51 protein-coding genes and 1 other annotated feature (1 of these 52 running past the window's edge) are annotated in these 57,671 nt (G+C 46.2%); of the genes, 39 read left to right on the top strand and 12 right to left on the bottom strand.

The features are described 5' to 3' along the window. On the bottom strand, nucleotides 1–1,296 hold the 5' portion of the coding sequence (locus tag CWM52_RS21220; protein ID WP_100685900.1) for a TerC family protein. It extends 291 nt beyond the left edge of the window; only the first 1,296 of its 1,587 coding nucleotides appear in the window; its start codon is at nucleotides 1,294–1,296; its stop codon lies beyond the left edge, outside the window. Between the two features lie 903 nt (nucleotides 1,297–2,199). On the opposite strand from CWM52_RS21220, the gene galF reads away from it, so the two are divergent. The 24 genes from galF to ugd all read left to right on the top strand — a co-directional run bounded on the left by galF (nucleotide 2,200) and on the right by ugd (nucleotide 31,764). Further along, complete coding sequence (gene galF / locus CWM52_RS21210; protein ID WP_100685897.1) at nucleotides 2,200–3,090, top strand: UTP--glucose-1-phosphate uridylyltransferase GalF; 891 nt, start codon at nucleotides 2,200–2,202, stop codon at nucleotides 3,088–3,090. Nucleotides 3,091–3,563: 473 nt separating this feature from the next. Next, nucleotides 3,564–4,193 (top strand): phosphatase PAP2 family protein, encoded by a 630-nt coding sequence (locus CWM52_RS21205; protein WP_100685896.1) that lies wholly within the window; start codon nucleotides 3,564–3,566, stop codon nucleotides 4,191–4,193. Between the two features lie 1,253 nt (nucleotides 4,194–5,446). Beyond that, nucleotides 5,447–5,674, top strand: a complete 228-nt coding sequence (yjbE, locus tag CWM52_RS21200; protein WP_100685895.1) for an exopolysaccharide production protein YjbE — start codon at nucleotides 5,447–5,449, stop codon at nucleotides 5,672–5,674. 71 nt (nucleotides 5,675–5,745) lie between these two features. Further along, a complete protein-coding gene (locus tag CWM52_RS21195; RefSeq protein ID WP_100685894.1) occupies nucleotides 5,746–6,393 on the top strand; it encodes a YjbF family lipoprotein in 648 nt (215 codons plus the stop codon). Beyond that, nucleotides 6,393–7,136, top strand: a complete 744-nt coding sequence (locus CWM52_RS21190) for a capsule biosynthesis GfcC family protein (RefSeq protein WP_100685893.1) — start codon at nucleotides 6,393–6,395, stop codon at nucleotides 7,134–7,136. Before CWM52_RS21195 ends, CWM52_RS21190 begins: the two co-directional genes overlap by 1 nt. After that, complete coding sequence (locus CWM52_RS21185; protein ID WP_100685892.1) at nucleotides 7,136–9,226, top strand: YjbH domain-containing protein; 2,091 nt, start codon at nucleotides 7,136–7,138, stop codon at nucleotides 9,224–9,226. The genes CWM52_RS21190 and CWM52_RS21185 overlap by 1 nt, the downstream gene beginning before the upstream one ends. A 217-nt stretch (nucleotides 9,227–9,443) precedes the next feature. Continuing rightward, nucleotides 9,444–10,583, top strand: a complete 1,140-nt coding sequence (locus CWM52_RS21180) for a polysaccharide export protein (protein WP_100685891.1) — start codon at nucleotides 9,444–9,446, stop codon at nucleotides 10,581–10,583. Next, complete coding sequence (locus CWM52_RS21175; RefSeq protein ID WP_100685890.1) at nucleotides 10,583–11,017, top strand: protein tyrosine phosphatase; 435 nt, start codon at nucleotides 10,583–10,585, stop codon at nucleotides 11,015–11,017. Before CWM52_RS21180 ends, CWM52_RS21175 begins: the two co-directional genes overlap by 1 nt. Nucleotides 11,018–11,034: 17 nt before the next feature. Beyond that, a complete protein-coding gene (locus tag CWM52_RS21170; RefSeq protein WP_100685889.1) occupies nucleotides 11,035–13,200 on the top strand; it encodes a polysaccharide biosynthesis tyrosine autokinase in 2,166 nt (721 codons plus the stop codon). 123 nt (nucleotides 13,201–13,323) lie between these two features. Beyond that, nucleotides 13,324–14,751, top strand: coding sequence for an undecaprenyl-phosphate galactose phosphotransferase WbaP (gene wbaP, locus CWM52_RS21165; RefSeq protein ID WP_100685888.1), 1,428 nt, complete (start codon nucleotides 13,324–13,326; stop codon nucleotides 14,749–14,751). 13 nt (nucleotides 14,752–14,764) lie between these two features. Beyond that, the gene (locus tag CWM52_RS21160; RefSeq protein WP_100685887.1) at nucleotides 14,765–15,676 is read left to right on the top strand and encodes a glycosyltransferase family 2 protein; all 912 of its coding nucleotides are present in this window, start codon (nucleotides 14,765–14,767) and stop codon (nucleotides 15,674–15,676) included. Between the two features lie 335 nt (nucleotides 15,677–16,011). Further along, nucleotides 16,012–16,953, top strand: coding sequence for a glycosyltransferase family 2 protein (locus tag CWM52_RS21155; RefSeq protein WP_100685886.1), 942 nt, complete (start codon nucleotides 16,012–16,014; stop codon nucleotides 16,951–16,953). Between the two features lie 24 nt (nucleotides 16,954–16,977). Further along, the gene (locus tag CWM52_RS26190; RefSeq protein WP_133121760.1) at nucleotides 16,978–18,261 is read left to right on the top strand and encodes a hypothetical protein; all 1,284 of its coding nucleotides are present in this window, start codon (nucleotides 16,978–16,980) and stop codon (nucleotides 18,259–18,261) included. A 360-nt stretch (nucleotides 18,262–18,621) separates the two neighbouring features. Next, complete coding sequence (locus tag CWM52_RS21145) at nucleotides 18,622–19,701, top strand: EpsG family protein (protein WP_227521326.1); 1,080 nt, start codon at nucleotides 18,622–18,624, stop codon at nucleotides 19,699–19,701. 75 nt (nucleotides 19,702–19,776) lie between these two features. Further along, complete coding sequence (locus CWM52_RS21140) at nucleotides 19,777–21,216, top strand: MOP flippase family protein (RefSeq protein WP_100685883.1); 1,440 nt, start codon at nucleotides 19,777–19,779, stop codon at nucleotides 21,214–21,216. A 357-nt stretch (nucleotides 21,217–21,573) separates the two neighbouring features. Then, nucleotides 21,574–22,413 carry a glycosyltransferase gene (locus CWM52_RS21135; protein ID WP_100685882.1) on the top strand — a complete coding sequence of 280 codons (840 nt, stop codon included), beginning with the start codon at nucleotides 21,574–21,576 and terminating at the stop codon, nucleotides 22,411–22,413. Between the two features lie 715 nt (nucleotides 22,414–23,128). Continuing rightward, the gene (locus tag CWM52_RS21130) at nucleotides 23,129–24,139 is read left to right on the top strand and encodes a glycosyltransferase family 61 protein (RefSeq protein ID WP_100685881.1); all 1,011 of its coding nucleotides are present in this window, start codon (nucleotides 23,129–23,131) and stop codon (nucleotides 24,137–24,139) included. 45 nt (nucleotides 24,140–24,184) lie between these two features. Further along, the gene (locus tag CWM52_RS26185) at nucleotides 24,185–25,054 is read left to right on the top strand and encodes a glycosyltransferase family 2 protein (protein WP_133121759.1); all 870 of its coding nucleotides are present in this window, start codon (nucleotides 24,185–24,187) and stop codon (nucleotides 25,052–25,054) included. A 255-nt stretch (nucleotides 25,055–25,309) separates the two neighbouring features. Continuing rightward, a complete protein-coding gene (gene gndA, locus CWM52_RS21125) occupies nucleotides 25,310–26,716 on the top strand; it encodes an NADP-dependent phosphogluconate dehydrogenase (protein ID WP_100685880.1) in 1,407 nt (468 codons plus the stop codon). A 245-nt stretch (nucleotides 26,717–26,961) separates the two neighbouring features. Next, nucleotides 26,962–28,026, top strand: coding sequence for a dTDP-glucose 4,6-dehydratase (gene rfbB / locus CWM52_RS21120; RefSeq protein WP_100685879.1), 1,065 nt, complete (start codon nucleotides 26,962–26,964; stop codon nucleotides 28,024–28,026). Between the two features lie 38 nt (nucleotides 28,027–28,064). Continuing rightward, complete coding sequence (gene rfbA, locus CWM52_RS21115; protein ID WP_100685878.1) at nucleotides 28,065–28,934, top strand: glucose-1-phosphate thymidylyltransferase RfbA; 870 nt, start codon at nucleotides 28,065–28,067, stop codon at nucleotides 28,932–28,934. Then, the gene (rfbD, locus tag CWM52_RS21110) at nucleotides 28,934–29,857 is read left to right on the top strand and encodes a dTDP-4-dehydrorhamnose reductase (RefSeq protein ID WP_224742566.1); all 924 of its coding nucleotides are present in this window, start codon (nucleotides 28,934–28,936) and stop codon (nucleotides 29,855–29,857) included. The genes rfbA and rfbD overlap by 1 nt, the downstream gene beginning before the upstream one ends. Nucleotides 29,858–29,868: 11 nt before the next feature. Further along, complete coding sequence (gene rfbC, locus CWM52_RS21105) at nucleotides 29,869–30,423, top strand: dTDP-4-dehydrorhamnose 3,5-epimerase (protein WP_100685876.1); 555 nt, start codon at nucleotides 29,869–29,871, stop codon at nucleotides 30,421–30,423. Between the two features lie 174 nt (nucleotides 30,424–30,597). Continuing rightward, a complete protein-coding gene (gene ugd / locus CWM52_RS21100) occupies nucleotides 30,598–31,764 on the top strand; it encodes a UDP-glucose 6-dehydrogenase (RefSeq protein WP_004864551.1) in 1,167 nt (388 codons plus the stop codon). Between the two features lie 398 nt (nucleotides 31,765–32,162). On the opposite strand, the gene CWM52_RS21095 is transcribed toward ugd, so the two are convergent. Continuing rightward, nucleotides 32,163–33,167 carry an NAD-dependent epimerase gene (locus tag CWM52_RS21095; RefSeq protein WP_100685875.1) on the bottom strand — a complete coding sequence of 335 codons (1,005 nt, stop codon included), beginning with the start codon at nucleotides 33,165–33,167 and terminating at the stop codon, nucleotides 32,163–32,165. A gap of 1,365 nt (nucleotides 33,168–34,532) precedes the next feature. Here CWM52_RS21095 and CWM52_RS21090 point away from each other — a divergent pair. The 10 genes from CWM52_RS21090 to CWM52_RS26895 all read left to right on the top strand — a co-directional run bounded on the left by CWM52_RS21090 (nucleotide 34,533) and on the right by CWM52_RS26895 (nucleotide 43,932). Further along, nucleotides 34,533–35,300 (top strand): ABC transporter permease, encoded by a 768-nt coding sequence (locus CWM52_RS21090; protein WP_100685899.1) that lies wholly within the window; start codon nucleotides 34,533–34,535, stop codon nucleotides 35,298–35,300. Continuing rightward, nucleotides 35,300–36,040 carry an ABC transporter ATP-binding protein gene (locus tag CWM52_RS21085; protein ID WP_100685874.1) on the top strand — a complete coding sequence of 247 codons (741 nt, stop codon included), beginning with the start codon at nucleotides 35,300–35,302 and terminating at the stop codon, nucleotides 36,038–36,040. Before CWM52_RS21090 ends, CWM52_RS21085 begins: the two co-directional genes overlap by 1 nt. A gap of 14 nt (nucleotides 36,041–36,054) precedes the next feature. Next, nucleotides 36,055–37,953 carry a DUF4422 domain-containing protein gene (locus CWM52_RS21080; RefSeq protein ID WP_100685873.1) on the top strand — a complete coding sequence of 633 codons (1,899 nt, stop codon included), beginning with the start codon at nucleotides 36,055–36,057 and terminating at the stop codon, nucleotides 37,951–37,953. Nucleotides 37,954–37,971: 18 nt separating this feature from the next. Next, nucleotides 37,972–39,126, top strand: a complete 1,155-nt coding sequence (gene glf, locus CWM52_RS21075) for a UDP-galactopyranose mutase (RefSeq protein ID WP_100685872.1) — start codon at nucleotides 37,972–37,974, stop codon at nucleotides 39,124–39,126. Beyond that, nucleotides 39,123–40,013, top strand: coding sequence for a glycosyltransferase (locus CWM52_RS21070; protein ID WP_100685871.1), 891 nt, complete (start codon nucleotides 39,123–39,125; stop codon nucleotides 40,011–40,013). Before glf ends, CWM52_RS21070 begins: the two co-directional genes overlap by 4 nt. Next, entirely contained in the window at nucleotides 40,014–41,159 is a 1,146-nt protein-coding gene (locus CWM52_RS21065) for a glycosyltransferase family 4 protein (RefSeq protein ID WP_160702724.1), read from the top strand. Between the two features lie 118 nt (nucleotides 41,160–41,277). Next, a complete protein-coding gene (locus tag CWM52_RS21060) occupies nucleotides 41,278–42,588 on the top strand; it encodes a glycosyltransferase family 2 protein (RefSeq protein WP_100685869.1) in 1,311 nt (436 codons plus the stop codon). A 335-nt stretch (nucleotides 42,589–42,923) separates the two neighbouring features. Beyond that, on the top strand, nucleotides 42,924–43,295 hold the full coding sequence (locus CWM52_RS26905) for an acyltransferase family protein (protein WP_227521325.1): 372 nt from the start codon (nucleotides 42,924–42,926) through the stop codon (nucleotides 43,293–43,295). A 96-nt stretch (nucleotides 43,296–43,391) separates the two neighbouring features. Next, nucleotides 43,392–43,691, top strand: coding sequence for a hypothetical protein (locus CWM52_RS26900; protein ID WP_227521324.1), 300 nt, complete (start codon nucleotides 43,392–43,394; stop codon nucleotides 43,689–43,691). Continuing rightward, entirely contained in the window at nucleotides 43,663–43,932 is a 270-nt protein-coding gene (locus CWM52_RS26895) for a hypothetical protein (RefSeq protein WP_227521323.1), read from the top strand. Before CWM52_RS26900 ends, CWM52_RS26895 begins: the two co-directional genes overlap by 29 nt. A 102-nt stretch (nucleotides 43,933–44,034) precedes the next feature. Here CWM52_RS26895 and hisIE read toward each other — a convergent pair whose 3' ends face one another. The 9 genes from hisIE to hisL all read right to left on the bottom strand — a co-directional run bounded on the left by hisIE (nucleotide 44,035) and on the right by hisL (nucleotide 51,291). After that, entirely contained in the window at nucleotides 44,035–44,634 is a 600-nt protein-coding gene (gene hisIE, locus CWM52_RS21050) for a bifunctional phosphoribosyl-AMP cyclohydrolase/phosphoribosyl-ATP diphosphatase HisIE (RefSeq protein WP_004864532.1), read from the bottom strand. After that, nucleotides 44,628–45,404, bottom strand: coding sequence for an imidazole glycerol phosphate synthase subunit HisF (gene hisF / locus CWM52_RS21045; protein WP_100685868.1), 777 nt, complete (start codon nucleotides 45,402–45,404; stop codon nucleotides 44,628–44,630). Before hisF ends, hisIE begins: the two co-directional genes overlap by 7 nt. Continuing rightward, nucleotides 45,386–46,123, bottom strand: a complete 738-nt coding sequence (hisA, locus tag CWM52_RS21040) for a 1-(5-phosphoribosyl)-5-[(5-phosphoribosylamino)methylideneamino]imidazole-4-carboxamide isomerase (protein WP_100685867.1) — start codon at nucleotides 46,121–46,123, stop codon at nucleotides 45,386–45,388. Before hisA ends, hisF begins: the two co-directional genes overlap by 19 nt. After that, the gene (hisH, locus tag CWM52_RS21035; protein WP_015583936.1) at nucleotides 46,123–46,713 is read right to left on the bottom strand and encodes an imidazole glycerol phosphate synthase subunit HisH; all 591 of its coding nucleotides are present in this window, start codon (nucleotides 46,711–46,713) and stop codon (nucleotides 46,123–46,125) included. Before hisH ends, hisA begins: the two co-directional genes overlap by 1 nt. Continuing rightward, a complete protein-coding gene (gene hisB, locus CWM52_RS21030) occupies nucleotides 46,713–47,780 on the bottom strand; it encodes a bifunctional histidinol-phosphatase/imidazoleglycerol-phosphate dehydratase HisB (RefSeq protein ID WP_100685866.1) in 1,068 nt (355 codons plus the stop codon). Before hisB ends, hisH begins: the two co-directional genes overlap by 1 nt. After that, nucleotides 47,777–48,838, bottom strand: a complete 1,062-nt coding sequence (hisC, locus tag CWM52_RS21025) for a histidinol-phosphate transaminase (RefSeq protein WP_100685865.1) — start codon at nucleotides 48,836–48,838, stop codon at nucleotides 47,777–47,779. Before hisC ends, hisB begins: the two co-directional genes overlap by 4 nt. Further along, nucleotides 48,835–50,139, bottom strand: coding sequence for a histidinol dehydrogenase (gene hisD / locus CWM52_RS21020; protein WP_100685864.1), 1,305 nt, complete (start codon nucleotides 50,137–50,139; stop codon nucleotides 48,835–48,837). Before hisD ends, hisC begins: the two co-directional genes overlap by 4 nt. A 56-nt stretch (nucleotides 50,140–50,195) precedes the next feature. Continuing rightward, nucleotides 50,196–51,095, bottom strand: a complete 900-nt coding sequence (gene hisG / locus CWM52_RS21015; RefSeq protein ID WP_100685863.1) for an ATP phosphoribosyltransferase — start codon at nucleotides 51,093–51,095, stop codon at nucleotides 50,196–50,198. Nucleotides 51,096–51,142: 47 nt separating this feature from the next. Then, nucleotides 51,143–51,265 (bottom strand) — a sequence feature (His leader region). After that, nucleotides 51,241–51,291 (bottom strand): his operon leader peptide, encoded by a 51-nt coding sequence (hisL, locus tag CWM52_RS21010; protein WP_004899375.1) that lies wholly within the window; start codon nucleotides 51,289–51,291, stop codon nucleotides 51,241–51,243. (Overlaps the previous feature by 25 nt.) 175 nt (nucleotides 51,292–51,466) lie before the next feature. Between hisL and CWM52_RS21005 the strand changes: the two genes are divergently transcribed. From CWM52_RS21005 to CWM52_RS20990, 4 genes are all read left to right on the top strand, one after another. After that, complete coding sequence (locus CWM52_RS21005) at nucleotides 51,467–52,291, top strand: SDR family oxidoreductase (protein WP_100685862.1); 825 nt, start codon at nucleotides 51,467–51,469, stop codon at nucleotides 52,289–52,291. A gap of 37 nt (nucleotides 52,292–52,328) precedes the next feature. Then, the gene (locus tag CWM52_RS21000) at nucleotides 52,329–53,219 is read left to right on the top strand and encodes a LysR family transcriptional regulator (RefSeq protein WP_100685861.1); all 891 of its coding nucleotides are present in this window, start codon (nucleotides 52,329–52,331) and stop codon (nucleotides 53,217–53,219) included. 235 nt (nucleotides 53,220–53,454) lie between these two features. Next, complete coding sequence (yoeI, locus tag CWM52_RS27185; protein WP_098949253.1) at nucleotides 53,455–53,517, top strand: membrane protein YoeI; 63 nt, start codon at nucleotides 53,455–53,457, stop codon at nucleotides 53,515–53,517. Continuing rightward, nucleotides 53,507–54,865 (top strand): APC family permease, encoded by a 1,359-nt coding sequence (locus CWM52_RS20990; protein ID WP_165785421.1) that lies wholly within the window; start codon nucleotides 53,507–53,509, stop codon nucleotides 54,863–54,865. The genes yoeI and CWM52_RS20990 overlap by 11 nt, the downstream gene beginning before the upstream one ends. Before the next feature lie 105 nt (nucleotides 54,866–54,970). Here the strand turns inward: CWM52_RS20990 and CWM52_RS20985 are convergent, their stop codons facing one another. Beyond that, a complete protein-coding gene (locus CWM52_RS20985) occupies nucleotides 54,971–55,270 on the bottom strand; it encodes an ArsR/SmtB family transcription factor (RefSeq protein ID WP_100685859.1) in 300 nt (99 codons plus the stop codon). 240 nt (nucleotides 55,271–55,510) lie between these two features. Here CWM52_RS20985 and fusA point away from each other — a divergent pair, with 240 nt between their 5' ends. After that, nucleotides 55,511–57,613: an elongation factor G gene (gene fusA / locus CWM52_RS20980; protein ID WP_100685858.1), complete on the top strand. Its 2,103-nt coding sequence runs from the start codon at nucleotides 55,511–55,513 to the stop codon at nucleotides 57,611–57,613. Nucleotides 57,614–57,671 lie beyond the last annotated feature (58 nt).

The following is a 57,671-nucleotide window of genomic DNA, read 5'->3' as shown; positions in this document are numbered from 1 at the left end:
AATCTCTTCAGCCTCGTTGGGTAAATTGCCGGCGATGGTTTCCATGACATCGCTCAACGTCACCACCCCCTCAACGGAACCAAACTCATCCACCACGAAGGCAAAATGGGTCCTGGCATGGCGGAACTGCTCCAGCGCTGACAACAGAGGCAGCGTCTCAGGGAACACCAGCGGCTGCCGGAGCAGGACGCGCAGGTCGAGCGGTTCGTGGCGCAGCGATTGCTGTAGCAGGTCGATAACGTGAACCACGCCAAGCAGATCTTCATCATCATTTCCGCCGGTGACGACCAGCCGGGTATGCTGATTTTTCTCCAGCAGCGCGCGGATTTCATCTTCCGGCGCGCTGAGGTCAATATGCTCGATATCATGGCGCGAGGTCATAATGCTGCTGACGGTGCGCTGGTTGAGATTCAGCACCCGGCCAATCATCCGGCGTTCCTGGGGGTTGAACAGCGGATTGTCGACCTGGCTGTCAATGAGTGCGGCGGTATCGCTACTGAGTTCGGCGGTTTCTTTATGCCCGCTGAGTAAATTCATCACCGCTTCGGTTGTCCGCTGGCGGAGCGTGAGGTTCGCGGAGAGGAAGCGACGGCGGTTGAACAGCGCCAGCTGGTTCAGCGACTCAATGATGACCGAGAAGCCAATGGCCGCATACAGATAACCTTTCGGGATGGGGAAGCCAAACCCTTCGGCAATCAGGCTGAAACCAATCATCAGCAGGAAGCTCAGACAGAGAATAACGATAGTCGGGTGGCTGTTGACAAACCGCGTCAGCGCTTTGCTGGCGAGCAGCATCAAACTCATGGCAATAACCACGGCCGCCATCATCACCACCAGATGGTCCACCATGCCTACGGCGGTGATCACCGAGTCGAGGGAGAAGATAGCATCCAGCACCACAATCTGGGCGACCACGCCCCAGAACCTCGCCCCCTTGCGCTGAACCGGATTATCGCTGTCTTTACCCTCCAGCCGTTCATTCAGCTCAACGGTGGCTTTAAACAACAGGAATAACCCGCCAAACAACATAATCAAATCACGTGCGCTAAAGCTGAGGTCGTGGTAGGTGAACAGCGGCCTGGTCAGAGTGACCAGCCAGGATATCGAGGCGAGCAGCAGCAGACGCATCAGCATCGCCAGCATCAGGCCAATCACCCGCGCGCGATCGCGCTGGGCCGGAGGGAGCTTTTCCGCCAGGATTGCGATAAAAACGAGGTTATCAATACCGAGAACCAGCTCTATAACCACCAGCGTTATGAGACCGGCCCAAATTGAGGGGTCGGCAATCCATTCCATCATTAGTTAAAACCTATACTACCCGAGAGTGCCATCCGTCGATCATGGATAAGCGACGGTTAAATTGCAATATATTCTCACCTTATGCCGTCGCGAGAAGCGGGAGAATGTCCCGGCTCGCGATATTAAACTGCATGAATTATAGACGTGCGCGATTATTTTTTATGCGAATAAGCTTATTAGGAAAAAGTATGGCGGCGAACAACTGAATATAAATATTGCAAATATTGTACTGGATCAATAATGCCAGGTTATTGCCCTCTCTGGACGAATAGCAGTATGAAAATCAGACGCCATCAGGAGCAGGGGGAAAACACCCTATTCAATCAACAAATCGTCGCTATCCAGATTTTCATCCTACTGAATGTCGTGGCTTGCAAAATATTTTGTTTAATCAGAGGATACCAGTAGTTTGAAATGAGGTGTAAAGCACAGAGCCGATGGAAGGCATGGATAGCGGGCAAGGACCGAGGGAAGGCATGATGGGCGCAGCGGAAAGCTTCCTGCGCTATTTTCTAGCGAAAATAGCGGCAATCATTATTTTTATGAATTATGGCCGGGTGTTCATGAGAATAACCCCTCTTTTTTCTGCGTTTTACGCAGTATTCAATAGCGCCCTCCGTCGCGTCCGTCGCCGGGAAAGTAGAGAGAAGTCCTGCAACTTGTACGAAAACAGAAGAAAGTCCTGATGCAGCGTAGAAGATGACGCCAGTTTCATGAGAAATTTCTTAAACCACTCTGTCGGACCTAATACTTTGAGTGTATTCTCTGATGAAACATGTAGTTTCGGAATTTTGCAGGAAGTCGGACTGAGAGCAAAAGGGTAATATCACAGATTGATACCAAGGGAACCTGTAATCGGGCGGGTATCGAAGATTTATCACTATATGGGTGGATATGAGAATGGCAAGTTTGAAAGCAGTTATTCCGGTAGCCGGATTGGGGATGCATATGTTGCCGGCCACCAAGGCGATTCCGAAAGAGATGCTGCCAATCGTTGATAAGCCGATGGTTCAGTATATCGTCGACGAGATTGTGGCTGCAGGCATCAAGGAGATTGTACTGGTTACCCACTCTTCTAAGAATGCCGTGGAAAACCATTTCGATACCTCCTATGAACTGGAAGCGTTGCTTGAGCAGCGCGTCAAACGTCAGCTGCTGGCTGAGGTACAGGCAATCTGTCCGCCGGGCGTGACCATTATGAACGTACGCCAGGCGCAGCCGCTGGGACTGGGGCACTCTATTCTCTGTGCCCGCCCGATCGTAGGGGATAACCCGTTCGTTGTTGTGCTGCCGGACATCGTGCTGGACGCTGCCAGCGCCGACCCGCTGCGCTATAACCTGGCAGCCATGGTAGCCCGCTTTAACGAAACCGGACGTAGCCAGGTGCTGGCCAAGAGAATGGAAGGCGACCTGTCCGAGTATTCCGTGATTCAGACCAAAGAGCCGCTGAACGTGGAAGGGCAGATTGGGCGGATCGTTGAGTTTATCGAGAAGCCTGATGAGCCGCAGACCCTGGATTCCGATCTGATGGCCGTAGGACGCTATGTTCTTTCCGCCGATGTATGGGCCGAGCTGGAGCGCACTCAACCTGGCGCATGGGGCCGTATTCAGCTGACCGATGCGATCGCTGAGCTGGCGAAGAAGCAGCCTGTGGACGCCATGTTAATGACGGGCGAAAGTTACGACTGCGGCAAAAAAATGGGCTACATGCAGGCCTTCGTAAACTACGGGCTGCGTAACCATAAAGAAGGCACGAAATTCCGCGAAAGTATTAAGAAGTTACTTGCGTAAATAGGCGGCGCCAGATTTCAGAAGTGTGAAAATGCAGGATTTACAGAAGTATGAGGCATAAATTCATTATGTCGCATGCTTCTGTAAACAAAGCTGTTGATTAAAACAGCATATTTTAGATAAATATTAATCAATATAAATCAGATGGTTATGCCTGTTTGCTGAAACGCGCTAAATGTATACACAAAAAGCGACTTCGGAGACATCTGGTTGTTGTGCTGGCCCTCCTGTGATGGAATGGTCGGAGTAGCAGAATTTTATGTTTGCTAATAATCACTTAATAAGAATTTTCTTAAAAAAATATGCATGCTGCGGGTTGTCATAAAAAAATAAAACTTGACTGAGATCATGCTTACGCATTAAACAACAGTCATGCATGCATAAAAATGTGAAGTTATTGGATGTGTATGCCCATACCAACGTCATGGAAAAGGCGCTGTGGACTGGAGAAATCGTCAAAGGATGAAAAATAAATGAACTGGCAGTGGGTTTCTTTTTTTGGCGATAGTACCGTGCTGTTACCCAGCGCGGCAGCAGTGTTCATGGTTTTATTTCTGCGCAGGCCTTCGAGACAGATAGCCTGGCAGTGGGGATCGATGTTTGGTATTACCGGCGCCATCGTCAGTGCATCAAAACTGGCTTTTATGGGCTGGGGGATCGGCATCCGCGAGCTTGATTTCACGGGTTTTAGCGGGCACACCGCTTTATCTACGGCCTTCTGGCCCATTTTCTTATGGCTGCTCTGCGCTCGCGGTAGCGTTGCTTTACGTCGGACCGCAATGGTGATGGGGTATTTGCTGGCAGGCCTTGTGGGGTATTCCCGTCTGGCGATTCATGCCCACTCCCTGTCTGAAGTGACTGCCGGGCTGCTGCTTGGCGCCTGCGGTAGCGCACTGTTTCTGCTGCTGCAGCGGAACTCATCGCGGGCGGTTGATGCGCAGCTCTCATGGGGCGGGGTATTCAGTCTGATTATCATTCCGGTGGTGCTGCTCAATACCGGGGCTAAAGCGCCCACCCAGTCTCTGCTGGGAGACATTGCCGTCAAGATTGGCCCACTGGAAAAGCCCTTTACCAGGGCGGATTTGCATAAGCGTTATTACTGAGTGCGCTGCTGAATGCTGTGAGTGAAAATAATAAAACGAACCTTGTCTCCACATTCATATGCGTGAAATAAAGAGTTGTTACTACATCTGAATAATATTTTTTCTGGCGCAGGAAGTCACGATACTGAGAACTATCCTAAATAGACAGAGTGCGTCGGATTCATGAATATGAGTTATGTTTGTCAAGTATAAAAAATGAATGAAGGGTATTAATTTTTGTAGTTGACGAAAGTAATGCGAATAAGTCTGGTTAATTTGGTGCATCCGGCAAAATACTTATAAAACAGTTGGTTATGTTTTTTCCGATGCGAAAGCCAGGCTCCGCAGGCTGGCCTGGCGAGATATTATTAAACAATCTTAATGAAGAGCTGTCCGCTTGTCGGATGAGTCAGCTTTAGCCGTTTTTATAAGCGAATAGTTGTCATTTTTACTCCCATTTGCCGGCAGAATCTCGTAAACTTAATGCCGCTAAAATACTGTCAGTGAATAATAATCAGGCGGGCGCTGTGCCAGCTGAAATGTATAAATGAAGTACAGTGCATTGGTAGCTGTTAAGCCAAGGGCGGTAGCGTCTTCAAAGGGTAAGGTGCTGTAAACAGACGATCTGTGATTTTCCCTCTATTTGCCCCTTTATTGATTGATAAACGCTCGCCGCTATGTCGCGTGAAAAAGCCGCGATACCCGCAGCGCAACGAGCAGACATTTTTAACATTGCCAGCCGGGCCGCATGGCTGGGCAGGCGACAAGAATCATGAAGAAAGAGATTGAGAGCGGCGGACAACAGCTACCAGCACAGGCATAAATGCGAAGCAGAACACCAGACGCGGCATATTGTCTGCCCATTTCATTTTCAGAATTTCCTTGTTCCAGACCGCTATATTCCATACCTTGAGTATATCGACAGATAGCTTGACACTACAAAATGGTCTTTTGAAATAAAATATTATATTTCAATGCATTAGGTTGGGTTTTCGATGGCTGCAATTGACTGAGTGTTATCCGAGCGAGTATCTGGAATATATTGATAAGGGATTGGTGGCACTGCGCAATGCTGCCATAAATATTTTGCCTTACCTATGTAATATTTTGATTTAAAAGAAAAATAAATCACTGCATATTTCCACTCAGGTAAAAAAGCTGCGTAATCAGTCAGTTTTGTTGTGCCATTTATGTTTTATTTATAAAGTCTATTGGGCTATTGTAATAGCTCATGTCATGTAAGTCGTTTTTTCATCCAATGATAAGGAGTCATTATGAAGAAAACTATCGGTGTATTGGCTGCATTGATGCTCGCGGGCGCGTCTATGAGCGTCTCAGCGGCCCCGGCTAGTCCTTCTACGATGAGTGCGGGCACCACCACTGCGATCGGTGTCGGTGTGGGTGTGGCGGTTGCTGCAGGGATCGCGGTTGCCATGGGTACCAATGGTAGCAACTCCAACAACAACACCAGCACCACGACCACAACAGCAACAACCCGTTAAGTCAAAAATATAATTTATAACCACACGCAAGTGTGGTTATTTTTCACTATTCTCTGTGCAGGGTATTTCTCGTGCGCTATCTAACGTTGCTGCTTTGTCTACTGTGTCTACAGGCTTGTACCCCATCCCAACGAAACGTTGGCGAGACGTTTAAACAAGCGCTACTCGGTCAGGATGACATCACCATACCTGATGCAAAAATCGCCAGTCTGCCCGCGCCATATGGCAGCATTTATCTCCGCTTGCCTCAGGTGCCTCGTCTGTATGTGGCGGGGTATCATCAGGATGGCCTGGACTACTGGGTGACCAGCGATCAGGTGGTTTTTGTCACTCAAAACGGGCGTCTGGTGAAGTCGCTAGGCTATCGCGACAACCTGTTATCAACCTCCAATCTGCAGCAGGATCCATTACGGCGGGGGAAAGATCTGCAGGATGGTGCGAGCTGGACTCGAGTCGTCCGCTGGACGGAACAGGGCAACCCGCTTTCTTCGGTCCTGACCTCCCGGTTCAGCAAGCAGGAAAATGAAACCCTCATCCTGGCCGGGAAAAGGGTTGACTGCCAGGTGTGGCAGGAAGAGGTTTCACTGCAGGCGACAGGTGCCAGCTGGCAGAATACCTTCTGGATCGATGCTTCTTCGGGACAGGTACGTCAGAGTCGGCAGAGGCTTGGCGCCGTGCTACCTGTTGAAATCACCCTTCTGAAAGCGACGATGCCATAATGAAAATAAAAACACGCCTAATTGGGCTTTGCGGCACCCTGATCTTTTGCTCGGCGAGCGTGATGGCTGAGGGAAAGGTGGTGATTTACGCACCGGGGGGAGGGCATAGCCAGAGCATAAATCAGGTAAAAGATTTACGCCAACTGGTGAACGATCCGGCGTTTGGCCAATACCAACCGGCAATGGTGATTGCGACTCCCGCAGCAACGTTGCAGGCCAACCTCGATTTTCAGCAGACGCTGACTCGTCTACGTGGTTGGGCAAGCCGCGAAGAGGGGGAGCGCGCCGCGGCGATTAACCAGGTGATTGCTCAGCTCAAGGATATTAAAGTCACTGGCAGACAATTTACCTCTCTTGATCCGGCATTCGTAAACAATAATGATCAATCCAATCGTACCCTGAGCGGTGAGTACAGTTTGTATCAGGCAACTGAGTCGAGTTCCGTCACTTTGTTGGGTCCCATCAGCGGTGCCGGAAAGCTGGTATGGCAACCTGGGCGCCAGGTTAGCGATTACCTGGAGGGCCATGATTATTTGTCCGGCGCGGAGCTGAGCCAGGTGACGATTATTGATCCCGACGGCGGTGTGCGTATCGCGCCAGTGGATTACTGGAACCGGCGCCATGTCGAGCCGCAACCGGGGAGCATTATCCTGGTGGGGTTTTCTTCAAGAGCCCTGCCTGCGAGCGATGAAGACCTGAATCAGAAAATCATCTCCGTTCTGACGCATCGGATGCCTAATTAATGAAAAGAGACTTCCTGCTTAGCTTACTGACCGTTTCCGTTGCGTTTGCCTGCCACGCTGAGGAAACTGAAACTTATCCGCTACCTTTGGGGCCTTCGCAATCGGATTTTGGTGGCGCGGGCCTGATGCAGACGCCTACCGCGCGTATTCCGAAGGAAGGGGAAATTAGCGCCAACTATCGTAATAATGACCAGTACCGTTTTTACTCCTTCTCCATTGCGATGTTCCCGTGGCTGGAAACGACGCTGCGCTATACCGATGTGCGGGATCGACTGTACAGCAACGATCCGAGCTTTAGCGGTAGTCAAAGCTATAAAGATAAATCGTTTGATATTAAGTTGCGTTTATGGGAAGAGGGCCATTACCTGCCACAGGTGGCCTACGGTATGCGGGATATTGGCGGAACTGGTTTATTTGATAGCGAATATTTTGTTGCTAATAAATCGGTGGGGCCTTTGGACTTCTCGCTCGGGGTCGGCTGGGGATATATTGGCAACAGCGGTAATATTACCAACCCATTCTGTTCATACAGTGATAAATACTGTAAACGTTCGACCAGTCATTCTACCGGTGATTTTAATTTTAGCGACACATTTAAAGGGCCTGCTGGGGTCTTTGGCGGCGTTTCGTGGCAGACGCCCTGGCAACCGCTGCGACTGAAAGTCGAGTACGATGGTAATAATTATCGCGATGATTTTGCCGGACAGCTAGCACAGAGCAGTAAATGGAACTGGGGGATGGTCTATCGGGTCACTGACTGGATGGATATGAACGCCAGCTATGAACGCGGTAATACCTTTATGTTTGGCTTCACCCTGCGGATGAACGCCAATGACCTGCGTCCATCACTACAGGATCCTAAACCCGCTTACCAACCTCAAGAGCAAGCCCCGCATGTGGTGCAATACAGCGTCGCGGCTAATCAACTGAATGCGCTGGAAGATACTGCCGGATTGAGTGGGCCGCGGCTGGAGATCGCTGGCGATAAACTGAAAGCCAGCGGAGAGCAGGATAAGTACCTGAACACGCAGTATGGGGTGGATCGCGCCAATTTGATTATGGTTAACGATCTGCCGGCTAACGTGAAAACCCTCGAGGTCACGCAGTCCCGCTTCGGTATGCCACTGGTCACGACGCGGACGGATGTTGGCAGCCTGCGTCAGCAGCAGGAAGGTTATCCCCTCGGTCACGAGCAACCGCTACGCCAGCAGCGAGTGGAGGCTGATACCACGCAAGGTCAGGGATTCTACAAGGACAAGAGGCGCCTGGATTATAGCCTCGGCCCGGTTTTACGCCAGTCGGTGGGCGGGCCGGAAAGCTTCTACATGTACCAGATTGGCGTGGTGGGGGACGCCAGCTATTGGCTGACCAATAACTGGATGGTTGAAGGTAGCGTCTTCGCTAACGTCTCTAACAACTACAATAAATTCAATTATGACGGCGCGCCTACTGACTCTACCTTACCGCGCGTCCGTACCCATATTCGTGATTATGTAGAGAATGATGTCTATCTCCAGTCGCTGCAAACGAACTACGTACGCGCGTTGGGCAATAATTTCTATGGCCAGTTGTACGGTGGTTACCTGGAAATGATGTACGGCGGCGTGGGGGCTGAAGTGCTTTACCGTCCACTGGACGCTGACTGGGCCATTGGCATTGACGGCAACTACGTCAAACAGCGCGACTGGGACAATATGATGCGCTTCACGAATTATAAAGTCGCCACCGGTCATTTAACCGGGTACTGGCGGCCATGGTTTGCGGACGATATCTTGTTAAAACTGAGTTTGGGCCAGTATCTTGCGAAGGATAAAGGCGCGACCCTGGATATATCTAAGCGCTTTGATAGCGGGGTAGTGATTGGCGCATATGCCACACAGACCAACGTTTCAAAACAAGAGTATGGCGAAGGTTCGTTTACCAAAGGGTTCTACATATCTATCCCACTGGACCTGATGAGCACCCAGCCGACCCGCAGTCGACCAACGATCAGCTGGACGCCGTTAACGCGTGACGGTGGTCAGATGTTGGGACGGCAGTACCAACTGTACGACATGACGTCGGACAGGGAGAGGCCGATTGCTCCTTAATACTGATATACCCGTTTGTAAAACGGCTTTTTAGGCGTTAAAAGTAGGTGTATGCGAACATTGTCAGTAGACAGAGTGGACGGAATGCTGAGAAGTTCATTCAGATGTGAGTGTTTTGGGGCATTATGACGCACCTTGTGCGGGTTAATGAATCTTTGTCTTTGCCCGGGCACCCCGGGCAAAGCTTTAAATTAGAATAATTGATGGTAGATGTATCATGGAAAGACGTTTCTTGAAAATAAGTGGGCTGGCGCTAGCACTGGGCCTGTTAAGCGGTTGTACGGTTGTTCCTGGACAGGGGCTAGGGACCTGGAATAAAGATGTCATTAAGCCGACAGACAGTGATTATGATATTAATCAGCTGGTCAATGTTTATCCAATGACGCCGAGCCTGATTGAGCAACTGCGGCCGAATACGGTGATGGCGCGACCTAACCCACAGCTGGATAGTCTGCTGAAGAGTTACGAGTATCGCATTGGGGTGGGTGACGTATTGATGGTGACGGTATGGGACCATCCGGAGTTGACAACGCCAGCGGGGCAGTACCGTAGCGCCAGCGATACCGGCAACTGGGTGAACGCTGATGGTACGATTTTCTATCCGTATATTGGCAAGGTTCAGGTAGCAGGAAAAACATTAGCTGAAGTCAGACAAATCATTGCCAGTCGCCTGACGACCTATATCGAAAGCCCACAGGTTGACATTAGCATCGCCGCATTCCGTTCACAAAAGGCCTATGTGACTGGCGAAGTCATTAAATCGGGCCAGCAGCCGATCACCAATATCCCGTTGACCGTGATGGATGCTATCAATGCTGCTGGTGGACTCGCTCCTGATGCTGACTGGCGCAACGTTGTCCTGACGCATAATGGCAAAGATACCAAAATCTCCCTGTATGCCCTGATGCAAAAAGGCGATCTGACCGAGAACCACCTGCTTTATCCTGGCGATATTCTGTTTGTTCCACGTAATGACGATCTGAAAATCTTCGTTATGGGGGAGGTTGGCAAGCAGAGTACCATGAAGATGGATCGCAGTGGCATGACCCTGGCCGAGGCACTGGGAAATGCCGAAGGTATATCACAGGCAATGAGCGATGCGACTGGTATCTTTGTTATTCGCCAGATGAAAGAGGGTAAACAAGGTAAGATCGCCAACGTTTATCAGCTGAACGCACAGGATGCTTCAGCGATGGTGCTGGGGACTGAGTTCCAGTTGCAGCCTTATGATATTGTCTATGTCACCACAGCCCCATTGGTACGGTGGAATCGCGTGATATCACAGCTTGTACCGACTATTACTGGGGTACATGATATGACAGAAACAGTCCGTTATATTAAAACATGGTCGAATTAATGTTTGATTCAATTTTAGTTGTATGCACAGGCAATATTTGCCGCTCTCCCATCGGTGAGCGCTTTTTACGTCAGGCTCTACCTAATAAAAAAATTGATTCAGCGGGAATTAGCGCCTTGGTTGGTCATGATGCCGATGATAGTGCCGTTAGGGTTGCGGAAAAGCATGGTATTTCGCTTGCAGGTCATCAAGGACGGCAATTTACTCCAACGCTGGGTCGCCAGTACGATTTGATCTTGGTGATGGAAAAAGCACATCTTGAGCAGATTGGAAGGATTGCTCCTGAGGCTAGAGGGAAAACGATGTTGTTTGGTCAATGGCTAAATCAAAAGGAAATCCCTGACCCCTATCGAAAGAGTGATGAGGCGTTTGCTTCAGTGTACCAGTTACTTGAGCAGGCTGGTCAACGTTGGGTTGAGAAGTTAGGCGCATAATTATCAGGAATAATTGAATGTCATCAGTTAAAGATAAATCTGTCGAGAAAGAATCGGATGAAATTGATTTGGGGCGTCTGGTCGGCGAACTTATTGATCATCGAAAACTAATCATCGCAGTTACTTCATTATTTACGGTAATTGCCCTGCTATATGCACTTTTTACTACGCCGATCTATCAGGCGGATGCGTTATTACAGGTCGAGCAGAAGCAGGGGAATGCGATCCTAAATAGCCTCAGCCAGATGTTGCCAGATAGCCAGCCACAGTCTGCTCCAGAAATCGCACTGTTACAGTCGCGTATGGTTCTGGGAAAAACAGTCGAAGACCTGAATTTACAGATACGAGTACAGCAGAATTATTTTCCTTTCGTGGGTAAAGGTTGGGCAAGGCTAAGTGATACTAAACCTGGAACCCTAACCATTAGCAGACTTTATTTGCCTTCGGATGGATCTCAGGATACTCCTAAATTAAAACTGACGGTAAAGGATAAAACACATTACAGCGTAACATTTGACGAGAAGCAGATAGCGGGGGAAGTTGGTATCCAATTGGATAGCAATGGTATTTCGCTAAAGGTTGATACTATTGATGCAGTACCGGGAACAGTGTTTATCGTTTCTTATGTAAGCAAGCTCCAGGCTATCAAAGATTTGCAAGATGCTTTCTTCGTCGCGGATCAGGGAAAAGATACAGGAATGTTAACTTTGTCACTAACTGGTGCAGACCCTGTATTACTGGAAAAGATATTAAATAGCATCAGCAACAATTACTTGGCGCAAAATGTTGCTCGGCAGGCGGCGCAGGATGCGAAAAGTCTGGATTTCTTGGATGAGCAGTTGCCAAAAGTTCGTAGTGATCTGGATATTGCTGAAGATAAGCTTAACCAGTACCGGCGGCAAAAGGATTCTGTGGATTTGTCTTTAGAAGCAAAATCAATCCTTGACCAGATTGTTAATGTAGATAATCAGCTAAATGAACTTACCTTCCGTGAGTCAGAGATTTCGCAGCTATATACTAAGGAGCACCCTACCTACAAAGCATTGATGGAAAAACGCAAAACTCTGCAAGATGAAAAGGTAAAGCTTAATCAACGTGTTAGTTCTATGCCTAAGACTCAGCAGGAAATTCTGCGCTTAAGCCGAGATGTAGAATCTGGGCGTGCGGTTTATATGCAGTTGCTAAATCGTCAACAGGAATTGAATATTGCCAAGTCAAGTGCTATAGGTAATGTGCGTATCATTGATAATGCCGTTAGCCAACCTAAACCAGTAAAACCTAAAAAAGTAATTGTAGTATTAATTGGACTTATTTTAGGTGGAATGGTATCAGTTTGCTTGGTGTTGGTAAGGGTCTTCCTACGAAGAGGAATTGAAAGCCCAGAACAATTGGAAGAGATTGGTATTAACGTCTATGCCAGTATTCCAGTGGCTGAAACTTTTGCGAAAAAAGTCATTCAATCACCAGCTTTGCGAAAGAAAAACACACCGGAATATCAAAGTTTCTTGGCGCTTGAAAATCCCGCAGATTTAGCTATTGAGTCAATTCGTGGTTTACGTACTAGCCTACATTTCGCCATGATGGAAGCTCGGAATAATGTGTTGATGATTTCTGGTGCAAGTCCAAATGCGGGAAAAACATTCGTAAGTACCAATCTGGCGGCAGTCATTGCACAGACGGGGAAAAAGATTTTATTTATTGATACTGACATGCGCAAAGGATACACTCATAAACTATTTAATAGTAGTAATGAAAATGGGTTGTCAGATATTCTCTCCGGCAAGATAGAAATTATTAAGGCAATTAAAACGGTTCAGGATGCAGGGTTTGATTATATATCGCGTGGTGTCGTTCCCCCTAATCCTGCAGAGTTGCTAATGCATCGACGATTTAATGAATTGCTGACATGGGCCAGTAAGCATTATGATATTGTGATATTAGATACCCCCCCAATTCTAGCAGTAACTGATGCCGCCATCATAGGCCACTATGTTGGCACGACACTTTTAGTAGCCCGTTTTGAACAGAATACGGTGAAAGAACTTGAGGTCAGCTTTAGACGTTTTGAACAAAGTGGTGTTCAGGTTAAAGGCTGCATATTGAATGGAATAGTGAAAAAGGCTAGCAGTTATTACGGCTATGGCTATAGCCATTATAATTATTCATATTCTGACAAGAAATAAATGAAAATAAAATCGGGTCCAAAAGACTCGATTTCAGTTTTTACTTTATCACAATCCATAATCTTTTCTAAATTCGATATTAATTATAATTTAAAATAAAATATTATATCTTGAGAGGAAAATATGACGCTTCTCGGTAGGAATTTTCTAGTTAGTGCTGCACTTGCATTATCTGATTTCATCAGTTTTAGTATGTCTGTCTATCTTGCAATAGGAGTATTATCTGCTACGTCAACTCATCATGCCCTAATTATACCAGTAACCGAAACAGAGGGGTGGATTGCATTACATTGGTTATTAGCATGTTGCTGCGTTGGATGGTACTCAATTCGTTTACGACACTATTTTTATCGCAAAACATTTTGGTTTGAACTAAAAGAAATTCTACGTACATTGGTAATATTTGCAATTATTGAAATTGCAGTGATGGCTTTTACTACGTGGAGTTTTTCTCGCTACCTGTGGGTACTGACATGGGTATTTATATTGGTTCTGGTGCCGGTAGCTCGTATGGCTACTAAACGGCTTCTAGATTCTGTGGGTTACTGGCAGCGTGATACATGGATTATCGGTAGCGGATATAATGCTTATGAGGCTTATAAAGCCATTAGCAGCGAGCGGAATTTAGGGTTGAATATTGTTGGTTTCATTTCAAGTGAGGGAAGGGAATCTGCTGAACGAAACATAAATAATATTCCGGTACTGACGAATGATATTAACTGGTTAATGACTAAGGATAAAAAGACTCAGTTTATTGTTGCTGTTGAATCGCATCAGAGCGAGATGAGAAATACTTGGCTACGCAATTTTATGATAAAGGGGTTTAGATATGTATCAGTAATTCCGACATTACGTGGTATACCTTTGGATAGCACAGATATGTCCTTTATCTTTAGCCATGAAGTGATGATCTTCCGTGTACAGCAGAATCTGGCAAAATGGTCTTCTCGCACATTGAAACGACTATTTGATGTCGTTGGATCAATAGCTATTATTGTAATTTTATCTCCATTGCTATTGTATATTAGCCGTAAAGTGAAAATTGATGGTGGGCCAGCCATCTATGGGCATGAGCGGATTGGTAAAGATGGTAAGCTATTTAAATGTCTCAAATTCCGTTCGATGGTCATTAACTCCAAAGACGTACTTGAAGAATTACTTGCAAATGACTCTGAAGCTAAAAAAGAGTGGGATGCGACTTTTAAATTAAAAAACGATCCACGAATTACAAAAATTGGTGGATTTCTTCGTCGAACCAGTCTTGATGAATTACCACAGTTATTTAATGTATTAAAAGGCGAAATGAGTTTGGTTGGGCCTCGACCAATTATTACTGCCGAATTAGAAAGATATAATGATGAGGTTGACTATTACCTTTTAAGCAAACCTGGAATGACAGGGCTATGGCAGGTTAGTGGCCGCAGTGATGTTGATTACGAAACGCGTGTTTATCTGGACGCATGGTATGTTAAGAACTGGTCGATGTGGAATGATATCGCAATTTTATTTAAAACTGTTGGAGTAGTTTTGAAAAAAGATGGTGCTTATTAAAAAAGAGAAATCTATGAAATATTATATCGCGATACCGACTTATAATGGAGGGGAAGTATGGAAAACGGCAATATGCAATATAAAAAAATATGCGCCTCCAGATATATTTGTACAAGTAATTGACTCAAGTAGTAAAGATAGTACAGTCTCTGATGGATTGGATGCAGGCTTTGATGTGCTAACCATTGCTAGTGGAGAGTTTAATCATGGCGGAACGCGTAATCTGGCTGTTAAAAAGCATATTGCAGATTATGATATTGTGATCTTTTTAACCCAAGATGCTATCCCGCAGGCTGATTTTGTTGAGAATATCATTGCTGCATTTCAAGATGAAAGTGTTGCATGTGCGTATGGGCGGCAACTTCCTCATGAGGATGCTAACCCTATAGCTCAACATGCAAGAAGTTTTAATTATCCAGAAAAGAGCTATGTCTGTGGTAAAGAACATATTCCTTTAATGGGGTTAAAAACAGTCTTTATGTCGAATTCTTTTTCTGCCTATCGATTATCAGTATTTAAAGAACTTGGAGGATTTCCTTCAAATACTATTCTATGTGAAGATATGTTTTATACTGCAAAGGCAGTATTGGCCGGTTATAAAGTTGCTTATGTAGCCGATGCGATGGTTCGGCATTCTCATAACTACTCTCCGGTAGAGGAATTTAAAAGATATTTTGATATAGGGGTGTTTCATATTGATGAACCCTGGATCAGAAATCGGTTTGGCGGAGCAGGAGGCGAAGGGAAGAAATTTATTTTTTCTGAATTAAAGTTTTTGTTTATAAAAGCACCTTCGTGGATTATAGTATCTTTTGTAAGTAATTTCATGAAAATATTAGGGTATAAATTAGGTCAGAAATATAAGTATATATCGAAGGGGTTTGTTAAATCTTTCAGCATGCACAGACGTTATTGGGATTTTTAACCATAGTTTCATAGAATATTAAAAGATATTCTAACGCATTTAATTAAGATAATTAAATGCTATCTTTTAAGCAGATAAAAATAAAGTAAATCATTCTAAGTAGCTAAGAGGCATGTTTAGGGAATTACGATTGCTAATTAAGTTTGAAATATCAGGTAGATAATTAAAGTATACTTTATAGTTACAAAGAATTTTGTATTATAGGCTCAGTTTTTTGTTAATAAGTTGGTGAAAACTTCAAAAACTATAAAGTTATGTTTTTCTTGCGAGAGTACTTTTTGAAATACAAAACCAATTGATATTTTCCCTTAGTTAAATTTAAAAGGAGTATTATAGTGCAGAAGATTCAGGTTCTATTAGCAACTTATAATGGGGCTAAATACATAACTGAACAAATCAATTCAGTTCTCTTAAACTTTAAGAAAATCCCTGAATATGACTGCAGTATTTTAATATCTGATGATAACTCAACAGATCAAACGGTAAATTTAATAAAAAGTGAGTTTGGTAATAATCCTGAGGTAAGGATCATTTCAACAGAACGTAAGGGAGGTGTAAGAAATAATTTTACATATTTGATAAAAAATTCTGATGCGGATTACATTTTTTTTTGTGATCAAGATGATTTGTGGTTGCCTGAAAAACTTAGAATTTTCTTGGATGAGTTTTTAAGACACGCGTCTATAAATAACAGACCTTTGTTAATTCATTCTGATCTATGTGTGTCTGATTCTACGCTAAGTCCAATTCATACATCAATGTTCAAATATCAAAAGTTAAATAATAATCCATCATTTTCAAACCTTATTGTTAGTAATTCGATTACTGGTTGTGTATTAGGAATAAATAAAGCATTAGTAAATATATTAAAAGAGTCCAGTATCAATCAATCAATAATGCATGACTGGTACATAGGGTTAATCGCATCATGCTTTGGTAAAGTAGTTTATATACCCAAATCTTTGATTCTATATAGACAACATGAAAATAATCAAGTTGGTGCTAAAAAATTCACTTTTGCAGATGTTTTTAATTTTTCAAAAATAGATGGTATAAAAAAATCTATCAAACTGACAAAAGAACAGGCTAATTTATTCCTTTCTGACTTTGGAATGAAGTTGGATAAAAGTAATTATAGGATTTTAGAGGACTATATATCTTCGTTTGAAAAATCTTTCGTACAGCGATGCACCATATTCTTTAAGCATAAATTGTATAAGCATGGTGCTATTAGAAACTCTATTTTCTTTGTTTTCTTTGTATTTTTAATAAGATAATATGATATTAATAGGAGATGTTTTATGTCTTTTTACATTTATTCAATTAAGAGGTTTTCTCTTGTATTTATAGTAAGCACAATACCGGTATATGCTTTATCTGCAGGTTTGGTAAATGATGTATCTTATAATGAGAAAGGGAAAATTACTGTAAATGATTCTAATTCTGTAAATAGTGATGTTTTTTCAAGCGTATATGCTGCAAAAGATACATATGGAATGCGAGCTAATGCAGTTGTAGCAGCATTCAGTGCTAACTCGGAAAGGCCATTTGACTATCCTGTCTTAGGGTTTAATGGACTTGCACAAATGGCTACATATAAAGATAGAGACTCAGTTGGCCTTTATGCAGATAATACCTCTTTGCCATTTAAATCATGGGAAATTATAAAAAATGTGAGTTATGATAAAACGTCATTTATAGTTAAGAATTATAATACAAGCAAGCTGAAAGCTGGAATGCTAGTTGAAACAGATAGTAGTCCCAGTTGGTCATCATATATACTCTCAGTATCAAATGATATAATTGAAACCTCAGGTTGGGTAAATAATTTAACAGGAGAATTAGGTACGCCAAATAATGGATCTGGTTTAGTTATTAACCCTATAACAAAAATTTGGGCAACTAATTTTAATGTTTTTTTTCCTGAAAATGGTAGGGCCAAAAAGGGTGTTGTTCAAGAGAATGGATTAATAAATAACAATGTTGATAATCCTTCGGCAATATCTGGCATTGATACCGTTGTACTTCCCCAATCAAAATTTGGTGGTATGGCTGCCTATTTAGCCCGTTCTGCAGATTCAGGTGGAAAACAACAGTGGAATTATGGTTTTTTATCTAAAGGTTCAAAAGTCGGTTTTTTAAGTTCAGATTCTGGAACTCACTCCCCGGATGTAAGTTTTCATGAGTCATCATCGGCAAATGATGGACTCATTTTTGATGGGAAAAATAAGTCTAGTTCTGTTCTTTGGAAACAGAATGATAAAATAACGGCTAAAATAGATCCTAATGGGCTTATATCACTGGTTGGATATAAAACAACTATGATAAGGAACAATACCAAATTATCTTTGGACTATGCAAGATATATTGTAAGTAATGACGCAACTATATATTTAACCTTACCGGAAAGGGCTAAAATTATTGATGGTTTTACTATGAAGATTTTGAAGGTTGGAAATGGTAGTGCGGATATCATAATTAACTCACCAGATTTGGCGAATATAAATGGTAAGAATGAACTAACCCTTTCCGGAAAATGGAGTAAAGAAATAGTTTATTATGGTGGCGAGTGGTTTATTTATTAAGTTTTCAAAAAAGACTAGTGTTTATCAATCAAATCTATTGTATATAATTTGAGTTTATAGCATTAGTCAATTCAGTTGTGAGTTGGCATTTTTGATATTTTCAGTACAAGTGTTTGGATTTCTCCATTAGGGAATAGCGCTCAAATTGAACATGATATATTTTTAATCGACTGGTAACGCTCAATTATTAAAGGTCATGTGTCAGATAAAGTCACGGTTAAAGCACATGAGTTTAGTATAAACTTAGAGAAGTTTATTATGCCCTATATATTTTCTAACTCTACATTATTTATATACTTTTTAATATCATTGTTTCTGCTTTTTTTATCTGTGGTCAGTATACTTACTAAAAGTAAAAAAATGGATGGCGTTGTATTCGGACTTATAGCGATAATGATGGTATTATTTTATGGGTTGCGATTTCCAGGGACCGTTGATGTAAAAATGTATTTACAAAGTTTTGATTCATTATCAACTTTTCAAAATTTTGACTGGGGGATTAGTTTCTATTTATTAATGAAGTCAATAAAAGAAATAAACTCATCGCATGAAGGATATGTTTTTTTTAGTTCATTATATTTTGTTTGTGCTTTTGTTGTTGTCGGATTGTGCTATTGTAAGGGGAAGTATTATAAATCGCTATTTTTAATTTCCATATTCTATAGTTGGAGTGTGTTAGATCTTTCTGTAAATACATACAGGCAAGGTATTGCTGTTCCTTTTATTCTTTTGGGACTGTTCTTTTTAACTCAGAAAAAATATATTATAACGCTAATAACAATCTCTATCGCTTTGACTTTGCACTGGGGAAGTGCTGTTATATTAGTGTTGTATATACTATCTACCTATCTTGCGAAAAGAAAATGGCTACTTAGGATAATATCATTCACAACTGTTTTTTTATTTACCATCTCATTTTTTGTCAACTTTAATATTGCAACTACACTATCATCAAGTTCTGCTCTCAGCATATTACAAACTGTTTTTGTTGGTGTGGATTTAAACTCTAAAGTAAATGCTTATCTAGGTGGAGGGGTGTTAGGTGCTAATTTTTATGATATGGGGAGTTTGCAACGACTCTATTTTTCAGGGGAAATATACATTGCTTTAATTGTATTCGTGTTCTTTTTTATTACAAGAGGAAAAAATGATTCACTAATTAGTGGTAGAGGTAATCAATTTTTACTTACTTATGCTTTCTTCATATCAGTAACTTTGTATGGCGTTTTATTAATATCGATGACATGGTTTATCCGTAATTTTTATTGGATTGTACCAATAACCCCTGTTCTGTATGTTTTGATCTTGGAATATTATGAGAAATTTTATCCTAAGAAATTTAAAAAAATACTTTTATTGTTTGTTATTTTTATAATTGCATATTCACTGGAAACATTTTGGAGGACTCCATTGATTGATGCATCATATCCTTCAATGTAATAAATAATTAACAGACTCTACCGCTAAGTTGATTTATTTATTCTTTTCTCTCCAAAAATTAAAAGGTGATTTTTAATGACGCTTGTATCGAATGCCAAGTGGAATACGTTATCTCAAATATTCAAAGTAATCGCCCAATTAGTCAACATAGTCTATCTCGCAAAAATAATTCCTCCTTCAGATTATGGTCTTATGGCTATGGCTGTTGTTTTCATAAATTTTGGTATGTTACTTAGAGATCTGGGAACATCTGCGGTATTAATACAAAAAAAGGAGCTAAGTGATAGTCTTGTTAATACTGTTTTCTGGCTAAACACATTCATGGGAATAGGTTTGGCAATAATAACGTCACTACTTTCACCTCTGATATCTGAAATTTATCATCAAAAAGAATTAGTAACCATTATCTTGATGCTGAGTATTATATTTCCTTTATCAAGTTGTGCTGCGTCTCACTTGGCGTTATTGGAGAGAAATTCAGAGTTTAAAAAAATATCTACGATTGAAATAACATCATCTTTATGCTCATTAATAATTGCTGTTATAATGGCAACATTAGGTTTTGGTGTATATAGTCTCATTGTACAGGCAATAGTATTAAATATGATGTCAGCTATACAATTCTGGCTTGCCTCACCATGGAGACCATCCTTTACATCTTACATTAAATTAAGTGATATAAAAAATATATTTGGATTTAGTGCAAACCTGTCTTTTTTCAACTTCGTTAATTACTTTTCCCGAAACGCTGATAGTTTTATAATAGGGAAGTTTATGTCGGCGACGATATTAGGAAGTTATAGTCTAGCTTACAGAATAATGCTTTTCCCTTTACAAAGTTTAACCTTTGTGGCAACGCGTTCCCTTTATCCTGTGTTGAGTAAAAATCAGGACGATAATGAAGTAATTGAAAAAACCTATCTTGCATGTACATTTGTCATATTACTTATTACTGCTCCACTTATGAGTGGACTTGCTTATTACAGTAAACCTTTTATATTTTTGGTATTTGGTGAGCAATGGTATCTGACCGCTGGTATATTGGTATGGCTGGCGCCAACAGCTATAATTCAGTCTGTGCTTAGTTTGTCTGGGGCTGTATTTATGGCGAAAGGTCGCACTGATATATTAATGCGATTAGGGATTTATAGTGCTTTACTACAAGCTGGTGCGTTTTTAATTGGTGTTAATTATTCTATTAATACATTTGCTATGTGCTATCTTGTTGCTAATATTATTAACTTTTTTTCTGTGATGTTTTTCCTACTAAAATTTATCAATAGTAGCTTTGTGCGTTTTTTTAAAAATATATATCCAATTTTATTGTCAACTATTAGTATGCTTTTTATTTTGAAAATTATTTCTATAAATTACCTTCAATCAGCAGAGGTAAAGAATGCTTTTACTCTAGTTGTGTTATCTACTATTGGGGCGTTTGTCTACTTTTTTGTTTTAATTGCAACGTCAAAATATGTACGAAATATTGTATACACACATACGTTTCGAAGAAAATAGTTTGATATGCTCCTAAAGAGATAGGCTAAAATCGGTTATCGATATTTAGTTGTTGAATGTAATATTATTGCGTTGGAGTTGTCAAAACTGTCTAATGTTAATTTAATATAATTGTAATTTTTTCACCAAACATAAAATAATGTGTCGTTATACAATCTTAAGGCAATAGACTTTGATATGTTAGCTGAATGATTATATAGTTGGTTAAAATAATTATTTTTTAAGAGGGTTTTAAGAATCTATTCACATGTAATTATCCAGGGTAATTTTAATTGTGTTATACAAAGTAATATATCCAATTAAAAGATGATGTTTTTATATTAGATAAGAACTATCAACAAGAAATGGTTTAAATATATGAATACAGATAATCATCCTAAAGTAAGTATATATATATCTACCTTTAATCGTTTGGCTAAATTAAAACGAGCCATTGATTCTATTTTGCAGCAGGATTATCAAAATATCGAGATTTTGGTCTGTGATGATGCATCTAGTGATGGAACTAGAGAGTTTATGGAGGATTTAGCTAGAAACTCTGGGAAAATATTTTATTTTAGAAATGATTCTAATAGAGGCGCTTGTTCTACACGAAATCTTGGGATTTTTAATGCTACGGGAGAATTTATTACTGGGTTAGATGATGATGATGAGTTCAGTGTGAACCGAATAACATATTTTTTGGACCACTGGAATGATCAATATTCCTTCATCTGTGCAAATTTTACAAATATATATCCTGATTTAACAAGTGATAACTATTATGCTAGCAAACAGAAACAATTTAATTATAAAGACCTTCTTTTTCACAATGAGGCATCTAACCAAATTTTTACTCGTACCAACAGATTAAAGGATATTGGGGGGTTTGATGTAACGGTTAAACGATTACAGGACTGGGATACTTGGTTAAAACTTTCATATAAATTTGGTGATTTTTTGCGATTGCCTGAAAGTACATACATTATGCATCATGATCATGCACCAAATGAAATGCGTGTTTCAAAAAATGATAAAATAACAGATTCGTTGATGGCTTTAATGGAAAGAAATATTAATATGTATACAAAGCATGAAAGCGATTATATGGTCTTTTTAATAAAAAACTTACAGAATACATATTCTTTTTCTGAGTGCGTCTATTGGAGTTTTGCAAAATTAAATCCAAAATTTATTTTGAAATACATCATGAAATGAATGTAATATATGTCTTAAATATTTTTTTCACATTTTCGGTTACTGTCCATATAAAAAGATATGAAAATTAATTTATTGTGGTGGGGTTTTATACTGTAGGCTATAAATTTTTCTTTCCGGGTAGGTATTAATTTAATCTGTAGTTCGAGCGCGAAACTATGGTGGTGAGTCCTGGTTTTAGTTGTTCATCAAAGTATTTAATAATTGATCGTTATATTCTAATGCTTATAATTTGTGAACATTGATCATGCTATTTTTTAAGTTAAGATGTTATCTTATTGTAATTAGTTAGATTGTTTTATGCGGTATTGCTCATCGTTGTTTGCCAGCGGTTGAAGATTGAACGAAATTTATTGTTAAAAGAATATAATAGTTTTTCACACTTGTATATTGCGTAGGTTTGAGATGTTATATGCTGTACAAGAGTTTATGTTTTCTGTTGTTTATATATAACCCTTACTTATATATTATAATATTTAAGAATCAGGATACTTATCTGGATAATGAATATTTTAATCTACAATAATATATTTTACTGAGATAATTTACTGTAACTCTAAGTAATGGATATTATGTCATTTCTTAGTGTTTCTGGTATAATGGAATTTAAAGATAGAACTGGCAAATATAGTGTAGTTATGGTCTGGTATTGTCCGTTATTCAGACCTCGGTGAGGTTTACTCAAATTATATATTTTTGAAAGGGTTGCTATAGTATGTCAGAATATGATATTGATCATGAGTATGATAATGTTACATATCTTCGTTTTAAAGCAAAGAGAATTATTCGTATAAATGGAGTTCCAGTTTGGAATAGAATACCTACCTTGCCTAACTGCAGGTATATAACAGAAGGTGGTATATATGATCATTCAGCGCATTTGATATATGAATCAGTAAGAAAGGGAGGAATGGAAGGAGATCATGTTGTTTGTAATTCTCCACTAATAATGAACAAAGAAAATCGAACTTTAGATATAATTAGAGGCAGTTCAATTTATCTTGGGAATTTTTTTAATCATTATGGGCACTTTATTACTGAAGGTATTTCTCGGTTTAGAGCTGCGGAAGATTATGGGCGATATGACAATATTTTAATAAGTCCTTTTATTTTTAATTATGGAGCTGTTAATATTAAAGAATTTCATAAATTTTTCTTTTCCTGTTTCAATTTGCCTATAGATAGACTAAAAGTTTTAACTAAGAATGTTAAAATAGAAAAATTAAAGATAGCTAAACAATTATGGACAATAAATGGAGATGTTGATGTTAAAATTAGGGATAATTACAGTTTAATTAGAAACTCAATATCATGTGATGATTCTCACTATGAAGGATGTTATTTTATTTCTAGGAAAGACAGTCTAAATTATAATAGGATTAAAAATATATCAGAAATAGAAGATTTGATGCGCAGCTTTGGAGTGAAAATCATTTATTCTGAAGATTTAACCATAACTGAGCAGATATCAATCTATAAATCTGCAAATGCTATCTTTACTGTATCAGGTAGTGGTGCACATAATATTCTTTTTATGAATAAAAAAAGTAAACTGATTGAGATCGCTGATAGTCGCACACCTGTTACACCTATTAAAATGCAAATGTTAGCCAATCAAGTCGCCGAAGCAAATTATATCTTTGTTAAATATAAAGGTGATATGATAGGTAACTGGGATTTGGGTGCGTTGAAAAATGAAATTAGTGAGTCTATGAAAGATATCTGATACGGTTTTTCGTAATCTATCTGACAATTGAAATTGAGGTCGATTTTGAAAAAAATTGTTACTGTTATCTTATATAATAAAAGAATAGAAGAATCTATTACTCTAGAGGGACTTCGTCAACTTGATAGCCATTTCACATTGGTCATTATTAATAATGGGCCTAAGGAAGTAGAGTTAGGTGATGATTATGCTCTTAAAAATAAGAATTCTACTATACAATTACTAAATATTTTGGATAATAGACCTTTGAGTTTCTTATATAACTCTATTTTTAATGAATGTCCTGATGCAGACTGCTATATATTTCTTGATGATGATACTATATTGTCTGACGATTTTTTAGATTTCGATTATGTAGAAGCAGATTTAATTGTGCCCTATGTTGTTGATGCCGAAACTAACAAATTACGCTATCCTGTAATTAATGGAGATATACCCAGTAAGATTGAAAATAGATTTGTTAAACCTAGTGAGGAAATTATTTCTATTGGCTCAGGAATGATTATTTCACGAAGTCTTGTGAAAAAAATCTTAAGCGTTTATAGAGATGTTTTTGATGAGAATTATGCTCTGTATGGTGTAGATTACAGTTTGTTTCGCCGATTTGAACGACTGAAGAAAACTGGTGATGGTAATATTGTTAAATGTAAAGTGAATGGTTGTATCACTCATCATTTATCTGGGAATGGAAAGACGGCAATAGAACCATGGCGCTACCGGGAAAGACTTATTGATATAGTTCTAACATATAAATATTATAGTAATTCAGTTATTGCTAAATATCTTAGATTAATTCGCCTTATATTATCCGAGGCAAAAAGGTATCAATTTAGAAATATTTATTTGATTGTTAGTGTTTATATTAATGGGCATCATCCTAGATGTGGAAAAAAACAATTAAAAGGCCGTGAGTGATTTTTGATAAAGGTGAATTAAAGTAAGATTATAAATAAAATTATATTCCTAAATTCCGGTTTCCTGTAAGGAAGACGAATCTTAGATATTTTTTTTAAATGGATACAATAAATATCTATGCATGCTTAAAATTATTTTCGATGTTTATATTTTATAATCATTTTAAGCTATGCTCATAACTAAGTTTGAGATAATATAATCTTCACATTTAAGCTGCGAGCATGTCGCAGTGACCACACCTGACAGGAGTATGTAATGTCCAAGCAACAGATCGGGGTTGTCGGTATGGCAGTGATGGGGCGCAACCTTGCGCTCAACATCGAAAGCCGTGGTTATACCGTCTCTGTTTTCAACCGCTCCCGTGATAAGACCGAAGAAGTGATTGCCGAAAATCCAGGCAAGAAACTGGTCCCGTACTATACCGTGCAAGAGTTTGTTGAATCCCTCGAAACTCCACGCCGTATCCTGTTAATGGTGAAAGCGGGCGCAGGTACCGACAGCGCTATCGATTCCCTTAAGCCGTATCTGGATAAAGGCGACATCATCATCGATGGTGGCAACACCTTCTTCCAGGACACCATCCGTCGTAACCGTGAGCTGTCTGCTGAAGGTTTCAACTTTATCGGTACCGGTGTTTCAGGTGGTGAAGAGGGTGCACTGAAAGGCCCTTCTATCATGCCTGGTGGCCAGAAAGAAGCCTATGAGCTGGTGGCGCCAATTCTCGAGAAAATTGCTGCTCGTGCTGAAGATGGTGAACCATGTGTCGCCTATATCGGTGCTGACGGTGCGGGTCACTATGTTAAAATGGTCCACAACGGTATCGAATATGGCGACATGCAGCTGATTGCCGAAGCCTATGCTTTACTGAAAGGTGGTCTGGCGCTTTCTAATGAAGAACTGGCGACAACCTTTACCGAATGGAACGCAGGTGAGCTCAGCAGCTACCTGATTGATATCACCAAAGACATCTTCACTAAAAAAGATGAAGAAGGTAAATATCTGGTTGATGTCATTCTTGATGAAGCGGCCAACAAAGGTACCGGTAAATGGACCAGCCAGAGCTCACTTGATCTGGGCGAACCGCTGTCACTGATCACTGAATCTGTCTTTGCACGTTACATCTCTTCACTGAAGGACCAGCGTGTTGCAGCGTCTAAAGTACTTACGGGGCCAAAATCTCAACCGGCTGGTGACAAGGCTGAGTTTGTAGAGAAAGTTCGTCGCGCTCTATATCTGGGCAAAATCGTTTCTTATGCTCAGGGCTTCTCCCAACTGCGTGCTGCATCGGATGAATACAACTGGGATCTGAACTACGGTGAGATTGCCAAAATCTTCCGTGCCGGTTGCATTATCCGCGCTCAGTTCCTGCAGAAGATCACTGATGCTTACGAGCAGAATGCAAGCATTGCTAACCTGCTGCTGGCGCCGTACTTCAAACAGATTGCCGATGAATATCAGCAGGCGCTGCGTGATGTCGTGGCTTATGCTGTTCAGAACGGTATCCCGGTTCCGACATTCTCTGCTGCCATTGCCTACTATGACAGCTATCGCTCTGCAGTTCTGCCGGCTAACCTGATCCAGGCTCAGCGCGACTATTTCGGTGCTCATACCTATAAACGCACTGATAAAGAAGGTGTATTCCATACGGAGTGGATGGAGTAATTCCATTCTGCTTTAATCCTGGGGGAATACCCCAGGATTTTCTGATTTTTATTTTATAAAAATAAACTTTCCCTTATATTATGGTGTTAAGGGTACAGTAATTGTACAATTTTTATACTCTTTCCTTTTCTGAAAGTATTTATTAAGGTAGTATCCTGAATAAAAATAGCACATTGAATTTAGTGTGCTGGATTTTTATAACTATTAACTTGAAGTCTATATTTAACATTAAAGGTAGATTAAATATGAAGATCCTTGTCACTGGCGGCGCGGGTTTTATTGGTTCTGCAGTTGTACGTCATATTATTGAAAATACCCAGGACGAAGTACGCGTGATGGATTGCCTGACTTATGCGGGGAATCTTGAATCTCTGGCGACGGTTGCCGATAGCGAACGTTACTCCTTTACTCAAACTGATATCACCGATGCTAAATCCGTCTCGGAGCAGTTCAGCGATTTCCGTCCGGATATCGTGATGCACCTGGCGGCAGAAAGCCATGTCGACCGCTCAATTGATGGTCCAGCGGCCTTTATTCAGACTAACCTGATCGGCACCTTTACCCTGCTGGAGGCGGCACGTCACCATTACTCTACCCTGGATGCTGCGCAGAAGCAGGCGTTCCGTTTCCACCATATCTCTACTGATGAAGTTTATGGTGACCTACACGGCACTGATGACCTGTTTACGGAAGAAACGCCGTATGCGCCAAGCAGTCCGTACTCTGCCTCTAAGGCCGGGAGTGACCATCTGGTGCGTGCCTGGAACCGTACCTACGGTCTGCCGGTAGTGGTGACTAACTGCTCAAACAACTATGGCCCGTATCACTTCCCGGAAAAACTGATCCCGCTGACCATTCTCAATGCGCTGGCGGGTAAACCGCTGCCGGTGTATGGCAACGGCGAACAGATTCGTGACTGGCTCTATGTGGAAGATCATGCGCGTGCGCTTTATAAAGTCGCCACCGAAGGTGAGAGCGGTGAAACTTATAACATTGGCGGCCATAACGAACGTAAGAATATTGATGTAGTACGTACTATCTGCGCCATTCTCGATAAAGTCGTAGAACAGAAGCCGGGCAACATCAGCCAGTTTGCCGATCTCATCACCTTTGTGAAAGATCGTCCGGGCCATGATCTGCGCTACGCGATTGATGCAGCAAAAATTCAGCGCGACCTGGGCTGGGTCCCGCAAGAAACTTTTGAAAGTGGAATTGAAAAAACGGTTCACTGGTATCTGAACAATCAGAACTGGTGGCAGCGTGTGCTGGACGGCTCCTATGCCGGTGAACGTCTTGGTCTGAATAACTAATTGTCCTGGCTTGGCTCACTCATTAAGGAAACTGACAAATGAAAGGTATTGTTCTGGCCGGTGGCTCCGGTACGCGTCTGTACCCGATTACCCAGGGTGTCTCTAAACAGCTTCTGCCGATTTACGATAAGCCGATGATTTATTATCCGGTGTCTGTGCTGATGCTGGCAGGGATCCGCGATATTCTGATCATCACCACGCCGGAAGATATGCCTGCCTTCCAGCGTCTGCTGGGTGATGGTTCGCAGTTTGGGGTTAACTTCAGCTACGCCATTCAGCCGTCTCCGGACGGTCTGGCGCAGGCCTTTATTATCGGTGAGAAATTTATCGGTAATGATGCCTGTGCGTTGGTACTGGGCGATAACATCTATTTCGGCCAGAGTTTTGGCAAGAAACTAGATGCGGCGGCCGCGAAAACATCAGGCGCCACCGTGTTTGGCTATCAGGTGCTCGATCCGGAACGTTTTGGTGTGGTGGAGTTTGATGAAAACTTCCGCGCCTTGTCGATTGAAGAAAAGCCGCTAAAACCAAAATCAGACTGGGCAGTCACCGGACTCTATTTCTACGACAACAATGTTGTGGAAATGGCGAAAGAGGTGAAGCCGTCTGAGCGTGGCGAGCTGGAAATCACCACCCTGAACCAGATGTATCTGGATCGTGGCGACCTGCAGGTTGAACTGCTGGGCCGTGGTTTTGCCTGGCTCGATACCGGTACTCATGACAGCCTGATTGAGGCTTCGCAGTTCATTCACACTATTGAGAAGCGCCAGGGCATGAAAGTGGCCTGTCTGGAAGAGATTGCCTACCGCAATGACTGGCTGAGCGCCGAAGGGGTTGCGGCACAGGCAGAACGGTTGAAGAAAACCGAATATGGCGCTTATCTCAAACGCCTGCTTAACGAACGTTAATCGCCTGCCGATCGCATACAGGGTATTCAATAATGAAAATTTTACTGATTGGTAAAAACGGCCAGGTTGGCTGGGAGCTGCAGCGTTCGCTGTCGACGCTGGGTGAGGTGGTCGCCGTTGATTATTTCGATAAAGAATTATGCGGTGATTTAACGAATCTTGAAGGCATTGCGCAAACTGTTCGTCAGGTAAAACCGGACGTTATTGTCAATGCGGCGGCCCACACCGCGGTAGATAAAGCTGAAAGCGAGCGTGAACTGTCTGACCTGCTGAATGATAAGGGCGTGGCGGTTCTGGCGGAAGAGTCGGCAAAACTGGGGGCGCTGATGGTCCACTACTCTACCGACTATGTGTTTGACGGTCTGGGTAGCCATTATCGCCAGGAAGATGAGGCCACCGGGCCGCTCAACGTCTATGGCGAAACCAAACGTGCCGGAGAAATTGCGCTGGAGCAAGGGAATCCCCGACATCTGATCTTTCGCACCAGTTGGGTCTATGCAACGCGTGGGGCGAACTTTGCCAAAACCATGCTGCGCCTGGCCGCTGAAAAAGAGACGCTGTCGATCATTAATGACCAGCACGGCGCACCGACCGGGGCAGAGCTGCTGGCGGACTGCACTGCCATCGCTATCCGTGAGGAGTTGCATAATAAAGCGGTTGCCGGAACCTACCATCTGGTCGCCAGCGGTGAAACGAGCTGGTATGACTATGCCCGCTTTGTTTTTGACGTGGCACGAGCGAACGGCGTACAGCTGGCTATCAATGAGGTTAACGGGATCCCGACAACGGCCTATCCAACACCGGCAAAACGTCCGCTGAATTCCCGCCTGTCGAATGAGAAATTCCAGCGCGTATTTGGTGTCACGCTCCCGGACTGGCGTCAGGGTGTAGAGCGCGTGGTCGTTGAAGTTTCAGGCAAGTAAGGGCATACAAGATGAATATTATTAAAACAGACATTCCTGACGTACTGATTTTTGAACCCCGCGTGTTCGGTGATGCGCGCGGTTTTTTCTTCGAAAGCTTCAGCAGCAAGGTGTTTGACGAGGCGGTCGGTCGTCATGTCGAGTTTGTGCAGGACAACCACTCGCAGTCGCAGAAGGGCGTGCTGCGCGGTCTGCATTATCAGCTGGATCCGCACTCACAGGGCAAACTGGTGCGCTGCGTGGAAGGTGAGGTTTTTGATGTGGCGGTGGATATCCGTCGTTCATCGCCAACCTTTGGCAAATGGGTTGGGGCGGTGCTGAGTGCGGAAAACAAACGTCAGCTGTGGATCCCGGAAGGGTTTGCGCATGGATTTATGGCGCTGAGCGAGACGGTGCAGTTTGTCTATAAAGCGACCAACTACTACGCGCCACAGTCAGAGCGTAGCATTCTCTGGAATGACCCGGATATTGATATTAACTGGCCTGAACTGGACAGCTGCACGCTTTCTTTGTCAGAGAAAGATATGCAGGCCCATACTCTGGCAACCGCTGAAGTGTATAAATAAATATTCTATTGATGATTATTTATGCTTCCTGAAAGGCCCGGTCAGGGCCTTTTTAATAGCGCCATTTGGTGCCTTTCTTGACACTTATCTTCTCAAAGAGTACAACCGCCAGAAGTATTGATTACAGGGTGGCTACTATGCCGCCGTCCAGTTAACTGATTAAAGTGTGATCGAATGAAAATTACTATTTCCGGTACCGGTTATGTTGGTTTATCGAACGGCATCCTGATTGCGCAGAACCACGAAGTGGTCGCGCTGGATATCGTACAATCTAAAGTTGATATGCTGAATCAGAAGATATCGCCGATTGTCGATAAAGAGATTCAGGAATATCTGGCCGAAAAACCGCTGAATTTTCGTGCGACAACTGACAAGCAAGATGCATATCGCAATGCTGACTATGTCATTATCGCCACACCGACTGACTACGATCCGAAGACCAACTACTTCAATACCTCAACCGTTGAAGCCGTTATTCGTGATGTTGCGGAGATTAACCCCAACGCCGTCATGATCATCAAATCGACCATTCCGGTCGGTTTCACCCGTGATATTAAAGAGCGTCTGGGTATCGACAATGTCATCTTCTCCCCGGAGTTTCTGCGTGAAGGCCGGGCGCTGTATGACAACCTTCATCCTTCTCGTATCGTCATTGGTGAACGTTCGGAACGCGCAGAGCGTTTTGCTAACCTGCTGAAGGAAGGCGCAATTAAGCAGGATATCCCGACGCTGTTTACCGATTCGACCGAAGCGGAGGCGATAAAGCTGTTTGCTAATACCTATCTTGCTCTGCGGGTAGCGTATTTCAATGAGCTGGATAGCTATGCGGAAAGCCAGGGTCTCAACAGCAAGCAGATTATCGAAGGTGTTTGCCTGGACCCACGGATCGGTAATCACTATAACAACCCGTCATTCGGTTACGGCGGATACTGCCTGCCGAAGGATACTAAACAGCTGCTGGCAAACTATGAATCGGTGCCAAACAATATCATCGGTGCGATTGTCGATGCTAACCGTACCCGTAAAGACTTTATTGCCGACTCTATCCTTGCGCGTAAACCGAAAGTGGTTGGGGTATATCGCCTGATCATGAAGAGCGGCTCAGATAACTTCCGCGCCTCCTCGATTCAAGGGATTATGAAGCGCATTAAAGCCAAAGGTATTCCGGTTATTATTTACGAACCGGTGATGCAAGAGGATGAGTTCTTTAATTCCCGCGTCGTTCGCGATCTGGATGCCTTCAAACAAGAAGCTGACGTCATCATTTCTAACCGTATGGCGGAAGAGCTGGCTGATGTTGCGGATAAGGTCTATACCCGCGATCTGTTTGGTAACGATTAGTCTGTTCTGATGCTGGGTGCCAGCGGTGCTGCCGCTGGCCTCATTCCGTCCTTGCCCCCGCTTTCACCAATCTTCTACTTTCCTTATTAGCGATCTCTGTAATGTGATGCAGCCTGTAATTTTGCGCTAAACTCATTGCCCGGCCTGCGCTGGTCAGATATGTTAAATCATACCTTGTGAAGAGCTACCGTCACTGAGATGTAGATGCCGGAGATAAGCGCCGGAAGGGAAAAGAAGCCTGCTACGCGGGCTTTTTTTGTTTTTGTAGACATGGGATTGAGCACAAGACAGGCAGGCGTTGCGGCCAACGCGGATGCTCCGGCAACGATTCGGTAACGCGTGGGAAGGATAAAACCGCAACCCGGGCTATTGCGGTTCAGAACGAATCAGGTCACAACTCAGGCGCTGTAATACGCCTTATACCAGTCCACAAAGTTCTTCACGCCATCCTTGACCGACGTCTGCGGTTTAAAGCCCACCAGATCATACAGTGGCTTCGTGTCCGCACTGGTGTCCAGGACATCGCCTGGCTGGATAGGCATCATATTTTTCTCAGCGATCATCCCCATTGCTTCTTCCAGAGCGGTGATGTAGTCCATCAACTCCACCGGCGAGCTGTTGCCGATATTGTAGATCCGGTAAGGGGCTGAACTATTGGCCGGCGAGCCATTTTCTACGGTCCATTCAGGGTCTGGCTGCGGAATGACATCCTGCACGCGGACAATCGCTTCCACGATGTCATCAATGTAGGTGAAATCGCGCTTCATCTTCCCGTAGTTATAGACGTCGATGCTCTTACCTTCCAGCATCGCCCTCGTGAATTTGAACAGCGCCATATCCGGGCGTCCCCACGGGCCATAAACAGTGAAGAAACGTAAGCCGGTGGTGGGAATGCCATAGAGATGAGAGTAGGTATGCGCCATGAGCTCATTGGCTTTTTTGGTGGCCGCATATAAGGAAACCGGGTGATCGACCGAATCATCCGTGGAGAACGGCATCTTGCGATTCAGCCCATACACGGAGCTTGAGGAGGCATACAGCAGATGTTGAACTTTGTTATGTCGGCAGCCTTCCAGAATGTTCAGATAACCAATCAGATTCGCATCAGCATAGGCGTGAGGGTTTTCCAGCGAATAACGCACGCCTGCCTGCGCTGCCAGATGGATCACGCGATCAAACTTCTCAGTAGCGAAAATTTGCGCAATGCTTTCGCGATCGGCGAGATCGGTTTTGTAAAAGCTGAACAGGGGGGATTGCAGGAGATCCAGGCGAGACTGCTTGAGATTAACATCGTAGTAATCGTTCATGTTGTCGATGCCCACAACCTCGTGACCCGCCTCCAGAAGGCGCTGGCTTGCATGAAAGCCGATAAATCCTGCGGCTCCAGTGACTAAAAACTTCATATTCATCCTCCGGGATCGGTGTTCCCCGCTATATATATTTGCTGATTTTACACTGGCTTGCCTTAGGGATCATCTGCTTTACCGTTGCAGGATATAAGTGGGTACCGTAGAACGAGCAGGGGGCATGCGCACCGGGGCGTTGTGAGCGCAGAGGATTTAAGATGAAATTGCAAATGATAATCATTATTGAATTGGTACGCCTGCATAATAATCGTTCCTGCTGGCGATAGTTTTTCGGGTGTGGATGCAAGCCCAGCGGGGGAAGACAGAGTCTGTTCAATATTGTTTCTTTTTATATATTTTCCGAACAATTCCTGAATAATCATTCAGCATTACTATCGTAATGATAACAGTGAAGACTATTTTTTCTTTTACTATCATGTGGTTATGTTGTTTTAGTTCGGTGTTCGAATAATGTGCAACGGATGTATATTTTTGGGCTGAATGGATTGGCTATGCTTTTTCATTTTTATTCTCCCGGACCAGAGCTATAATGCGCGCGGAATTCACAACGTACGGATGCATTATTGATAATGCTCTACAACGTATCCTGCGAAGCTACGGGCGAAACCACCGTGGAAGAAAAGTCAAACCCGCTTTTATGTCAAAGAGGGGGAGAAAGAGTGTTACCTGGTGGTGCTACCGGTATCTGCCCGCGAACTTGATACTCTGCGTGACTTACGTCGCGATGCGTAATCCAGCCGTATGGCTATCGCAGCCATACTGTTGAGAGTGACGTATTTTTGGGTTTCAAGGGTGAAATGAGAAAGTCCCGATAGATAGGATGCCATAAACTGGGGAGAGTAGTGGTGCATCTGTTGCCGTGTGGCGATGGATGCGAGTCCGGAGAGCTGAGATGAATACGGCTGTCCGTGTGTTTTAGCTTTTTAGCTGAACGCTGACGAGTCTGTTGATGGCTTCATGAACTCTGCGCCAGCAACGATTATTGAGCTAACGATGAGTGTATCCTCCTCGTTACGGTAAGACCGGGTAGACAGGCACTTTTGAGAGGGGAGTCCGCGTTTTGGTTGCGATAGCCAATGGCGGTAGCGTGTCTGAATTTCAGAATAAACCCGCGATTACGATTTAACATTTTGTTTACAAAATGAAGGGATGTTGTATGTGTTTCCACCAGAACCACATTTTCATTCAGCTTTTACTGAGGTCAGGGCTTATATCCGGTTTTGCAGTGTTGACCTGTGCGGAAGTCATCGTTCGCAGATTGCTTTCGCAAAATAATGTTACAATTGGTCTCCAGTTATGGGAATAGCTGTTCGCCTCTTGAACGCAGCAGATGTTATCGATAATTCTGTTTGATACATATTACGTACGGAATTTTTTGTAGAATAATTTATGAGTATAAAAATGAAGTATAATATAGGGTATTTATTTGATCTTCTTGTTGTCATAACAAACAAAGATTTAAAGGTGCGTTATAAAAGCAGCGTATTTGGTTACCTGTGGTCAATTGCAAACCCGCTGCTATTTGCAATGATATATTATTTCATTTTTAAGCTCGTTATGCGAGTGCAGATTCCGAATTATACTCTTTTCTTGATTACCGGATTATTTCCATGGCAATGGTTTGCCAGCTCGGCAACCAACTCCCTGTTCTCTTTTATAGCCAATGCGCAAATAATCAAAAAGACGGTGTTCCCGCGTTCAGTCATACCGTTGAGTAATGTCATGATGGAAGGGCTACATTTCTTGTGTACGATTCCGGTGATTATTGCATTCCTGTTCGTCTATGGTATGCGTCCGTCGCTATCATGGATCTGGGGCGTACCCATCATTGCACTGGGTCAGGTGATTTTTACCTTTGGTATCTCAATCATATTCTCTACGCTAAACCTGTTCTTCAGGGACTTAGAGCGATTTGTCAGCCTTGGCATCATGCTCATGTTTTATTGCACACCGATATTATATGCGTCAGATATGATTCCGGAAAAATTTAGCTGGATTATTACCTATAATCCTCTGGCAAGCATGATCCTCAGCTGGCGGCAGCTGTTCATGGATGGCGTCTTAAATTATGAATATATTTCAATCCTTTATATTACGGGTTTAGTCCTGACAATTGTGGGCCTGAGTATTTTTAATAAATTAAAATATCGATTTGCAGAGATTTTGTAATGGAACCAGTAATAAATTTTAGTCACGTTACGAAAGAGTATCCGCTTTACCATCATATTGGCTCAGGCATTAAGGATCTCGTATTTCACCCGAAAAGAGCTTTTCAGCTGTTAAAAGGGCGTAAATATCTTGCGATCGAAGATATCACCTTCACCGTTGGTAAAGGCGAGGCCGTCGCGCTGATTGGCCGTAACGGAGCAGGGAAAAGTACCTCTCTCGGGCTGGTGGCCGGGGTGATTAAGCCAACGAAAGGCACAGTCACCACTCAGGGGCGTGTTGCCTCGATGCTTGAGTTAGGCGGCGGCTTTCATCCTGAATTAACCGGTCGGGAAAATATTTTTCTCAATGCAACCCTGCTTGGTCTACGCCGCAAAGAAGTTCAGCAGCGCATGGATCGGATAGTAGAGTTCTCCGAGTTAGGGGATTTCATTGACGAGCCTATTCGCGTGTATTCGAGTGGTATGCTGGCGAAACTCGGATTCTCTGTCATCAGTCAGGTAGAACCCGATATCCTTATTATCGATGAAGTCCTTGCTGTTGGTGATATTTCGTTCCAGGCCAAGTGTATCCAGACAATAAAAGACTTCAAAAATAAAGGTGTAACGATATTATTCGTTAGCCATAATATGAGTGATGTTGAAAAAATCTGTGATCGGGTTGTTTGGATCGAAGACCACAAACTCCGCGAAATTGGCTCAGCTGAGAGAATCATCGAACTCTACAGACAAGCAATGGCTTAATAATTGGTAATAAGATGAACAGTATTAAAATTTACACATGTCACCACAAACCCAGTGCTTTTCTAAACGCCTCTATTATTAAACCACTGCATGTCGGGAAAGCGAATACCTACAATGATATTGGCTGTGAAGGAGATGATAGCGGAGACAACATTTCCTTTAAAAATCCTTTTTATTGTGAACTGACGGCCCATTATTGGGTGTGGAAGAATGAATCCCTCGCTGATTATGTTGGATTCATGCATTACCGTCGACATCTGAACTTTTCCGAACAACAAAATCATCCTGAGGATAACTGGGGAGTGGTCAACTACCCGGCGATCAATGCTGAATATGAAAATCAGTTCGGATTAAGTGATGAGTCTATACAGACCTGCGTCGATGGATATGATCTGCTGTTACCTAAAAAATGGTCGGTAACATTCGCAGGGAGTAAAAATAACCTTGATCATTATACAAAAGGTGAATTTTTACATATCAAAGATTATCAGTCCGCCCTGGAAGTTGTTGAAGAGTTGTATCCGACATATAAAGATGCGATTCAACAATTCAATAATGCAACGGATGGCTATTACACGAACATGTTTGTTATGCGCAAAGACATGTTTGTGGATTATTCAGAATGGCTTTTTGCTATTTTGTCTAATCTTGAAAACCGGATTTCGATGAATAACTATAATGCTCAAGAGAAACGTGTGATTGGACACATTGCTGAGCGTTTATTCAATATCTATATCATTAAATGCCAACAAGATAAACAGCTAAAAATAAAAGAACTACAGCGCACGTTTGTCACTACTGAAACATTTAATGGTAAGTTAAATCCTGTTTTTGACGTTGCGGCTAGTGTTCCGGTTGTTATCAGCTTTGATAATAACTATGCATTAAGTGGTGGGGCATTAATAAATTCAATTGTGCGCCATTCTGATGCGAATAAGAACTATGATATTGTTGTTCTGGAAAACAAGGTTAGTCATCTAAATAAAAAACGCCTTATCAATCTGGTTGCTGGTCATAACAACATATCGTTGCGCTTTTTCGATGTGAATTCATTCACTGAGATAAGCGATGTGCATACCCGCGCGCATTTTAGTGCCTCGACCTATGCCCGCTTGTTCATTCCGCAACTTTTCCGTGATTATAAAAAAGTTGTGTTTATCGATTCTGATACCGTCGTGAAGGCCGATCTGGCGACGCTTCTGGATGTTAATATCGGTAGCAATTTGGTTGCTGCGGTTAAAGATATTGTCATGGAAGGGTTTGTGAAGTTTGGCACGATGTCAGAATCTGATGATGGCATTATGCCCGCAGAGCAGTACCTGAAAAAGACATTAGGAATGACGAATCCTGACGCATATTTCCAGGCCGGGATTATCGTTTTCAATGTCGAACAAATGGTTAAAGAGAACACCTTTGCCCAGTTGATGGCAGCCCTGAAAGCCAAAAAATATTGGTTCTTAGATCAGGATATCATGAACAAAGTGTTCTTTGGCAGAGTCGAGTTTTTACCGCTGGAATGGAACGTATACCATGGCAATGGTAATACCGATGATTTCTTCCCAAACCTCAAGTTCGCGACCTATATGCGTTTTCTGCAGGCCAGAAGAAATCCGAAAATGATTCACTATGCGGGTGAAAACAAACCATGGAATACTGAGAAAGTCGATTTCTATGATGATTTTCTGGAAAATGTTTTAAATACCCCATGGGAAAAAGAAGTTTACTATCGTCAGTTACCTGTGGCCTCGGCAGGACATAATCAGAATAGTGAACTGAAGCAAACTGTGTTGCTGCAGACAAAGATTAAAAGAACTTTGATGCCATATGTTAATAAATATGCTCCTGTCGGTTCACCAAGAAGAAATAAGCTCATTAAATATTATTATAAAGTTCGCCGTACGATTCTTGGCTAATGCAACTGGAGACACATTATGAAGCGTAACAATATTCTCATCGTCGGCGCAGGTTTTTCAGGCGTGGTCATTGCCCGTCAGCTTGCTGAACAAGGTCACAAGGTTAAAATTATCGACCAGCGAGACCATATCGGCGGAAATTCGTATGACACCCGCGATCCGCAGACTGATGTCATGGTACATGTTTACGGCCCGCACATTTTCCATACGGACAATGAAACCGTCTGGAACTACGTCAACCAGTATGCGGAAATGATGCCCTATGTGAACAGAGTAAAAGCCACGGTCAATGGCCAGGTTTTTTCTCTGCCAATTAATCTGCATACCATTAATCAGTTTTTTGCTAAAACCTGCTCTCCTGATGAGGCTCGGGCGCTCATTAGCGAAAAAGGCGATAGTTCCATTATGGAACCGAAGACTTTTGAAGAGCAGGCCTTGCGTTTCATTGGTAAAGAACTATACGAAGCGTTCTTCAAAGGCTACACCATTAAACAGTGGGGGATGCAGCCTTCTGAACTTCCGGCATCAATACTTAAACGTTTGCCGGTACGTTTCAATTATGACGATAATTACTTTAATCATAAATTCCAGGGAATGCCGAAGTTTGGTTATACCCATATGATTGAAGCGATCGCCGATCATGAAAATATCACTCTGGAATTACAGCGTGAGTTTGCTGCTGAAAATCGCGAAAATTACGATCATGTATTTTATAGCGGCCCACTAGATGCGTTCTACTCATACCAGCACGGGCGTCTTGGCTACCGTACTCTGGACTTTGAGCGATTTACGTATCAAGGTGATTATCAGGGTTGCGCAGTCATGAACTATTGCTCCATTGATGTTCCGTATACGCGAATTACTGAACATAAATATTTTTCCCCGTGGGAGAACCACGAAGGCTCTGTCTGCTATAAGGAATATAGCCGCGCCTGCGGTGAAGATGATATTCCGTACTACCCCATCCGCCAGATGGGCGAAATGGCGCTGCTGGATAAATATTTATCACTGGCTGAAGGTGAGAAAAATATCACTTTCGTCGGACGCTTAGGCACCTATCGCTATCTTGATATGGATGTCACGATTGCAGAAGCACTGAAAACGGCCGATAAATATCTGTCTTCATTGTCCAACGACGAAGCGATGCCTGTATTCGTGGCCGAAGTACGATGAAAAATACTGCATTAATAGTCACTTTTAACCGTCTGGAAAAGCTAAAGAAGACGGTTGCTGAAACTGTTAAGCTGAACTTTGCCTCTATTGTTATCGTCAACAACGGTTCCACGGACGGGACCGCTGACTGGCTCCAGACAATCACGGACTCGCGTGTTATTGTTTTAAATCTGGCCAGTAACAACGGTGGGGCCGGAGGTTTCAAGGCCGGTAGTGAATACATATGTCGTTCTGTTGATAGCGATTGGATCTTCTTTTATGACGATGATGCTTATCCGCAAAGTGATATTCTGGATAAGTTTGCCGCGATAAATAAAGCCGATTGCCGTGTTTATACGGCGCTAGTGAAAGACTTGCAGGGCCGTATATGCGCGATGAATGTCCCATTCGCAAAAGTTCCGACCTCGTTTAGTGATACCTTGCAATATATCAAGGATCCCCAACGCTTTGTACCAGATAATAAGGAAACGCTGGTTCAGACGGTTTCATTCGTTGGCATGATCATTAAACGTGAAGTTTTGAATGCGCATCTTCAGCATATTTATGATGAGCTTTTTCTTTATTTTGATGACCTCTACTTTGGTTATCAGTTAACTTTAAGTGGCGAGAAAATCTCCTATAATCCGCAGCTTGTGTTTACCCATGATGTGAGTATCCAGGGGAAGGTTATATCGCCTGAGTGGAAGGTTTACTATCTTTGTCGAAATTTGATTTTGGCTAAGAGAATATTCACAGAAGTGGCGGTTTTTAGTCGTTTATCAATCCTTTTACGCCTCTGTAAATATATTTCGATACTCCCACTGCAACGCCGGAAATGGGTATATCTAAAGTTTTTATGCCGTGGGATTATTCATGGTGTAAAAGGAATCAGCGGTAAGTTTCACTAAGTGGACATAGCAATGAAAAAACTGTGTTATTTCATAAATTCGGATTGGTACTTTGATTTGCATTGGACCGATCGTGCAATTGCCGCCCGAGATGCCGGTTATGAGATTCACATTATTAGCCATTTTGTCGAAGATAAAATAGCAAAAAAATTTAAGGCATTAGGTTTTATTTGTCATAACATCCCTCTTGTCGCTCAATCATTCAACATTTTGATTTTCTTTCGGGCCTTTTCTCAGGCGCGGAAAATTATTCAAAATATAAATCCGGACTTGTTGCACTGCATTACGATCAAGCCGTGTTTGATCGGTGGCTTTCTGGCAAAAAGTACCCAGCGGCCTGTTATTTTGAGTTTTGTCGGTTTAGGGCGGGTGTTTTCCGCGGAGTCAGTCGGCCTTAAACTGCTGCGTAATTTTACGGTTATGGCATATAAGTATATCGCCAGTAACAAATGCAGTTTGTTTATGTTCGAACATGATAAAGACAGAGCCAGACTCGCCGACCTTGTTGGTATCGATTACAAGCAAACTATTGTGATTGATGGTGCAGGTATTAACCCCGAGATTTACAAGTATTCTCTGGAGCAACAGCGCGATGTCCCGGTCGTCCTTTTTGCCAGTCGGATGCTGTGGAGTAAAGGACTTGGCGATCTGATTGAAGCCAAAAAAATACTGAGCAATAAAAATATCCACTTTACGCTGAATGTGGCCGGTATCTTAGTGGAAAATGACAAAGACGCGATTCCGCTCGCGACGGTACAGCAGTGGCAAAGTGAAGGCATGATTAACTGGCTTGGTCATTGCTCTAATGTCTTTGATTTGATTGAAGAATCAAATATCGTTGCTTTGCCGTCAGTCTATGCTGAAGGCGTACCGCGTATTTTGCTGGAAGCCTCTTCGGTAGGGCGCGCTTGTATTGCTTATGATGTTGGTGGCTGCGATAGTTTAATTATCAATAACGATAATGGGTTGATTGTAAAAAGTAAATCTGTCGAAGAACTGGCGGAAAAGCTCGGCTTCCTGTTAGATAACCCTGAAACTCGCGTCGCAATGGGCATTAATGGTAGAAAGCGCATTCAGGATAAATTCTCGAGTGTGATGATCATCAATAAAACATTAAAAACATACCGTGATGTTGTTGAAGAGTAGTTTTTGATGAAGCTAAGACGCTTTCATCTTACCTGTCTTTAAAAACTGGCAACCTACACATTAAACGCTATCAAAAAAAATATAATCGCGTTTATAATCTAAGCGTCAAGGTGATAGCATGTCTGATAAAAAGAACATTGTTATTTCTGTTATTATCCCTGTACACAATGCTGCTGGATATATTTCAGATACCTTAAGCACGGTTTTGTCTCAAACACTGAACGACATCGAAATCATTATTGTCAATGATTGTTCCGACGATAATACCTTCGAGATTGTCTCTGCGCTAGCGGAAACTGATTCACGGATTAGAGTGATTAACAACGCGACAAACCTCGGTGGCGGAGGTTCGAGAAACGTCGGATTAGATGCCGCTATCGGTGAGTACGTTATTTTCCTCGATGACGACGATCATGTTGAACACCAGATGCTGGAACACATGTATGCGCGGGCTATCGATATACAAGCGGATGTCGTTATCTGTCGTAGCCAGTCGTTTGATCCCGCCTTGCAGGTTTATGCCCCGATGCCGTGGTCCGTGCGTCAGGAGCTGCTACCTGATCTTATGGTTTTTTCATCCCAGGATATTCCCTCTGATTTTTTCCGCGCCTTTATCTGGTGGCCGTGGGACAAACTTCTCAGACGTCAGCTTATTGCCGCTCACCAGCTTCGTTTTCAGGAAATCAGAACAACGAACGACCTTTTCTTCGTTTGCGCTTTCATGCTTATGGCGAACCGAATTTCGGTCTTAGATGAAACGCTAATTTCTCATACCATCAACCGTCCTGAATCCTTGTCCGCTACCAGGGCGGAGTCGCACCACTGTGCTGTCGAAGCACTGGCTGCTCTTAAAACGTTTATCTGTCAGCAGGGGATGATGGGGCAACGCCTCAGAGATTACAAAAACTATGCGGTCGTTTTCCTTGAGTGGCATTTAAACACGATCTCTGGACCGACATTCCAGCCGTTTTATCAGCAGGTGCAGGAGTTTATTGGTGCACTGGATGCTAAGGATGACGATTTTTATGATGAATTTATCGCCGCCGCATACCGTAGGATCACCGTGTTGTCTGCTGAAGAGTATATCTTCTCCCTTAAAGATCGTGTCCTGAAAGAGCTTGAGTTTTTCCAGGCCAGGAGCGCCACATTAGAGCAAGAAGTTGAGGGGCTTACACACTCGTTTGCTGAGCAAAAGAGTGAAAATACGCTATTGCATACCCAATTAGATGAGATTGAAGAGCGGGTGACTGAACAGGAAAAAAATATTCATCAGTTAACTGAAAAAAATAATGCTTTGCGTCATGAAATGACGATTAAACAGCAAGAGTTAAATGAAATTTACCAGCATTACAAAGAGTTAATCTCTTCTTTATCATGGAAGTTGACTCAGCCGCTAAGAGTAGTAAGACGCTTTTTTAAAAGGTTTTAACAGAAGGTTAAGAGGGTTTCGTTTCCTTCTGGGTGGTTCCTTATAAAGTTATTTTTTATATAAAAGAGCTCCTTATCACATGATTTGAGGAGCGCTTTTTCGGTTGGATTAATAATTTATTAGTTGGCAGGTAATCGATTTCTCGTTGAGTCTTTGCTGGGGGCAGCAATGTCTCAATGTGTGTAACTGGTTTTCTTTTTTACGTGAATATCTGCCTTTCTAAAAAATTTCCAGGCGGAAATTACTTTTAAATATTGATGACTATTCTATTTATTACTAATAAATTCTTTTTTCTAAAAGAATGTAGTTTTACTCATTGAATTACGGAGTGTAGATTGTCTGTTAACAGATTTGATGCCATTGATGGCACTCGTGGGATATTGGCGGGCATGGTCATGCTCAGCCATATGTTTGGTAGCTTTATGGGCTGGCCGCAAGTCAGACCATTTAGTGGCGCCTATCTGTGCGTGGTGTACTTTTTCATCATGAGCGGCTTTGTTCTGACCTATGCCCACGCGTCGGGTAACTTTTTCAAATACCTTCTGACGCGGTTTGCCAGACTATGGCCACTTCATTTTTTGTCGACCATTCTGATGGTCGGCATTTATTACTATAATGCCCATCATGGCGGCTATGTTTCCAGCCCGGATGTGTTTTCTGTTACTGTGATACTAAAAAATATATTATTTCTTCATGGTCTGTACTGACATGACTTCAAGTTAATTAATGAGCCATCATGGAGTATAAGCATTGAGTTCTGGGCATCGCTTTTAATCCCTCTGGTCTTTACGCGATTAGGAAATATGACTCGTGCCGTTGTTGCAGGGTTATTCTTTATTTTTCTGTGGCATAAATACCCATCCGGGATACCACCCTCAATGCTGACCGCTATGCTGTCTATGCTGATTGGTTCACTGTTTTTCTCTTTATCACAGACAGAGTATTTTAAGTGTCTGATGAAAGAAAAGTTCATGGCCTGTTTTATTGGCGCGGCGACGATGGTATCAATCGTTGGTGTTTATGCCATGAATCACAGTCGACTGGATTATTTTTTTATTCCTGGCGTTTATCCCGATGCTGTTCATAGATTATCTCCCCGATAATCAGTTGATAAAACGGATTTTCACCTCTAATTTATTCTTGTTTCTCGGCTATATTAGTTTCCCTTTGTATCTATTGCATGAGCTGGTTATTGTTTCTGGATTCATTTTCGACCCTGAAAATGCCTGGGTATCAATATCAGTAGCGGCATTTGCCGCCATATTCATTGCCTATATTTATGCCCGGTTTATCGATTATCCTCTCTATCGCGCGTTAAAGCGCCAGATTGCCAAAATAAGCTAATGCTCCGTTGCGTTTTATTGCGCGGTATTTAATGGGTTCCTGCGCTGCGGCCGGGAACGCCCGGCGGAGAAAAGGGGAGGGGAATCCCCTCCCGTTATCGACTTATTTATGTCTGCTCCGCAGATTCTCGACCACCGCCGTCAAATCCAGCCCCTGATCCTGCAGCAGCACCAGCAGGTGGTACATCAGATCCGATGCCTCGTTCTTCAGTTCGAACTGGTCATGCACCGTCGCGGCCAGCGCCGTTTCCACGCCTTCTTCCCCTACCTTCTGCGCAATGCGCTTGGTACCGCTGGCATACAGCTTCGCGGTATAGGAGCTTTCCGGGTCCGCATGCTTACGCTCGGCCAGCAGCTGCTCCAGCTGATACAGGAACAGCCATTGGTGACCGGCGTCGCCGAAGCAGCTGGACGTGCCTTTATGGCAGGTCGGGCCGATCGGGTTAACCAGCACCAGCAGGGTGTCGTTGTCGCAATCCGGGGTAATGCTCACCACGTTGAGAAAGTTGCCGGAGGTTTCGCCCTTGGTCCACAGACGCTGTTTGGTCCGCGAATAAAAGGTCACTTTACCGCTCTCTTCGGTCTTCGCCAGCGCATCCTGATTCATGTAGCCCAGCATCAGCACTTCGCCGGAGATGGCGTGCTGCACGATGGCTGGCATCATGCCGTCGGTTTTTTCCCAGTCCAGCTGTTCAGTTAACATACCCTAATCTCCACGCCCTGTGCTGCCAGGTACGCTTTCAGTTCGCCAATATTAATAATCTGTTTGTGGAACACCGATGCGGCCAATGCGCCGTCGACGTTAGCGTCGCGGAAGGCTTCAAGGAAATGTTCCATGGTGCCGGCGCCGCCGGAGGCGATCAGCGGCACGTGGCAGACGGCGCGGACTTTGCTCAACTGCTCAAGATCGTAGCCGTTACGCACGCCGTCCTGATTCATCATATTCAGCACGATCTCGCCGGCGCCGCGTTTCTGCACTTCCTGCACCCAGTCGAGGGTCTCCCACTGGGTCACGCGCGTGCGGCTCTCATCGCCGGTATACTGGTTAACGTGATATTTACCGCTCTCAGCATCAAACCAGGTATCGATGCCCACCACAATACACTGCACGCCAAAACGATCGGCCAGACGGGTAATCAGCGTCGGATCGGCCAGCGCCGGGGAGTTAATCGAAATCTTGTCGGCACCGAAGGAGAGAATCTGCGCCGCATCGTCGAGGGATTTAATTCCGCCGGCGACACAGAAAGGAATATCGATCACTTCCGCGACCCGCGACACCCAGCTTTTATCGACGACGCGGCCGTCGCTGGAGGCGGTGATATCGTAGAACACCAGCTCATCCGCGCCTTCATCAGCATAGCGTTTCGCCAGCGGCACGATATCGCCGATGATTTCATGATTACGGAACTGCACGCCTTTCACTACCTGGCCGTCGCGAACGTCGAGGCAGGGGATTATCCGTTTTGCCAGCATTGAATGGCCTCCGTTACGTTAAATTTACCTTCCAGCAGCGCGCGACCGACAATCACCCCGCGCACGCCGGTGCCGCGCAGCGCGGCAATATCCTGCAGATCGCCGATGCCGCCGGAAGACTGGAACGCCACCTGCGGATAGCGGGCGCACACTTCTTCATACAGCGAGACGTTGGACCCCGCCAGGGTGCCATCGCGAGAAATATCGGTACACAGGACATGCTGCAGGCCGACGGATTGATAGCTCTCCACCAGCTCTTCCAGCGTCACGCCGGAGTTTTCCTGCCAGCCGCTGACCGCCACCTGCTTATTGCCTTCCGCGTCGATACGCACGTCGAGCGCCAGCACCAGATGCTGCGGGCCAAAACGCTTAAACCAGCCTTTCACCACTTCCGGCGACTTCACCGCCGTCGAACCCACCACCACGCGCGCCACGCCTGCGGTGAGCAGGGCCGCCACATCCTCTTCCGTGCGCACGCCGCCGCCGACCTGCACCGGTACGTTCACTCCGGCAACCAGCGTTTTCAGCAGCGGGATCTGGCGCTTCGCCGGATCTTTCGCCCCGGTCAAATCGACCAGGTGCAGCACCTCGGCTCCTTGCGCGGCATAGGATTGCAGGCGCGGCAGCGGATCGTTGCCATAGTCGCGCTGCTGGCCGTAATCGCCCTGATGGAGACGGACAACCGTACCGTCAATTAAATCTAAAGCAGGAATGATCATCACATCTCCAGGAAGTTTTTCAGCAGCTGCGCGCCGGCGCTGCCCGAGCGTTCCGGGTGGAACTGGACGCCAAAAAAGTTATCTTTCTGTACCGCCGCGGTGAACGGCTCGCCGTAATGGCACTGGGCGATGGTGTAAGGATTCACCGGCATGGCATAGCTGTGAACGAAATAAAAATAAGCGCCGTCATCGATACCGCGGAACAGACGGTTCCCGGCTTTTGGATAGACCCGGTTCCAGCCCATATGCGGCAGCGGCAGCCCGTGATCGGTCATTTTCGGCACGTCTTCTTCAATAATGCCCAGCAGATCCACGCCGTTGCTCTCTTCGCTGCGCCGCCCCAGCAGCTGCATGCCGAGACAGATACCGAGTACCGGCTGGGTGCAGGCTTTCACCAGCTCAATCAGCTCGCGCTCGCGTATCTGGTCCATTGCCGCCTGCGCGGTACCGACGCCGGGCAAAAACAGTTTATCGGCGCGCAGCACCACATCCGGGTCGCGGCTGACCGCCGGCTCGTAGCCGTGACGGCCGATTGCCGACTTCACCGAATTGAGGTTGGCGCAGCCGGTGTCGAGGATCACCACGTTCATCACAGTACTCCTTTCGATGAGGGCAGCGTATCGCCCTGCACGCGAATCGCCTGACGCAGCGTACGGCCAAAGGCCTTGAACAGGCTTTCGACGCGATGATGGTCGTTCTTGCCCTTGGTTTTCAGATGCAGCGTGACCGCCATGGTATAGGAGAGCGAACGGAAGAAGTGCTCAACCATCTCGGTGCTCAGATCGCCAACGCGCTGATAGGCAAAATCGGCTTTATATTCCAGGTGCGGGCGACCGGAAATGTCCAGCGCGCAGCGGGCCAGACATTCGTCCATCGGCAGCACAAACCCAAAACGGTTGATCCCGCGCTTATCGCCCAGCGCCAGTTTCAACGCCTCGCCCAGCGCCAGACCGGTATCTTCTACGGTGTGGTGATCGTCAATATAGAGATCGCCGCCGACGTTAATTTCCAGACGGAAGCCGCCGTGGGTGGCGATTTGATCGAGCATATGATCAAAGAAGCCGACGCCGGTGTGAATTTTGCTGCCGCCTTCGCGATCCAGCCAGACTTTGACATCCACCTGGGTCTCTTTGGTGTTGCGCTCCACGTGGGCATAGCGGTCACGGCGGGTTAGCTGTTCGCCGATAGCCGGCCAGTTCAGGGTCTCGCGGTCATAACGCAGGCCGATGATGCCCATATTGTCCGCCAGCTGGATGTCGGTCGCGCGATCGCCGATCACGTAGCTGTGGGCTTTATCCATCACGCCCTCTGCCAGCCACGGCAGCACCAGCTGGGTTTTAGGCTTGCGGCATTCACAGTTGTCAGCCGGCAGATGCGGGCAAATCAACACCTCGTCGAAATTGACGCCCTGGGAAGAAAACACCTGCATCATCAGATTGTGCGGACCGTCAAACTCCGCCTGCGGCAGGCTGTCGGTCCCCAGACCGTCCTGATTGGTGATCATCACCAGCTTGTAACCTTCCTGCTGCAGTTTTAGCAGAACAGGGATCACCTGCGGCTCAAAGGCCAGCTTTTCAAAGCGGTCTACCTGAAAATCAACCGGTGGCTCGGAAATCAGCGTACCGTCACGGTCAATAAAGAGAAACTTCTGGGTCATACATTCTCCGCAGTCAAAGCGTCAATCACGCGCTGGCTCTCTGCACGGGTACCGATAGTGATACGCAAACAGCCGCTTAATGAAGGTTGTTTATTCTGGTCTCGTAAGATAATGCCCTGATCCCACAGAGATTTAAATACCGCGCTGGACGCTTTAAAGCGCACGAGGACATAGTTAGTCGCGGAGTCGAAGACCTGCTCAACGCACGGGATAGCGCGCAGCTGACTAATCAGGTACTCACGCTCGTCGAGAATCTGCGCCACCCGCGCGCGCATCGCGGCGATACCCTGCTCGCTGAGCGCCTGGGCAGCAATGTCGGCCACCGGCGTCGACAGCGGGTAGGGGGCGATGACCTTCATCAACAGGCTAATCACCTCGGCGTTCGCCAGGGTAAACCCACAGCGCAGTCCGGCGAGGGCGAAGGCTTTTGATAACGTGCGCAGGACCACGAGGTGCGGATAGTCGCTCAACCAGCCCGCCAGCGTCGCCTGCGGGCAGAACTCGATATAGGCTTCGTCGGCGACGACGATCGCCTTGCCGCGGGTCATCTCCAGCAGCGCGCGCATATCGTCCGGGTTAATCACCTGCCCGGTCGGGTTGTTGGGGCTGCAGACAAAGACCACCTTCACGCCGTCGAGACTGGCGGCGATGCCGGGGAGATCGAGCTGCCAGTCGCTCAGGCTCGGCACCGTCCGGCGATCCACGCCGAAGGTTTCGGTACTGACGCCGTACATGCCGTAGGTTGGCGGGCAGTAGAGCACCGCATCTTGTCCCGGCTCGCAGAAGGCGCGGATCAGCAGTTCGATACCTTCATCGGCGCCGCGGCTGACCAGCACCTGCTCGGGCTTAACCCCGGCATACTGCGCGTAGTTCTCAATCACTGCCTTCGGCTGGCATTCCGGATAGCGGTTCAGCGTCTGCTGAGTTAGCTGGAATTCGACGGCGGTCGGGAATTCATTGGCGTTCAGCCAGACATCGCCTTTGCCGCCCAGACGACGAGCAGACTGATACGGCGTCAGGGCACGCACGTTGGCGCGGACTAAATCTTCGATGCTCATGCTTGCTCCTTAAGGGCTGCAACGCGCAGCGTAACGGCATTTTTGTGGGCGGTCAGGCGCTCGGCGGCGGCGAGGATCTCAATGGTCGAGGCGAGGGAGGCAAAGCCTTCGCGCGACAGCTCCTGCACGGTCATTCGTTTCTGGAAATCCGCCAGTCCCAGGCTTGAGCAGGTGGCGGTATAGCCATAGGTCGGCAGCACGTGGTTGGTGCCGGAGGCATAATCACCGGCGGATTCCGGCGACCAGTCGCCGAGGAACACCGAACCGGCGCTGGTAATGTCGTCAACCAGTTCACGGGCTTGACGGGTCTGGATAATCAGGTGCTCCGGGCCGTACTGGTTGGAGATATCTACGCACTGGGCGAGGTCGCGGGCCACGATAATCCGGCTGGCCGAGAGCGCTTCGCGGGCGGTTTCCGCACGCGGCAGCGCCGCCAGCTGGCGCTCAACGGCGCGGGCGACCTGTTCACCCATCGCCGCATCCGGGGTCAGCAGGATCACCTGCGAATCGGGGCCGTGCTCCGCCTGGGAAAGCAGGTCGGAGGCGACAAAGTCCGGCGTCGCGCCGCTGTCGGCAATCACCAGCACTTCTGACGGTCCCGCCGGCATATCGATCGCCGCGCCGTCCAGACGCTGGCTGACCTGGCGCTTGGCCTCGGTGACAAAGGCGTTGCCCGGGCCAAAGATTTTATCGACTTTCGCCACCGACTCGGTGCCGAAAGCCAGTGCGGCAATGGCCTGAGCGCCGCCGACGTTGAAGATTGTGCGCACGCCGCAAAGCTGGGCCGCGTAAAGGATCTCATCGGCAATCGGCGGCGGCGAACACAGAACCACCTGCTGGCAACCTGCGATGCGCGCTGGCGTCGCCAGCATCAGCACCGTCGAGAACAGCGGCGCAGAACCGCCGGGAATATAGAGGCCGACGGAGGCGATAGGGCGGGTCACCTGCTGGCAACGCACGCCCGGCAGCGTCTCCACATCCACGCCCGGCAGTTTTTGCGCGTTGTGGAAGGTCTCGATATTGCTGACCGCGACCGCCATGGCTTGTTTCAGCTCATCGCTGAGGCGGGCGCCGGCAGCGGCAATCTCTTCTTCGCTGACCTGCAGCGTTTTGACATCGGTTTTATCAAACTTTGCGCTGTACTCGCGCAGCGCCGCATCGCCATTGTTTTTGACGTTATCAAGAATGTCCGCCACCGCGCGGGTGATGGTGTCGGAGGCAGAAATCGCCGGGCGCATTAAGAGCTGCTGCTGCTGTTCGGCGCTACAGCTGTTCCAGTCGATGATGGTATTGAAGCTCATGGTCGTTTCCCCTGTCTAATCTCTGAGACAGGCCCGTCGGGCCTGTTCCCCGTGGATTACTCCATCATTTTCTCAATGGGCAGTACCAGAATGGAGCTGGCGCCCAGCGCTTTCAGTTTTTCCATGGTTTCCCAGAACAGGGTTTCGCTGCTGACCATGTGCATGGCAACGCGCTGTTTGTCACCGGCCAGTGGCAGAATGGTCGGGCGCTCAGCGCCAGGCAGCAGGGCCACCACTTCTTCCAGACGTTCGGTCGGGGCGTGCATCATGATGTATTTGGATTCGCGCGCCTGAATCACCCCCTGAATACGGGTCAGCAGGCGGTCGATTAACTGCTGTTTGGCATCAGCCATTTCGCCATCGCGCTGGATCAGGCAGGCTTTAGAGCGGAACATCACTTCCACTTCGCGCAGACCGTTAGCTTCCAGGGTGGCGCCGGTGGAGACCAGGTCGCAAATCGCGTCGGCCAGGCCAGCGCGCGGGGCGACTTCAACGGAACCGTTCAGCAGACAGGATTTAAAGGAGATACCTTTCTGATCGAGGTAGCGCTTCAGCAGGTGCGGGTAGGAGGTGGCGATACGTTTGCCGTCCAGCGATGACGGACCGTCCCAGGCCTCATCTGCCGGAGTGGCCAGCGACAGGCGGCAGCCGCCAAAATCAAGACGACGCAGAGTAAAATAGCGCGGGTCTTCACCCTGAGCGCGGCGGCTCAGCAGCTCTTCTTCCAGCACGTTCTCGCCGATGATGCCCAGATCCACTACGCCATCCATAATCAGGCCCGGGATATCGTCATCGCGGACACGCAGAATGTCGATGGGCATATTTTCCGCCAGCGCAATCAGACGCTGGGTGTGCAAATTCACTTTAATGCCGCAACGGCCCAGTAATTCGCGTGAATCTTCGCTCAGGCGGCCTGATTTTTGAATAGCTATGCGTAAACGGCTGTTGTCTAACATTCTTGTTTTCCTCTTAATACCTGTCTGAATCTGTCCGAATTTGGTTCAAAAAAAAGCCCCCGGAAGTAAATCTTCCGGGGGCTCTATTCGCGCTCATGCACCTCTGGAAGATCTAAACGTCTTCCAGCACACATCGCCTGAAAGACTAGTCAGGATGATGGTGATGATGGTGATGTTTAAATTGAACGCGGTTCATAAAATTCTCTTTGAATGACTATGCATTTGATGCCTTTTAACCTAAACCACTTCAAGCGCAGAAAGCAAGGGCTTTTTACCATCATTAATTCATTTCATCTTCACTGAAGAAATTGTCAGTTGCCGCTGGCTGGCGTAGCCTTAAGTCAGCACAGCGAAAGAGTCAGGAGCCAGGTATGAAAAAGGTCGCAATTGTCGGTTTAGGATGGCTGGGCATGCCGCTCGCTTTGTCATTGAGCGCGCGGGGATGGCAGGTTACCGGCAGCAAAACCACCCAGGACGGCGTGGAGGCGGCGAGGATGTGCGGTATCGAAAGCTATCCGTTACGCCTGGAGCCGCAGCTGGTCTGCGATGCCGAAGATCTGGATGCATTGATGAATGTGGATGCGCTGGTGATTACGCTGCCGGCTCGTCGCAGCGGGCCGGGGGAAGATTTTTATCTGCAGGCGGTACAGGAGCTTGTCGACACGGCGTTGGCCTACCATATCCCGCGGATCGTCTTTACCAGTTCCACTTCCGTATACGGCAATGCCAGCGGGATGTTAAAAGAGAATTCGCCGCGCGATCCGCAAACCGCCAGCGGCAGGGTGCTAAAAGAGCTGGAGGACTGGCTGCATAACCTTCCGGGCACCTCGGTGGATATTTTGCGTCTGGCCGGGCTGGTGGGGCCCTCTCGCCATCCCGGGCGTTTCTTTGCCGGGAAGTCCGCGCCGGACGGTCAGCACGGCGTAAACCTGGTACACCTGCAGGATGTTATTTCGGCTATCGAGCTCCTGCTGCAGGCTCCGAAGGGTGGACACATCTATAATATATGTGCGCCCAAACATCCGGCACGCGGCGTGTTCTACCCGCAAATGGCCCGTGAACTTGGGTTGCCTGCGCCGGTGTTTGCCGACAGCCCAAACGGCGACAGCGGAAAACTGATTGATGGTAACCGTATCTGCTATGAACTGGGGTTTGATTATCAGTACCCCGATCCGCTGGTGATGCCGATGGAGTAATCCGCCAGCGGGAAATCGCGAACCTAAGGGGGCGGCGATGAAACCACTGCTGGATGTCCTCGTCATTCTGGATGCGCTGGAAAAAGAGGGGAGCTTTGCCGCCGCGTCGGCAAAGCTGTACAAAACGCCTTCTGCGCTGAGCTACACCATTCATAAACTGGAAAGCGATCTCAATATTCAACTGCTTGATCGCAGCGGTCATCGGGCGCGCTTTACTCCCACCGGGCAGATGCTGCTGGAAAAGGGGCGCGAAGTTCTGCATACCGTCCGCGAGCTGGAAAAACAGGCGATTAAACTGCATCAGGGCTGGGAAAATGCGCTGGTGCTGGCGGTGGATAGCACGTTCCCCTTTTTTTTACTGGCGCCTCTGGTGAGCCGGTTCTATCAGCAGCATACCGCCGCCCGGCTGCGTTTTGTCCGCGAGGCACCGGCCAGCGGCTGGAGTGCGCTGGTGGAAGGACGGGCGGATATCATTGTGGGGGTATCAGGCGACCCGCCGGCGCTCGTCGGCTATGGGTTTAGCCCGCTGGGCGAGCTGGCGCACATCTTTGTTATCGCGCCGCAGCATCCGCTGGCAAAAATGGCGGCACCGCTAAGCTGGCGGGCGATGAAACACTATCGGGCCATCGTCTGCGGGGAGCAATGGCCGCCGGTTGACGATCAGGAAAGCCTTGTGACGTACGATTTTGCCGGCCAGCTGATGTTGATTAGCGCGGGGCTGGGATGGGGGTATGTGCCAAGGTATCTGGTACAGGCTCAGCTGGAGAGCGGCGAGCTGATAGAAAAAGAGGTCTCCTCGCCGTTACCTGCGCATCGGGCATGGCTTGGCTGGAATGAAGACGCCGCCGGACTTTCTTGCGCGTGGTGGCGTAGCGAAATTTTAGCAAATAATGCTATCCATACGATCTATGATATTAAAATCGTATGAATATTAATCTTTTAGATAAGCATGACGTTGATTTGCCGTCTCAACATCTTGTCATCTGGCCAGTAAATGTTGCAAAATACGCGGCCTGAAAAAATGGAAATTGACCGACTCTTTTTTGAAGAGTCGGTTATTTTTTTGTTTTCAAGACACATCATTCAATACCAAGAGGCCGGGCTTCGTACCGGATAGATATTTACTAAAAACCGACAGTCGTTGTCGCTGAGGAATAGAAAAAATGGGGCAATTTTTTGCTTACGCGCTGGCCTTCGCCGTAAAAGGGGATAACTATGTCGCATAACGCTACTCCAAAAACCTCTCGCGTGGAATTACGTAAAACGCTTACGTTGATTCCGGTTGTAATGATGGGCCTGGCCTATATGCAGCCGATGACGCTGTTCGATACGTTTGGTATCGTCTCTGGTTTGACCGACGGCCACGTCGCGACGGCTTACGCCTTCGCCCTGGTCGCGATTCTCTTTACGGCACTGAGCTACGGTAAACTGGTTCGTCGTTTCCCGTCAGCGGGTTCCGCTTACACCTACGCCCAGAAATCTATCAGCCCGGCGGTGGGCTTTATGGTGGGATGGTCGTCGCTGCTGGACTACTTGTTCATGCCGATGATCAACATTCTGCTGGCGAAAATTTACTTTGAAGCGCTGGTGCCTTCTGTTCCTTCGTGGATCTTCGTTGTCGCGCTGGTGGCCTTTATGACCATCTCTAACCTGCGCAGCATCAAGACCGTGGCGAACTTCAACACCCTGATCGTTATCCTGCAGATGGGTATCGTGGCGGTGATTGTCGGCCTGATTATCTACGGCGTGATGCACGGCGAAGGCGCAGGCACACTGACCAGCACTCGTCCGTTCTGGTCTGAAGGGGCGCACGTGGTGCCGATGATTACCGGTGCGACCATCCTGTGCTTCTCGTTCCTGGGCTTCGATGGCATCTCTTCGCTGTCTGAAGAGACCAAAGACGCTGAGCGCGTGATTCCGAAGGCTATCTTCCTGACTGCGCTGATTGGCGGCCTGATCTTCATCGGTGCCTCTTACTTCCTGCAGCTGTACTTCCCGGACATCTCGCGCTTTAAAGATCCGGACGCATCGCAGCCAGAAATTATGCTGTACGTTGCGGGTAAAACCTTCCAGTGGGGCGTGCTGATTTTCTCCAGCGTGACCGTACTGGCTTCCGGCATGGCCGCGCATGCGGGCGTTTCTCGTCTGATGTACGTCATGGGCCGCGATGGCGTGTTCCCGACTCGTTTCTTCGGCTATGTACACCCGAAATGGCGTACTCCGGCATGGAACGTGCTGCTGGTTGGCGCGATTGCGCTGCTGGCGATTAAATTCGACCTGGTGACGGCGACGGCGCTGATTAACTTCGGCGCGCTGGTGGCATTTACCTTCGTTAACCTGTCGGTTATCTCCCAGTTCTGGATCCGTGAAAAGCGTAACAAGACGCTGAAAGACCACTTTAACTACCTGATCCTGCCGGTGTGCGGCGCCCTGACCGTAGGCGCGCTGTGGATTAACCTGGAAGAGAGCTCCATGATTCTGGGTCTGATCTGGGGCGGTATTGGTCTGGTGTACCTGGCCTGCGTGACCAAAAGCTTCCGCAACCCGGTACCGCAGTACGAAGACGTGGCGTAATCCTCGCCCGCAGTGATGAAAAAAGCCGGAGGGAAACCTCCGGCTTTTTGTTTTTGTCCTCGGGAGTCCGCGACCTGACCGCGCGACAGCCCGAATAACCCCTTCCTACATCACCTTCAGAAGCGCATCCAGCAGTCCAGGAAAGCGCGCGTCGAGATCCTCCCGACGCAGAGAAATCATATTCTCCCGCCCCTGGGGGCGCTGCCAGATGACGCCGCTATCGCGCAGGACGCGCCAGTGGTGGGTCATCGTCGACTTGGCGACATCCTCATGGCGCAGCGCGTTGCAGCTCTGCTCGCTGCCATCGGCCAGGATGCGAACGATCTCGAGGCGCATCGGGTTACCAAGGGCAAAAAGCACATTTTCCAGGCGAATGTGTTCACGTTCGGGGTGATTGGCGATCATAATATTCCTGTGTCGGCGGTTGTGCGGCTCCCGGGAGTCGCAGCCCGTATCGGCGGCTGCCGGGTAATATATCCAAACTGAAGGTCTAACGCTACGCGTGCCAGCCGTCGTTTCACCAATGGCAGTGATAGTAAAAATAGTTCGAATATACTCGTACAGTTGTACTATGATAGCGGCAGTTAACCACGCTGCGGCACACTCTGGCCGCTTACTGACAGTCAAAATGACTAAGGACGCATCATGCCCCGACCCATCCCTCTCGAACGTTATCGCAACATCGGTATCTCCGCGCATATCGATGCCGGTAAAACCACCACCACCGAGCGCATTCTGTTTTACACCGGAATGAGCCACAAGCTGGGGGAAGTACACGATGGCGCGGCAACCACTGACTGGATGGCGCAGGAGCAAGAGCGCGGAATTACCATTACTTCCGCTGCGGTGAGCTGCTTCTGGCCCGGCATGGACCGTAGTTTCGAGCCACATCGCATCAATATTATCGACACCCCGGGCCACGTGGATTTCACCATTGAGGTGGAGCGCTCAATGCGCGTGCTGGATGGCGCGGTGATGGTCTATGACTCCGTCGGCGGCGTGCAGCCGCAATCGGAAACCGTGTGGCGACAGGCGAATAAATATCACGTTCCGCGGCTGGCCTTCGTCAATAAAATGGACCGCCCCGGCGCCGATTTCTTCCGCGTCGTGCAGATGATGATTGATCGCCTGAAGGCGAATCCGGTACCGATCGTTATCCCTGTTGGCGCCGAGGAACATTTCACCGGCGTGGTCGATCTCATCAAAATGCGCGCCATTTTATGGGATGACGCGACCCAGGGGATGACCTTCAGCTACGCGCCGGTGCCGGACGACCTGCTGGAAACCGCCCGACAGTGGCGAGAAAAAATGGTCTCCGCCGCAGCGGAAGCCACCGATGAGCTGATGGATAAATATCTTGAGAGCGGCGAGCTGAGCGAGGCCGATATCGTGGCCGGGCTGCGTAAACGTACCGTCAGCGGCGAAATTCAGCCGGTGCTGTGCGGCAGCGCCTTTAAAAATAAAGGCGTGCAGCGGATGCTGGATGCGGTGATCGAACTGATGCCGTCACCGCTGGATATTCCGGCGATTCAGGGCGTTGATGAGAAAGGGCTGCCGGCGGAGCGCCATCCTGGCGACGACGAACCGTTCTCGGCGTTGGCGTTTAAACTGATGACTGACCCGTACGTTGGCCAGTTGACCTTTATTCGCGTCTATTCCGGCACCCTGAAAAAAGGCGACGCGGTCTACAATCCGGTCAAAGGGAAAAAAGAACGTATCGGGCGTATTGTGCTGATGCATGCCAACGATCGCCACGAAGTGGATGAGCTGCATGCCGGGGATATTGCCGCCTGTGTCGGGTTGAAAGATGTCACCACCGGCGACACGCTATGCGATCCGGACGCGGTGATTACCCTCGAACGGATGGAGTTCCCGGAACCGGTGATTTCGCTGGCGATTGAGCCGAAAACCAAAGCGGATCAGGAGAAAATGGGGATTGCCCTACAGCGCCTGGCCTCTGAGGACCCGTCGTTCCGTCTGCATACTGATGAGGAGTCCGGGCAGACGATTATCTCCGGGATGGGCGAACTGCACCTGGAAATTATCGTCGATCGCATGAAGCGCGAGTTCGGCGTGGAGGCCAATATCGGTCGACCACAGGTCACCTACCGCGAGACACTGCGCAAAACGGTGAAAGAGGTGGAGGGGAAATTTGTCCGTCAGTCCGGCGGGAAGGGGCAGTATGGCCATGTTGTGCTGACCCTCGAACCGCTGGCGCCGGGGAGCGGCTTTGTGTTTGAAGACGCAACCAAAGGCGGGGTGGTGCCGCGCGAGTACATTCCTTCGGTGGAGAAAGGCTTGCGTGAAGCGATGGGCACCGGCGTGCTGGCAGGTTATCCGGTTGTCGATGTCAAAGCGACCCTGACATTTGGTTCGTATCATGATGTCGACTCATCGGAAATGGCCTTCCGCATGGCGGCGATTTTCGGCTTCAAGGAGGGGGCGCGCAGAGCCGATCCGGTGATTCTCGAACCGGTGATGCATGTAGAGGTGGAAACCCCGGAAGAGTATGCCGGGAATATTATGGGCGATCTCTCTTCGCGGCGTGGCATGGTGCAGGGGATGGAAGAGCGCTTCGGTAGCCAGATTATCCGCGCCGATGTTCCGCTGGCTGAAATGTTTGGCTATTCTACCACGCTGCGCTCAATGTCGCAGGGCCGAGCGACCTACAGTATGGAGTTCCATCACTACGCGGAAGCCCCGCGCAATGTAGCGGAAGCGATTATTGCCAGCCGCGCTAAAAGCTAAAGAAACGTCCCCGGGTTGCGACGCACAGCGTCTTACCCGGGCTACAGGCTAAACAACG

The sequence above is a fragment of the Raoultella sp. T31 genome (assembly GCF_002806725.1).
GTDB lineage: Bacteria > Pseudomonadota > Gammaproteobacteria > Enterobacterales > Enterobacteriaceae > Klebsiella > Klebsiella electrica.
Note: the sequence above shows the minus strand (reverse complement) of the source record. Positions and strands in the feature narration are given on the sequence as shown.

Excerpts from the sequence above, each read along its gene's own strand:
- galF (WP_100685897.1), top strand. The coding sequence starts at position 2,200 with ATGGCAAGTTTGAAAGCAGTTATTCCGGTAGCCGGATTGGGGATGCAT.
- CWM52_RS21205 (WP_100685896.1), top strand. The coding sequence starts at position 3,564 with ATGAACTGGCAGTGGGTTTCTTTTTTTGGCGATAGTACCGTGCTGTTA.
- yjbE (WP_100685895.1), top strand. The coding sequence starts at position 5,447 with ATGAAGAAAACTATCGGTGTATTGGCTGCATTGATGCTCGCGGGCGCG.
- CWM52_RS21190 (WP_100685893.1), top strand. The coding sequence starts at position 6,393 with ATGAAAATAAAAACACGCCTAATTGGGCTTTGCGGCACCCTGATCTTT.
- CWM52_RS21185 (WP_100685892.1), top strand. The coding sequence starts at position 7,136 with ATGAAAAGAGACTTCCTGCTTAGCTTACTGACCGTTTCCGTTGCGTTT.
- CWM52_RS21180 (WP_100685891.1), top strand. The coding sequence starts at position 9,444 with ATGGAAAGACGTTTCTTGAAAATAAGTGGGCTGGCGCTAGCACTGGGC.
- CWM52_RS21175 (WP_100685890.1), top strand. The coding sequence starts at position 10,583 with ATGTTTGATTCAATTTTAGTTGTATGCACAGGCAATATTTGCCGCTCT.
- CWM52_RS21170 (WP_100685889.1), top strand. The coding sequence starts at position 11,035 with ATGTCATCAGTTAAAGATAAATCTGTCGAGAAAGAATCGGATGAAATT.
- wbaP (WP_100685888.1), top strand. The coding sequence starts at position 13,324 with ATGACGCTTCTCGGTAGGAATTTTCTAGTTAGTGCTGCACTTGCATTA.
- CWM52_RS21160 (WP_100685887.1), top strand. The coding sequence starts at position 14,765 with ATGAAATATTATATCGCGATACCGACTTATAATGGAGGGGAAGTATGG.
- CWM52_RS26190 (WP_133121760.1), top strand. The coding sequence starts at position 16,978 with ATGTCTTTTTACATTTATTCAATTAAGAGGTTTTCTCTTGTATTTATA.
- CWM52_RS21145 (WP_227521326.1), top strand. The coding sequence starts at position 18,622 with ATGGATGGCGTTGTATTCGGACTTATAGCGATAATGATGGTATTATTT.
- CWM52_RS21140 (WP_100685883.1), top strand. The coding sequence starts at position 19,777 with ATGACGCTTGTATCGAATGCCAAGTGGAATACGTTATCTCAAATATTC.
- CWM52_RS21135 (WP_100685882.1), top strand. The coding sequence starts at position 21,574 with ATGAATACAGATAATCATCCTAAAGTAAGTATATATATATCTACCTTT.
- CWM52_RS21130 (WP_100685881.1), top strand. The coding sequence starts at position 23,129 with ATGTCAGAATATGATATTGATCATGAGTATGATAATGTTACATATCTT.
- gndA (WP_100685880.1), top strand. The coding sequence starts at position 25,310 with ATGTCCAAGCAACAGATCGGGGTTGTCGGTATGGCAGTGATGGGGCGC.
- rfbB (WP_100685879.1), top strand. The coding sequence starts at position 26,962 with ATGAAGATCCTTGTCACTGGCGGCGCGGGTTTTATTGGTTCTGCAGTT.
- rfbA (WP_100685878.1), top strand. The coding sequence starts at position 28,065 with ATGAAAGGTATTGTTCTGGCCGGTGGCTCCGGTACGCGTCTGTACCCG.
- rfbC (WP_100685876.1), top strand. The coding sequence starts at position 29,869 with ATGAATATTATTAAAACAGACATTCCTGACGTACTGATTTTTGAACCC.
- ugd (WP_004864551.1), top strand. The coding sequence starts at position 30,598 with ATGAAAATTACTATTTCCGGTACCGGTTATGTTGGTTTATCGAACGGC.
- CWM52_RS21095 (WP_100685875.1), bottom strand. The coding sequence starts at position 33,167 with ATGAAGTTTTTAGTCACTGGAGCCGCAGGATTTATCGGCTTTCATGCA.
- CWM52_RS21090 (WP_100685899.1), top strand. The coding sequence starts at position 34,533 with ATGAAGTATAATATAGGGTATTTATTTGATCTTCTTGTTGTCATAACA.
- CWM52_RS21085 (WP_100685874.1), top strand. The coding sequence starts at position 35,300 with ATGGAACCAGTAATAAATTTTAGTCACGTTACGAAAGAGTATCCGCTT.
- CWM52_RS21080 (WP_100685873.1), top strand. The coding sequence starts at position 36,055 with ATGAACAGTATTAAAATTTACACATGTCACCACAAACCCAGTGCTTTT.
- glf (WP_100685872.1), top strand. The coding sequence starts at position 37,972 with ATGAAGCGTAACAATATTCTCATCGTCGGCGCAGGTTTTTCAGGCGTG.
- CWM52_RS21070 (WP_100685871.1), top strand. The coding sequence starts at position 39,123 with ATGAAAAATACTGCATTAATAGTCACTTTTAACCGTCTGGAAAAGCTA.
- CWM52_RS21060 (WP_100685869.1), top strand. The coding sequence starts at position 41,278 with ATGTCTGATAAAAAGAACATTGTTATTTCTGTTATTATCCCTGTACAC.
- CWM52_RS26900 (WP_227521324.1), top strand. The coding sequence starts at position 43,392 with ATGACTCGTGCCGTTGTTGCAGGGTTATTCTTTATTTTTCTGTGGCAT.
- CWM52_RS26895 (WP_227521323.1), top strand. The coding sequence starts at position 43,663 with ATGCTGTTCATAGATTATCTCCCCGATAATCAGTTGATAAAACGGATT.
- hisIE (WP_004864532.1), bottom strand. The coding sequence starts at position 44,634 with ATGTTAACTGAACAGCTGGACTGGGAAAAAACCGACGGCATGATGCCA.
- hisF (WP_100685868.1), bottom strand. The coding sequence starts at position 45,404 with ATGCTGGCAAAACGGATAATCCCCTGCCTCGACGTTCGCGACGGCCAG.
- hisA (WP_100685867.1), bottom strand. The coding sequence starts at position 46,123 with ATGATCATTCCTGCTTTAGATTTAATTGACGGTACGGTTGTCCGTCTC.
- hisH (WP_015583936.1), bottom strand. The coding sequence starts at position 46,713 with ATGAACGTGGTGATCCTCGACACCGGCTGCGCCAACCTCAATTCGGTG.
- hisB (WP_100685866.1), bottom strand. The coding sequence starts at position 47,780 with ATGACCCAGAAGTTTCTCTTTATTGACCGTGACGGTACGCTGATTTCC.
- hisC (WP_100685865.1), bottom strand. The coding sequence starts at position 48,838 with ATGAGCATCGAAGATTTAGTCCGCGCCAACGTGCGTGCCCTGACGCCG.
- hisD (WP_100685864.1), bottom strand. The coding sequence starts at position 50,139 with ATGAGCTTCAATACCATCATCGACTGGAACAGCTGTAGCGCCGAACAG.
- hisG (WP_100685863.1), bottom strand. The coding sequence starts at position 51,095 with ATGTTAGACAACAGCCGTTTACGCATAGCTATTCAAAAATCAGGCCGC.
- CWM52_RS21005 (WP_100685862.1), top strand. The coding sequence starts at position 51,467 with ATGAAAAAGGTCGCAATTGTCGGTTTAGGATGGCTGGGCATGCCGCTC.
- CWM52_RS21000 (WP_100685861.1), top strand. The coding sequence starts at position 52,329 with ATGAAACCACTGCTGGATGTCCTCGTCATTCTGGATGCGCTGGAAAAA.
- CWM52_RS20990 (WP_165785421.1), top strand. The coding sequence starts at position 53,507 with ATGTCGCATAACGCTACTCCAAAAACCTCTCGCGTGGAATTACGTAAA.
- CWM52_RS20985 (WP_100685859.1), bottom strand. The coding sequence starts at position 55,270 with ATGATCGCCAATCACCCCGAACGTGAACACATTCGCCTGGAAAATGTG.
- fusA (WP_100685858.1), top strand. The coding sequence starts at position 55,511 with ATGCCCCGACCCATCCCTCTCGAACGTTATCGCAACATCGGTATCTCC.